Annotated in this window: 31 protein-coding genes and 3 pseudogenes; 19 read left to right on the forward strand and 15 right to left on the reverse strand. The window is 64.4% G+C overall.

Going from position 1 to position 42,904, the window contains the following annotated elements:
• Window positions 1-545: pseudogene (locus MLGJGCBP_RS23285) on the reverse strand (hypothetical protein); the annotation flags it as partial.
• Between the two features lie 1,447 nt (window positions 546-1,992).
• Between MLGJGCBP_RS23285 and MLGJGCBP_RS23290 the strand changes: the two are divergent.
• Together MLGJGCBP_RS23290 and MLGJGCBP_RS23295 are read left to right on the forward strand one after the other, a co-directional pair.
• Window positions 1,993-2,487 carry a helix-turn-helix domain-containing protein gene (locus MLGJGCBP_RS23290; protein ID WP_160098357.1) on the forward strand — a complete coding sequence of 165 codons (495 nt, stop codon included), beginning with the start codon at window positions 1,993-1,995 and terminating at the stop codon, window positions 2,485-2,487.
• A 2,539-nt stretch (window positions 2,488-5,026) separates the two neighbouring features.
• Window positions 5,027-5,581, forward strand: a complete 555-nt coding sequence (locus tag MLGJGCBP_RS23295) for a hypothetical protein (protein WP_160098359.1) — start codon at window positions 5,027-5,029, stop codon at window positions 5,579-5,581.
• Between the two features lie 296 nt (window positions 5,582-5,877).
• Here the strand turns inward: MLGJGCBP_RS23295 and MLGJGCBP_RS23300 are convergent, their stop codons facing one another.
• The 4 genes from MLGJGCBP_RS23300 to MLGJGCBP_RS23320 all read right to left on the reverse strand — a co-directional run bounded on the left by MLGJGCBP_RS23300 (window position 5,878) and on the right by MLGJGCBP_RS23320 (window position 10,928).
• Window positions 5,878-6,897, reverse strand: coding sequence for a GAF domain-containing protein (locus tag MLGJGCBP_RS23300; protein WP_160098361.1), 1,020 nt, complete (start codon window positions 6,895-6,897; stop codon window positions 5,878-5,880).
• Between the two features lie 76 nt (window positions 6,898-6,973).
• Window positions 6,974-7,792: an SDR family NAD(P)-dependent oxidoreductase gene (locus MLGJGCBP_RS23305; protein ID WP_160098363.1), complete on the reverse strand. Its 819-nt coding sequence runs from the start codon at window positions 7,790-7,792 to the stop codon at window positions 6,974-6,976.
• 420 nt (window positions 7,793-8,212) lie between these two features.
• Window positions 8,213-9,196, reverse strand: a complete 984-nt coding sequence (locus MLGJGCBP_RS51985) for a DUF3024 domain-containing protein (RefSeq protein ID WP_236581308.1) — start codon at window positions 9,194-9,196, stop codon at window positions 8,213-8,215.
• Window positions 9,197-9,713: 517 nt separating this feature from the next.
• Entirely contained in the window at window positions 9,714-10,928 is a 1,215-nt protein-coding gene (locus tag MLGJGCBP_RS23320) for an IS110 family transposase (RefSeq protein WP_160098365.1), read from the reverse strand.
• A gap of 611 nt (window positions 10,929-11,539) precedes the next feature.
• Between MLGJGCBP_RS23320 and MLGJGCBP_RS23325 the strand changes: the two are divergent.
• From MLGJGCBP_RS23325 to MLGJGCBP_RS23375, 11 genes and pseudogenes are all read left to right on the forward strand, one after another.
• Window positions 11,540-12,068, forward strand: a pseudogene (locus MLGJGCBP_RS23325) (pyridoxamine 5'-phosphate oxidase family protein).
• 241 nt (window positions 12,069-12,309) lie between these two features.
• On the forward strand, window positions 12,310-13,773 hold the full coding sequence (locus MLGJGCBP_RS23330; protein ID WP_160098367.1) for a site-specific integrase: 1,464 nt from the start codon (window positions 12,310-12,312) through the stop codon (window positions 13,771-13,773).
• Window positions 13,773-15,695, forward strand: coding sequence for a hypothetical protein (locus MLGJGCBP_RS23335; protein WP_160098369.1), 1,923 nt, complete (start codon window positions 13,773-13,775; stop codon window positions 15,693-15,695). The genes MLGJGCBP_RS23330 and MLGJGCBP_RS23335 overlap by 1 nt, the downstream gene beginning before the upstream one ends.
• Window positions 15,692-17,788, forward strand: a complete 2,097-nt coding sequence (locus tag MLGJGCBP_RS23340) for a hypothetical protein (RefSeq protein ID WP_201453173.1) — start codon at window positions 15,692-15,694, stop codon at window positions 17,786-17,788. Before MLGJGCBP_RS23335 ends, MLGJGCBP_RS23340 begins: the two co-directional genes overlap by 4 nt.
• A complete protein-coding gene (locus MLGJGCBP_RS23345; protein ID WP_201453174.1) occupies window positions 17,785-18,234 on the forward strand; it encodes a hypothetical protein in 450 nt (149 codons plus the stop codon). Before MLGJGCBP_RS23340 ends, MLGJGCBP_RS23345 begins: the two co-directional genes overlap by 4 nt.
• 476 nt (window positions 18,235-18,710) lie before the next feature.
• Window positions 18,711-19,895 carry an integrase gene (locus tag MLGJGCBP_RS23350; protein WP_160098371.1) on the forward strand — a complete coding sequence of 395 codons (1,185 nt, stop codon included), beginning with the start codon at window positions 18,711-18,713 and terminating at the stop codon, window positions 19,893-19,895.
• A gap of 130 nt (window positions 19,896-20,025) precedes the next feature.
• Entirely contained in the window at window positions 20,026-21,147 is a 1,122-nt protein-coding gene (locus MLGJGCBP_RS23355; RefSeq protein WP_236581309.1) for a hypothetical protein, read from the forward strand.
• A gap of 801 nt (window positions 21,148-21,948) precedes the next feature.
• Window positions 21,949-22,275 carry a hypothetical protein gene (locus MLGJGCBP_RS23360; protein ID WP_160098373.1) on the forward strand — a complete coding sequence of 109 codons (327 nt, stop codon included), beginning with the start codon at window positions 21,949-21,951 and terminating at the stop codon, window positions 22,273-22,275.
• A 21-nt stretch (window positions 22,276-22,296) separates the two neighbouring features.
• Window positions 22,297-22,452: a hypothetical protein gene (locus tag MLGJGCBP_RS23365; protein ID WP_160098375.1), complete on the forward strand. Its 156-nt coding sequence runs from the start codon at window positions 22,297-22,299 to the stop codon at window positions 22,450-22,452.
• Window positions 22,453-24,077: 1,625 nt separating this feature from the next.
• Entirely contained in the window at window positions 24,078-25,172 is a 1,095-nt protein-coding gene (locus MLGJGCBP_RS23370; RefSeq protein ID WP_160098377.1) for a ParA family protein, read from the forward strand.
• Window positions 25,172-25,636 carry a hypothetical protein gene (locus MLGJGCBP_RS23375; RefSeq protein WP_160098379.1) on the forward strand — a complete coding sequence of 155 codons (465 nt, stop codon included), beginning with the start codon at window positions 25,172-25,174 and terminating at the stop codon, window positions 25,634-25,636. Before MLGJGCBP_RS23370 ends, MLGJGCBP_RS23375 begins: the two co-directional genes overlap by 1 nt.
• 15 nt (window positions 25,637-25,651) lie before the next feature.
• Here MLGJGCBP_RS23375 and MLGJGCBP_RS23380 read toward each other — a convergent pair whose 3' ends face one another.
• The 5 genes and pseudogenes from MLGJGCBP_RS23380 to MLGJGCBP_RS23400 form a co-directional block, all read right to left on the reverse strand.
• Entirely contained in the window at window positions 25,652-26,734 is a 1,083-nt protein-coding gene (locus tag MLGJGCBP_RS23380; protein WP_160098381.1) for an IS630 family transposase, read from the reverse strand.
• 517 nt (window positions 26,735-27,251) lie between these two features.
• Window positions 27,252-27,862, reverse strand: a pseudogene (locus MLGJGCBP_RS54355) (ParB/RepB/Spo0J family partition protein); the annotation flags it as partial.
• 63 nt (window positions 27,863-27,925) lie between these two features.
• Window positions 27,926-28,072 carry a hypothetical protein gene (locus MLGJGCBP_RS23390; protein ID WP_160098383.1) on the reverse strand — a complete coding sequence of 49 codons (147 nt, stop codon included), beginning with the start codon at window positions 28,070-28,072 and terminating at the stop codon, window positions 27,926-27,928.
• A 160-nt stretch (window positions 28,073-28,232) separates the two neighbouring features.
• Window positions 28,233-31,931, reverse strand: a complete 3,699-nt coding sequence (locus MLGJGCBP_RS23395) for a HEAT repeat domain-containing protein (RefSeq protein WP_160098385.1) — start codon at window positions 31,929-31,931, stop codon at window positions 28,233-28,235.
• A gap of 407 nt (window positions 31,932-32,338) precedes the next feature.
• Window positions 32,339-32,704, reverse strand: a complete 366-nt coding sequence (locus MLGJGCBP_RS23400) for a hypothetical protein (RefSeq protein WP_160098387.1) — start codon at window positions 32,702-32,704, stop codon at window positions 32,339-32,341.
• Window positions 32,705-33,118: 414 nt separating this feature from the next.
• Here MLGJGCBP_RS23400 and MLGJGCBP_RS23405 point away from each other — a divergent pair, with 414 nt between their 5' ends.
• Complete coding sequence (locus tag MLGJGCBP_RS23405; RefSeq protein ID WP_201453179.1) at window positions 33,119-33,697, forward strand: helix-turn-helix domain-containing protein; 579 nt, start codon at window positions 33,119-33,121, stop codon at window positions 33,695-33,697.
• A gap of 154 nt (window positions 33,698-33,851) precedes the next feature.
• Here the strand turns inward: MLGJGCBP_RS23405 and MLGJGCBP_RS23410 are convergent, their stop codons facing one another.
• Entirely contained in the window at window positions 33,852-34,559 is a 708-nt protein-coding gene (locus tag MLGJGCBP_RS23410) for a competence protein CoiA family protein (RefSeq protein ID WP_160098389.1), read from the reverse strand.
• 156 nt (window positions 34,560-34,715) lie between these two features.
• Between MLGJGCBP_RS23410 and MLGJGCBP_RS23415 the strand changes: the two genes are divergently transcribed.
• The 3 genes from MLGJGCBP_RS23415 (at window position 34,716) to MLGJGCBP_RS23425 (ending at window position 36,504) form a co-directional block, all read left to right on the forward strand.
• On the forward strand, window positions 34,716-35,348 hold the full coding sequence (locus MLGJGCBP_RS23415; RefSeq protein WP_160098391.1) for a hypothetical protein: 633 nt from the start codon (window positions 34,716-34,718) through the stop codon (window positions 35,346-35,348).
• A gap of 6 nt (window positions 35,349-35,354) precedes the next feature.
• Window positions 35,355-35,825 (forward strand): hypothetical protein, encoded by a 471-nt coding sequence (locus tag MLGJGCBP_RS23420; RefSeq protein ID WP_160098393.1) that lies wholly within the window; start codon window positions 35,355-35,357, stop codon window positions 35,823-35,825.
• A gap of 103 nt (window positions 35,826-35,928) precedes the next feature.
• The gene (locus MLGJGCBP_RS23425) at window positions 35,929-36,504 is read left to right on the forward strand and encodes a hypothetical protein (RefSeq protein WP_160098395.1); all 576 of its coding nucleotides are present in this window, start codon (window positions 35,929-35,931) and stop codon (window positions 36,502-36,504) included.
• Here the strand turns inward: MLGJGCBP_RS23425 and MLGJGCBP_RS53785 are convergent.
• Complete coding sequence (locus MLGJGCBP_RS53785; protein WP_160098397.1) at window positions 36,477-36,797, reverse strand: GmrSD restriction endonuclease domain-containing protein; 321 nt, start codon at window positions 36,795-36,797, stop codon at window positions 36,477-36,479. The two genes, MLGJGCBP_RS23425 and MLGJGCBP_RS53785, sit on opposite strands and share 28 nt — an antisense overlap.
• A 275-nt stretch (window positions 36,798-37,072) precedes the next feature.
• Between MLGJGCBP_RS53785 and MLGJGCBP_RS23435 the strand changes: the two genes are divergently transcribed.
• Window positions 37,073-37,351, forward strand: coding sequence for a hypothetical protein (locus MLGJGCBP_RS23435; RefSeq protein ID WP_160098399.1), 279 nt, complete (start codon window positions 37,073-37,075; stop codon window positions 37,349-37,351).
• 72 nt (window positions 37,352-37,423) lie between these two features.
• On the opposite strand, the gene MLGJGCBP_RS23440 is transcribed toward MLGJGCBP_RS23435, so the two are convergent.
• Together MLGJGCBP_RS23440 and MLGJGCBP_RS23445 are read right to left on the reverse strand one after the other, a co-directional pair.
• Entirely contained in the window at window positions 37,424-37,741 is a 318-nt protein-coding gene (locus MLGJGCBP_RS23440) for a hypothetical protein (RefSeq protein ID WP_160098401.1), read from the reverse strand.
• Window positions 37,742-38,374: 633 nt separating this feature from the next.
• Window positions 38,375-39,439 (reverse strand): ATP-dependent DNA ligase, encoded by a 1,065-nt coding sequence (locus MLGJGCBP_RS23445; protein WP_160098403.1) that lies wholly within the window; start codon window positions 39,437-39,439, stop codon window positions 38,375-38,377.
• A gap of 209 nt (window positions 39,440-39,648) precedes the next feature.
• On the opposite strand from MLGJGCBP_RS23445, the gene MLGJGCBP_RS23450 reads away from it, so the two are divergent.
• Window positions 39,649-40,608, forward strand: a complete 960-nt coding sequence (locus tag MLGJGCBP_RS23450; protein ID WP_236581311.1) for a hypothetical protein — start codon at window positions 39,649-39,651, stop codon at window positions 40,606-40,608.
• A gap of 933 nt (window positions 40,609-41,541) precedes the next feature.
• Here MLGJGCBP_RS23450 and MLGJGCBP_RS23455 read toward each other — a convergent pair.
• Entirely contained in the window at window positions 41,542-42,162 is a 621-nt protein-coding gene (locus MLGJGCBP_RS23455) for an FHA domain-containing protein (RefSeq protein WP_160098405.1), read from the reverse strand.
• Between the last annotated feature and the right edge of the window lie 742 nt (window positions 42,163-42,904).

Genomic DNA, 42,904 nt, shown 5'->3' on the forward strand with positions numbered 1-42,904 from the left:
AGGCCGACACCCGGGATGAACACCGTCGCCAGCGTCGTGCCGACCCCGATACCGACGACGGTGCCGATGACTGCACCACCCGCCGCACCGAGGACGGCGGCCGGTGCGCCGACCGCCAGCGCGCCGGCTGCACCACCAACCACGACTCCGGTCACCGTGCCCGCCGCGAGCCGGTCGGCCTGCTTCGTCGGCACACCGAGAGAAGTGACGAGGTTTCCGCCATCGGCCTGCAACGCGGACAGTGTGTTGTTGACCTGCTGGGCTTCCCGCTCCGGAATGACATCAGGCCGGGGCAGGAGCGCAGAACCGAGCAGGAGTGTGTTCGGCGGGGCCTGGATCGGAGCGATACCCGGTCGCTGCACCATCGGCGGGCGAGGCGGCGCAGCCGGGGCAGGCGCGGGCACAGTTTGCTCCGGCTGCGCATAGGCCGGCCCGGTGTACTGCGGCTCCACATACACCGGCTGGGTGTACTGCGGCTCCACATACGTCGGCTGCGAGTACCCCTGCTCGAAGTCCTCGTACGAACGCCACTCCGCGTTCTGCACCTGAGGGGAAGGGATGTAACCAGGCAGGTATTCACGCTCAGGAGCAGGTGCGGACGTCCCCGACTGGCTCCCACCACCGGTACCCGGCTGAATCCCACCACCAGTACCCGGCTGCGACGGGGCTGCCTGCGCCACACCCGCACATGCCACGCACAGCGCCACAGGAACCGCGCACCACACCGCTGCCCGCTCCGCCCGCCGACGATGCCGGCCCCCACCTGATCTACTCATCACTACTCGCTTTCTCTCGAAGGAAACGCCGTTGCGGTGCACCTCTGTGCAACCGCAGGTGCCGAAGACGAATCGGAAATATCTGAATAACAACAACTTTGGAAGCTGGGCAGGAGGCTGACTGGCCCTCGACCGGCCGTGAGGCGAACGGTCAGGCTGGCCAGCCAGGGAAGGCCCCGCCGAGACCGAAGAGCAAGGTGATCAGAAGGACGAGTAACATCGCGAAATCCTTAATGGAGAATTGAATTGGGAATCTGTCAGCGAGTTAGACGACGGGCTGAACGCCGACCCAGGGTGACGAATACGGCACCAAGGAGTGGCCCGCGGGACAGGTCGAAAACCCAGGAAGACCGATGCTGTAGCACCTGTAACCAGGCGCCCGACCAGCGCAATGTGCGATGACGCCGAGCGGCCGCCCGCCCTCATTCCACGAGATCGGAACGTGAGGAGCGGACTCGGTGGAATCGGCCTGTAACGAAAACGGGGCAGCAGTACGATTAGTGGTCGGGTGGATGTGGGCACCCAAAGACATCGGAGCCTCCAACTGGGTACAGAAATGGCCCGCGGGGATCCGAGATCCTGCGGCGTGGACGTTTACGCGTTGAAACGCTGTTGGGAGTAGAACCCCAGGTGCGGGCGAGGACGCCAATCATCACCGCATCTGGGGTTTTCTGCGCAGCACTAGTTGGCCCGCGTGCGAGCCACGAGCTGCGAAGTGAGACCACTGAGCGGTGACTTGGGCAGAAGTTCAACCGCACAGTGGAAGTCTTGGGAATTCGGAATTCTGTCCGGAGCGAATAAGTCTGAGCCCGTTCGACTTCAGAAACTCGACGAGCCGAACCGCTGGTCGCGGTGGTGGTGACCTGGTGATTGTGGGCGTCAGAAGCACGCGAAGGTGCGACTCTGCACGAGCCACACCTTGTCTTAGTTGTTTCCGACACGATCGCCCCCGGGAGTCCAAAGGGCACACCAAATAGACGGTGTGCATCACCTTTTGCGCTACAAGCAGACCCGACGTGTACAAGGCCGCAGGACTCCCCGGTGGGGCGCGCGGAAGGATCATAAACCGCGGCAGCTTCTGCGCGCAACCTATTCACGCTTTTCATTCCCGCCCCTACCCCTGAGCTCGGCCGCTCGAAGCGGCGACGATCGTCGCAACAATAACACGCAACTATAGGGCTTGTCAGCGCGTTACTTCACTCCGGGAAGGGCAACAATGGTCGGATACAGAAGTGGCCGGACCCCGGGAGTTGATGAAGTGCCTCGCAGCGGAGTCAGAGGATTCCGGGGTGACAAGCTCCGCGAACAACGTGTGAAGGCACGACTCACACCGGACGATCTCGCGGCCCGAATCGGTACAACCCGTCAGGCCGTCTCGACCTGGGAAACTGGACGGTCAAGGCCGGCACCGGAAATGCTCGGTCTTCTTGCCGAAGCCCTAGACACGTCAATCTCTGTGCTCGTGCCGATTCCGGCTGGCAAACTCAGAATGAGCGACCTTCGAGTGCGGGCAGCGCTGAATCAACGAAACGCAGCCGCCCAGCTCGGAATCGGGGCCACTACGTTGGCCGAGATCGAGAACGGGGCAAAGCCGGTCCGCGATGACCTTGTGCCCAAGATCGCCGAGCTCTATGGGGTCGACAAGCGAATCGTTGCAGAAGCGTGGAAGCGCGGATGTGAACAGCGCGAGACACGCGCGAAGAACCTATAAGTAATCACGCAACTAAAGCACGGATTCGCGCATCTCTGAGATCGTTCGACGGCGTGTCTTCATCGTTATCTGCCCAACTTGTGACAGGTTTGGTGCGGATCCTGATTGGGGTCCGAAGTTGGACGGTCAGGGAAGGAGAAGGGAATGGGAAACCCATACAAGGGAGGCCGGACTCGCGTAACCAGCAGAGTCCCTGACGTGGTGTTCGAGGAGCTCGAACGTAGGCGGATGGCAGCGGGTGTGAATATGAGCCAGTACCTGGCAGATCTTCTCGCAGCCGCTACCGGCCATACCCAGCTCGTTCAGGAGACCAACCAGGAGGTGCTGAAACTTTCCGCGTAAACGCGATGGCGGCCTTAACGCCGCACAACCGAACACACACCACGTAGTGCATCACACCAACTAGCCAAAAAACCCCCGACCGGGCAGGGCCGAGGGCATTGGGTCTTTGAAGTTGGTCGAGAAACGAGTTTGCCGCTCGATTCTCTGTACTGCTTTTCCCCGGAGGGACTGTCTTGCTGGACAGAGCCCAGGGTAGCGCACACCCTGATGCAGGTCTAATAACTCATGCGCGTGTCACCCCGCTAAGTGGTGACACTGACAGCACACAACTGCTCTACGACACTTGCACCCGCATGTGGTCGCCGCGGCGGCGTGTCCGCGTCGACCCGAAACGAGAACATAGCTACGACACCACCATCTCCATTCCCCCGCAGCAGCTGGAATTTCCTTGGGCGATCTATCTCGCCGACTCGGGCCAGCGCTTTCGGCTTCTGGCGTTCGACTTCGATTCGTCCCGTTTTGGCGCCGATCAGGCTCGTAGCGATTCGGACCGCCTCGCCGGACACCTCGACGACCTGGGCGTCCACTACTTGCGTGCGCACTCCGGGCCCCGGGGGGGCCAACACATCTGGCTCCGACTTGGCGAGGACGGGGCTGACCTGGCCGCTGTCGGGAAACTCAACCACGTGCTCGGACGGCACTATGCCACCTTCGACACATCACCCCTGAGCAAACCTCATATGGGAGTTGTGCGGCCTCCAGGCGCACCACACCGCGACGGTGGACGGTCCGTGCCCCACCTGGCCGGTGCAGAGTTGCAGCAGACTCTCGATCGTGTCAGCCGCGGGACGACGCCGGAAGTCGTCAACTGGCTCCTCGCGCAGCATCCCCATGTCGCGCGCGCTACACCACCCGAGGAACAACGACGGCGGCCGCAGCGGATCATTGAGGATGCTGCGGGTCCGAGACTCGACCGACCCCGGCGGCCGCTACCCCACCGAACCGTGGCTTTGCTCGCGACGGTGCCGTCTAAAGGGGCGGACCGCAGTGCCCTCGCTCACACCATCCTTCTTTCTATGGCTCGCGCCGGACACACACTCGACGACGCCCGCGCCGCCGTTGCCACTGCTCCGGGTCTGATTCGGCTTCGTGAGGACGCTGCCCGCGGCCGCGACGACACCGAACGCCAATGGTCCCGCGCCCTTGCCCGGGCCGCTACCTTCACCGTTAGCTTCAGCCAGGCGCCACGGGAACCGATCGACGACGAACTCGACGACATCGAGTATGCCCTTGCATCGGCAACGGCGCACTGGGGGCGACGAGGAGGAGCAAGTGACGAACGGATCCTGCACGCACTGACCGCGCTAGCGCGCGCTGCCCGGACTCGGGTCCTCGACATCGACTGCCGCCGCCTGGGACAGACGTGCGCTCTCGATGCCTCCACGGTCTCGCGCAGGCTTCGTGTGCTGGCACGGGAAGGCTGGGTCACGCTAACCACTCCAAGCGCCGGGACGCGAGCTGCACGGTGGACCCTCAACCAGCCGCCTGATGTGGGCGTAGAGACTACTTCTCATGCAACACAAGGGGAACCCGCCCCCGCTCCTGGGCCCGGACTCACACTCCTCCCCCATCACACCCACGATCTATGGAGTCCGTCGAGGTGCGGTGGGCTCGGTGGGGCAACCGCACGTGTCCACTGGTACTACCGGTCCGGGGTCGAGAGCCTGGACGGATTGGCGGAGAAGACTGGCTACGGCACAGATTTCATCCAGCGGGCACTCACCCGCCTGCACTCGGCGGGGCTGCTCATTGAGAATGCCACCGGTGAGGAGTTGCTGCGGGTGTTCGAGATGGCCGCGCAGACCCTTGGGGTTGCGGGCTTCAACGCGCGACGTGCCTCCCGACATCTGGTAGACCGCGAGCTGTTTACCTGGTGGAACGAAGAGCAAGAGTGGAGAACCACGCGGGGTAAGAAGCGGGGGACGCGTCGGAATACTTCGACCGGAGCGCTTGCGCTCCCCATTTCGGCGCCGGCGAGGGTCCGCTACGGCAGGTTCCCCACCAGATCGAACGGAGGGGCGGACTACTCCAGGGCCCGGGCCATTGTGGCTCAGATCAATTCCACCGGTCGGTCCGCGGCATGACAGCACGATCGACGGCATCGACGAATGTCGCCGCGATAGCTCACATGTGCCGAACTCGTCGCCTCCCGCGCGGCACCCGCTCTCGCGCGGCGATCGCGGCTAGGTTGTCGAGCATGAGGCGCCCAACCACCTCGACACGTACACGCAAGCAACAGTGCCGCGCACCTCGGACTCCGTGCCGCACCGCCACGGACGTCGTCGCCCGATTTGCCCAGGGCGCGAAGACCGTCGTCATCGACGCCCCGCCCGAGCAGATCCTCGAACTCCACGACCTCGAGGGCACCGGCACCCTGCGGATCACCGGCAGTACACCGCACCACCAGACGAAGTCGCGGGCCATCGTCGTCACCGACGCGGCGCAGGTGCAGCTCAAGGGACACACCCGCTGCTTCGCGTACACCATCGCTATCATCGAAGCCTTCGACGACACCGAGGTCGAAGCCCGCAACAAATCCATCGTCTACGCCGTCGACCGAGCCAAAGTCCGCGCCACCGACGAATCCACTATCCACGCCTACGACCAGGTCACCGTCCACGCCGAGGGACACACCACCGTCCACGCCACCGACAACAGCCGAATACTTCTTCACGACAATGCCCACGCCATAGCGCAACGCGGTGTCACCATCCACGGCCCAGCGCGCACCAACACTCGTATCCGCCAATAGTGACTGATAAATCCTTTCCAGTTCCACGCGAACAATGAGACTCGATGGGCTCCGCAGCCGTGTTAGCCCCGCCCGGGCGAGCCGGAAATGACCGGCTCCATCCGAGAACTGATGCCCGTTGCGCCGATGATCGGTACGCATTCTTCTCATCGTGGCACCAGCCGTATGTGCCGCCGCCCCAAACGGGCGATGAAACCGTTGTCGGGCTAGCTAAGCTACCCGAGCGCAGCCTAGCCGCAGGTACGTCGAGAACTCGGCGCCGTGCCGGCAGGTGATCGAGAGCTAGCGAGGAAGAGTCACAGATGTCCCGGCGGCGGCGCCGCCGACACGGTGACGAGTCCACCAGTCGTGTGCTGGTCAAAGACCATCAACGAGACCTCAAGGTGCAATGGCTTCCACTCACCATCGAGCCCGCGAAAGCGAACAACACCAGAGGTGCTACCACGCGCAAGTTCTGCAGATAGACGCCGCGCAACCGCGACGTCATCCGGGTGCATCGCCGGCGTCGGCTCCCCTACCCCACCTTCCCAAGCAATCCCGGGCATCGGGTTGCCTCGCCATTTGATCAGGCTCAGCTTCTTGATATCCACGTAGGCCAGATACTCACCAGGCTTCAACTTGGCCTCCAAGACGCGATGTTCCAGAATGACCGGCGGCGGTGCAGTCGGCACATCGTCCGCCGGACCTATGTCATGTGTAACACCCCTCAGAATCACCACCTTCCGATCGCGGTTCGGATCGGGCCGTTCCTCAACAGCGCGGCACGAGAAATGCGCAGCACGGCGGTCGCCGTCGTCGCGTTTGACCGTCCACACCGCCTGGTGTTCCATCCCCGGGGTCGACTGAACGATCTTGGCTAGTGCTTGCCCCTCGTCGACGCCGGTATCCAACCGATCGAACGCCCCAGCCATTGCAGCCTCAGATCGACGATTCTCGGGTGCTACCCCATACAAGTCGAAAAGATCCTCGCTACCACTGACTTTGAGGTCGGTGAGATTGAAGTACCAGGCTCCAGCCGGATCGCGTTGTGCAACCTTCTCTTCAGCCAATCCGGCCCACAGATAGATGGCGTGAAGTCGGCCCTCGAATGTGCACAAGGGGTCCGCGATAACCCGGCGACGGCCGTCACTGGAAAGCCTGTCAACCTTTGTCGGGTTGGCCATGACCTCAGTGATCGCCGAAGTCGCATCTGCAAATGACCGCCTGCTCTTGATCACTTGCTCCAACGGCACGAAGGGCTTGGGTGTGCGGCCCTGTCCCACAATCGACGGCACCGCGCCCCCGAACGTACTTACCAGTAACCACTTTGTCGCCATCCAAAACCTCCCCGACCGAATGAACGAGGAGATCCTAGCCTGTCCGGATTGAACGCTGTTCAGGTCGAACGTCCAGCTACGCACCAAGCTTCTTCAGGGCGGGCAGGATGGACAGATAGCGCGATCCGAGTGTTCGCGTAACCATGTCGACCGCTCTGGCGTCTGCGCCGATCAAGACGCGCGCAGACCCGCGTTGAACGCCCCGGAGGATCGTCCGAGCGGCGGCACTCGGATCTGTTCTCGCTATACGCCGCTCGAATGAATCAGCGAGTTCGGTCCCGTCTACTCCTGCCGCGTGCCTAGCAGTGCGCGCGATGGTGGTCCGAATTCCACCCGGGTGAACGCATGTCACCTTTACGCGATGTCCCTCGAGGGCCATCTCCTGGCGGAGCGACTCAGTGAAACCCCGTACAGCAAACTTGGCCGCGTTATAGGCGGAATACGACGGAGCGGCCATCAACCCAAAGGCCGAGGAGATGTTGACGATGTGCCCTCGATCTGAACGCATCACGTGTGGAAGGAAGGCCTTCGTTCCGTTGACGACTCCCCAGAAGTCAACGTCGACCACTCGCTCGTAGTCCTCGAAGGTAGTGTCCAGGACGTCGCCGGCAAAAAGTACGCCAGCATTGTTGATCAGAGCGTCAACTCGGTCGAATCGAGAAGCGACATCTGCTGAATGGGCAAGTACCGCAGCTCGATCCGTCACATCGACAACCGACGTATAGATGTCTCCGGGACCGTCTGCGCACAGGTCAGCGGTAGCGAGCAGTAGAGACTCCGACGAGTCTGACAACGCCAGATGTGCGCCAGATTGAACCAGCTGTAGAGCTAGCTCGCGTCCAATTCCCGCCCCGGCTCCTGTTATTGCGACGACACGACCCTCGAAGTAGCCCATCTGTTCCCCTCGTTTCGGGCGGCATCCCTGCCCTTACCCTATCCAATGTCTATGGGTCCATAGTTCTATCGAAACCGTCGTCGCCGCACTGTGATGACTCTCATGCACTTTGGAATGCTTCACGTTGGGAGCCTCATAGCCCAACCAAATGGTCTGGTCGGTGCCTGAATTCGGCTCCGGCCGGGGTCCACCGGCCAAAGAGGCCCCGCCGACAGGACCGAACACAGCGGCAGCATTGGCGGTCGGTACGGTGGTGAACCGCGTCTGGTACCGGATGCCGTCGAACTCGGCATCGAACGCCGCCGCCCAGGCCTGCGGACGTCGTACGGCGTCATGGTGCACAACTCGCGGGTGACCCCGAAGTGTCGCCTCGTGCGGGATTCGATGTGGCACCCGCCCATCGGACGCACCTGGGGTTCGTCAGCCCCAGAACATGCAGGTCGGGTCCCGGTCGAGTTCGGTCAGCAGGGTCTCGAGGTGCGGCGACGGCGGGAGCCGGTCGTAGGTGTGGAAGCGGAGATTGCGGTCCCGCCAGTACAGACTCCAGGTCTTGGTGGCCTTGGTGTAGCGCAGCCGGGCGATCGGCATGCTGGTCCACTCCGTCCCGACGTCATCGCACCAGGGGGCGCGCCGCTCGACGATGGTCAGATGTCGCGCCGCGATCTCGCATTCGAGGCGGACCTCATGCCGGGCGTGCTCGGGAACGCGGGCACCGCACCACCGCTGCACCCGAGCAATATCCAGCTCCGGCAGACCGGGAACCGCCGGTCCCGGCCGCGGCGGCACAGCGCCGGTGCTGTCGCCGGCAGGTACCAGGGCCGACGGTGAGCTGTGCGGGTTCTCGGCGGCCTCACTGAGTACGGTGAACGCGGCGTCGAGGCGCTGTTGGCGGCGCCGGTTCGGTTCATGGTTGGCGTCGGCGGCCACGTACCCGATCAGTTCCTCGAGGCCGGTGTCGGGGACCGGCAGGATGGTGTCGTCGCCGTCGACATACGCGCGGAAGGCGACGCGTTCGCAGTCGGTGTCCAGCAGCATGATGCCGCGCAGGGTCGTAGCCACCTCGTCGGGGATGCGGAGGTGGTGCACCGGGCCGATCTCCGTCGGTTGAGCGCGTCGGAGATCGAACGGTGAGCCCTCCCAGTCGCTGATGCGTCCTGCGTCGCCGCAGGTGTTGCATTCCGAGGCGATGGGGCCCTCGGTAGCGGCGCGGAGAACGAGCATCCGGCCGGTGCAGCGGCGGTTGCCGGGACGTCGCCGGCACGGCAGCGCGCTCACCCAGGCGGTACCGGTGTCACCGGCGGTGGCGGCGCGAACCAGGTCGTACAGTTGCTCGGCGAGACGGCGGGCAGGCCCGGGGACCTCGTCCGGCAGATCGAGGAAATGACGCAGATCGGTGACGAGCACCCTGCAGAAGGTACTCGACTAGGTCTCGACCACCGCGGTCGACTCGTCGCCGTCGGCGATCACCGCCGGCCACCGTAATCGCGAGTCCTTCAGCTGGTAGGGACACCTCACGTGTCAGTCGGTGCAGCCATCCGTCCGTCCGGCACGATCTCCTCGCTGACCAGCCTCGACACCAGAGTTCCCTGTCTCATGAGGCATACCGATTCTGAGAACACCGCTCCGCGGAACCTGCGACTGTCGAGATGCAACGAAGATTGGCAGAACACGCCGCTGCACATTGACCCGGGCATGCCGTCTGCGCTCGTCGTGTAGGCGTGTCACCACCACAAGGGAATTAGCAGCAAATCTAACAAGAACCGAACCAGCATGTGGCCGCATTCAGGGCATCGATGCAGCTCAGACCCGATCAACGACCGATGTCGCCCTTGTTAAACAAGTGGGTCAGCTTGTTAATCTTCGCTGCATCTCGACACCTACAACACAACCCAACCTGTAGACATCCCAGGGCCGTAAGGCGTCAAGCAGCCCGGGTGGTGCGGCGGTGGTCCCAGGCAATGTGTTCGTCGTAGTGGGTGCGGTGGCGGAGGCAGCCGTGGAGGATGCCGACGAGGCGGTTGCCGAGGGCGCGGAGCGCTTGGTGGTGCAGGTCGCCGGCATCACGCCGCTGGTCGTAGAACTCCCGGGCGCCGGGGCTGGACGACAATGCGCAGAACGCCCATTGATCCACGGCATCGTAGAGGCGCCGGTTGCGGACGTGGCGGGCGAGCACCGCGCGTTTCTTGCCGGACGCGACCGTCAACGGGGAGGTCCCGGCGTAGTTTCTGCGAGACTTGGTGGTGGTGTAGCGATCGGGGTCATCCCCGAACTCACCGAGCACCCGGGCGCCGAGCACAACACCAAGTCCTGGCAGGGAGCGGTAGATGTCGGTGTCCGGGTGTGCCTCAAAATGTGTTGCCAGTTCGGCCTCGAGTTCGGTGATCTGCCGGTTCAACTCGACGATGAGACCGACCGCAGCGCGGGTGGTGGCGGCGAACGCGGCAGCGACCGGCGCCGGCGCGGTGAGGTGCTCGACCCGCAGACCGGCCTGGATTTCGCGGGCCCGACCGTCGAGATTGCGTTGCCGACCTGCCTTTTTGAGCGCGGATCGGATCGCCGGCAGGGTCAGGTGCGCGGCCTCGGCGGGAGTCGGGGCACGACCGAGGACGGCCAGGGTGTCGCGGTCGTGCAGGTCGTCGAACACCTCCAGCGCGGCCGGATAATACTCGCGCAGCGCCGAGCGCAGCATGTTGGTCTGCCGGGTGCGGGCCCAGATCAGATTCTGGTGTCCGCGGGCAAGGACCTTGATCGCCTCCACGTCCGGGCTGTCGCCCGCGATCGGGCGGTGGTTGTGTCGGTCCGTGCGCACCAGGTCCGCGAGCAGCTTGGCGTCACCGGGGTCGGACTTCGCGCCCGAGACGTGATGCCGGTCGCGGTAGCGCGCGACCGCGAGCGGGTTGATTGCGTACACCTGATAGCAGGCGGCGGTCAGCGCCTGCACCCACAGGCCGCGGTCGGTTTCGATGCCGACCACGACCTGACCTGGTTCTTCGGCGTGCTCGGTTACCATTTCGTGCAACTGCCGGATGCCGGTCAGTCCCTCGGGGAGCCGCCGAGATGCCAGCCGCCGCCCGGCCTCGTCCATCAGATACACATCGTGATGCTGTTCGGCCCAGTCGTCGCCGATGAAGATCATCGATCACCGCCCCTTCCTTCGGTTCTCGCTCAACCTATTTCGAGCCTAAGGACACCCGGCTTCGACCTAATGGACCAGTGCTCGAACTTGGCACGACATCCCATCAGCGCTACAGGCGACCTCACCAACCGGCCGGGGCACGCTCTACAGTCAGGAATCGACTCTCGCTTCAGGTTCCTGCGGTGCTCACCGACCGGTGGCTCGGTGATCAGCTTCCCCCTCCTGATCCATTACGTGTCGAAGGCTCGCTGATCGACTCCCATTAGGTTCCACGTCTCGGTGTCACTTCTCGGCGCCTCCGACCTGCGGGTTTTCAAGATCGTGTCAGTGCATGATTCTGACGAACTTGTCGGAATCCTCAGCCGGCCGCTATCCCTTAAGGCGATCGTCGATCGGTCAGTGATTGTGACTGGCGAGGGTCAGTGGATCGCACCTGAAGTATTCGAACCGCCGGCCAGCCGACCGCGCATGAGTTCTGGCGCCCCGCAAGACAGACGAAAATAGCTGACACAAGATGTCAGGGTCTTAGTGCAAGCATGGTTCCACCGTTCGGCGCCGATCGTGGACGTGGGCCGGACCTCGGATCGACGCAACCACAGACAAGGACCTCCATGCGCGAAACACCAGAAGAGCTCAAAGAACTGCAGGCCCTCCTCGACGACTCCCTGTCCCGCTCCACCACCCACCTGCGTTCGATCATCAACACCGAGCGCACACTGACCGCAGAGCAGCTCACCCAGGTCATCACCGGCATGTGCACCCTCGCCCTGTCCACCGTCACCGCCAAAGGTGAACCACGGATCAGCGGTGTGGACGGGCACTTCCTGCACGGAAAGTGGCACTTCGGCACGGCGCGCGGCGCGGCCAAGGCCCGCCACCTCGCCGCCCGGCCCGCCGTCAGCGCCGCGCACATGCGCGGGGAAGACCTCGGCGTGTTCACATACGGCACTGTGGAAATCTCAACCCCCACGACGCGGAGCCGGCCGCAGACTGGCCGGACCTACTCGCCTACTTCAAAGGCTTCTACGGTGATGACTCCTTCGACTGGGACAACGACGTGGTTTACTACCGGCTGCATCCGCACTGGCCACCGTCTACGCCAGCGACATCGCAAAGCTCGCTGCGGCGACCCGGTCCTGATCCAGCACCGACCGCATCGGAACCAGTCCGCATGTCCCCGGCCGTGGGGACGCATCCAGTGGTCCCGAGTGACACGAAACCTGGAAAGTGACACGCGAGTGACATGAAATTTGGAAAGTGACACCGCTTCTTTTCAGGGTTGAAATCTGTCTCATCGGCCTCCTGTCTGTGTTGTGCCGAGTGATCGCTGTGTCGTAGCGCTCGTGTATCTATGTCCTCCGTCGTCTCGGAGGAGGATCGGGTGTTCCTGTCGTTCGTGGATCCGTCGTTGCTTCGGACGCACCTGGACGGCCACGGTGTGGACTCGGCCGACGTGGTTCGGCTGCTCGAGTATCGAGCGATCCCGGCCGGGACACCGGTGTTCCTCGACGAGCTGACGATGCGGCCGGTCGAGCCTTTGTGCTCGTGGTTCCGACATCTGGTCTACGAGGAGAAGGACGCCAAGACGTTGCGCGAGTATGCCTACATCGTGCGGCGGTTCGTCCACTTCCTACGGTCCCGCGACCGGGGCCTGCTCGAAGCGACCGAATCCGACTTCAGGGCGTACCGCGTTCTGCGCACACAGGTGCAGGACAAGCCAGTCGGCGATGCGACGTGGGGGAAGGAGGCCCAGTTGCTCAACCAGCTCTACCGATGGCTGGTCGAGCATGGCCACCTGCGTCACCGACCGCTGCGGATATCCCACAGGGGACGCAATCCGCTGGCGCCCCGACTGCGGCGGGGCATGGACATTCGCCACATGACCTTGGCGCAATACCGTTACTTCCGCGACGTCGGCCTGGGCGGGCAGCTGCCGGATTCACAGGCCAGCACTGTGTTCCGTGGTCGAGCGCCGCTCCGTGGTCGGGCCGCCGCCGACTTGGCGTTGTGCACTGGGATGCGTCCGGCGGAGTGGTCGACGGTGTTGCTGCCCGAACTCGGTGTCGGTCGGCGTCGACCGGGCGAATCTGTGGAGTTCCCGGTGCAGGCCTGCGCGAAGTATGGCAAGTACCGCGAGATCTACGTGCCGACCGGAGCGTTGGACGCGGTGGACACCTTTCTGCTGGTGGAGCGTCCGGAACTGGTCGCCGCCTCGTCGAAATCCTTGGCGCGTCGACGCCGGGAGTTGTTCGTCGTCGACCACATCGATCACGAGGCCGGGACGCTGCGCGGTGTCCTGGACGGTCGGCGCCGGACGTTCGTGATGTCTGCGATGGGGCCGGACCTGCGGCGAATCAGCATGCGGGAGAATGAATATGGTGTCGAGCCGCTGGCGGTGTTCGTCGGCCACGGCGGTCAGATGCTCGGGCCTTCATCCTGGTATCGGATCCGCTGCGACGCGTGGGCGCGGATGCGCGTTCATGCCGATGCTCCCGGTGCACCGTTGCTGCCTCGGCGGCGGTGGAGATGGCACGACACCAGGCATACGTTTGCGTTGCAGCTGTTGTCCTATCTGGAACAGCAGATGGACGGCGACGAACCGGACGCGGTGGCGCGGCGTCGACGCCACATGTCTTACCTGGGCGGTCATATCAAGCACAACCCGTTGTTGATCGTCAGCCGGAGACTTGGACATTCGAGCCCCGCCACGACGTACGCCTATCTGGAATACAGCGACGATCCGATGAACGCGGTGGACGCCGCGTTCTCCGAGTGGACGGTGCAGGAAGGCGACACCTACGCCGATATCGCCCGTCACGTGCTGGTCGAGGGGGGTGAGCGCTGATGCCTCGCCGGGGCGACCACCAACACGACTTCGCTGCGGTCGCCGAGCCGGAGGCTCCGGTCGACCGGATCGGTATCCGTTTGGTGCGGGCACTGGACCGGACCGGCATACCGCGGGAGGTCACGTTCAGCCCCCACGAGTTTCGGTGCGCCGGGTTGGCCGGGGAGCTGGCCGACGAGTGGGTCGACTACGCCGAGATCAGCAGGATCTCGGGCGCGTCGGCCGCCGTCGGCCGGCAAGCGATACGCAATTTCTGCACGAAGGTCGACTTCCTGCTCGCCGAGGACGCGCACGAGGCCAGCTTGGCCAAACAGCACCCCGATATCGCGGCCGTGTTGGCCGAGTGGGAACGAACCCTTCCCACCGACTACCGGGCGGGCTCGACGACGCCGTCCACCCTGGCGGCGATGGTGCGGGCACTGATCGCCCGACGCGCACAACACGATCAGCGACCGGTGGCCCCGCATCTGCGTCGTCTGGTCGACGGCGAGGTCGGAGTGGCTGCGGGCAGCACGCAGGAAGTCGACGAGTTCTCCCGCAAGGACAAACGCGCCGTCGTTCGGGCGGCGTGGGCCTGGGCGAATCAACTGGACTCCCGCCTTTCCGACGGATGGGCGTCGGCCGCCCAGGGCCGCCACCCGGCCGAGCACGGCTGGACCGACGTCGCCAATCTGCTCTGGGGCCTGTCCCGTCAACAGGTCAGCCCACTCGACATCCGCGACAACCTTCCGGTGATCCATCGGTGGCCGCCCGAGTTGCGGGCCTGCATCGAACATCCCGACCAACCGGTCTACGCGGCGCGGGCGAAGGGGATGCTCGTGCGATGGCTGGTGCGCCAGCTCTATCCCGGTCACCTCGACCTGCACGCCTATCGGGTGCTGCTTATGGCGGCCACCGGGCACACATCCGAGGAGGTCACCGCGTTGACTGATGAGGATGTCGAGTTCCTGCCCTCGGGCGTTCGATTGACTCTGACCAAGCAGCGGGCTCAGAAGGTGCGGCACCGCACCTTCGGCACCGAGACTCTTCCGGAAACGACGGTTCGCGAGCCTGTCGACTTCACCGACCGGCCCCACCGAGAAGTCGGCGCGATCATCCGGCGTCTCATGCGCGTCACCGAGCAGCTCCGGCTACGAGCACCGGACGCCGGACGTCTGTTCCTGGCAGCCTCGGTCGCGGCCGACTACGAGCTGCGCATCGCGCGATGGGACTACAACCTTCCCCGGTCCCGGTTTGTGAACTGGCTGGCCGCCGCGGACGTGACGGTCGACGGGGCGCCCGACATTCGTCGACTGCGTAAATCCACGAAGGTGGAGAAGGCGATCGCCTTCGGTGGCCGCATCGCCGACACGGCCAACGATCACCACGAGGAGGTGTTCCGGGGCCACTACGCGCAGGGCACGACCCTGCGCGTGATGTCGGGCCAGGTGATCGCCACCGCCCAGGACCACTGGTTCACCAAGGCGTTGGAGGGACCGACCGTGCTGACCACCTCCACCGACGTGCTGGACGCCCCGGATCAGGCGCAGACCTTGGGCCTGAGCCCGCGGCAAGCCGAGGACATCCGACGGGGCGCACTGGACATGGGACTGACCCAGTGCGCGGACCCCCACAACTCGCCCTACGGCCGGTCGGGAGAGTTGTGCCCGGTGGCACCGCTGCGTTGTCTGGAATGCCGCAACGCCTGGGTGCTGCCCAGCGACCTGCCTCAGCTTCTGCTGTTCGCCGACCACCTCGACCGGCTCCGGATGCGACTGTCTCCGCAGCACTTCGGTGAATTGTGGGGACAGAGTCACACCAATCTCCTCGCCGTCCTGGCCGAGCGCACGGATGAGGAGAAAGCTTTGGCCCGTAAGCACATCGATGCCGGTGAGGCCGGTCTGCATCTGCCACTGGCCGCGAACGTGGAGTTCGACAGTTGAGCATCCAACGACCGAGCGCCCAGTCCAGCGCGGCCTTCGACGCCCACGAACCCGTCATTCAGTCCCACCCGCTGCTAGCCGACGCGCGGGTGCCGCAGTTCGGCGAGACCCGGGAATGGAACCTCAACGGCGTCATCAGCCGACCGGCCCGGCTCTATGCGGCCGCCTGGACGCTGGTGTTCTCCCAAGAATTAGCGGAGCCGCCGTGGAATCTGCTGGCGCGTGAACTGAGCATGGTCATGCTCAACCCGCGCCACCCGGCGGTCACCACGGCGGGGCTTTCCCTGAAACCCACACCGGCGAACCCGTCCACGGTGATCAGCGAGTTGAGCCACCTCCGGCGGCTGGCCAGATGGGCCGAGGCGAACGGGCTGCCGCCGGAACTGGCCTCCTGGCAAGACAACGACCTGCGGCGCCTTGTCAGCGACCTGCGCGAGCAGCTGTCCGGCAGCAGCGTCCGGCACTACATCGGCACATTGAAAATGCTGCACCAATACGGTCCCGCCCTCACCGGCGAAGGACTCCGAACGGACCCTTGGGCAGGCAAAAGTGCCCGTGATGCATCGCAAACTCCCGTGGCCGCGGTCGTGTCCACTCCCGCGATTCCGCCGGAGCAATGGTTTCCGTTGATCCGTGCCGCCTGGACCTACGTTCACACTTTCGCTCCCGACATCCTGCGAGCGCACCAGCGTTACCAGGAGCTCGTCGGCAACGCGACGAAGAAGATAACCGGCGATCAAGATGCGCGACTGACCACATGGCTGGCCGACCCCGCCAACCCGATCCCTGTTCATGCCGGACCCTACGACGCCGGCCAGGATCGCGGTGAGGTGAACTGGTCGTTGCTGACCTTGATGCTTGGCTGGGATCACTCTTGTGGCGCAACTATTTTCGGCCGAAACCGGACCACCGGCCGGCAGCGAATCGCCAGAGTCGAGGACGCTGTCTCAAGCGGCCACCGGACCACGACCGGCGTCATCGACGACCTCGCCCAGGTCCAGCGCGGCGACGGCACGAGCACCCCCTGGCATCGAGGGCTCGCCCCTCGCGCCATTGGACTGGAACGTCGCATGCTGCGTAACGCCTGCTACGTGCTGGTCGTGGGTTTGTCCATGATGCGTGACTCGGAGATCCACGAAATCGCTCCCGGCTCGATCGTCGAGTACTACGGAACACCGGCCATCAAGTCCACCAAGGGCAAACACGACCCCGATCTGCCGATCAAGCACTGGTGGATCACCGCACCGGTCGCCGAAGCCGTGGTTGTTGCCGAGCGGCTGTCCGAACGGCACGACCGGCTCTTCCCGCCCATGGTCCGCAAATCTGCCGATGTCTCTCGCAGCCACCAGATGCTGGAGGCATTCGCAGCCCACGTCAACACCACCCGCGCCGGGACCGGATTGCAGGAGATCCCGCCGGGCAAGACGCGACCGCACATGTTCAGGCGGACGATGGCGATGCTGACGGACCACTTCCCCGGCAGCGAGATCGCCCTGGGCATCCAGCTCAAACACATCGCGTCCAGGGCGCTGGCCAATCGCTCGACCCAGGGCTACGCCAACGCGGACAGCTCCTGGGCCGAGCATTTGGAGTCGGCTATCGAAGCGGCCAGGTTCCGACGAGTGGAGGACCTCTACCGAGCCCACAAGGCCGGGGAACCGATCGGCTACGGTCCCGGCGCCGAACGGATGACGCAAGCCTTCAGCGGCATTCAACAGACGGTGCAAGCTCGAGGTGGCGACGCGATCGTCGAACGAGCCATGTTGCGCAAAGCCCGGCTCTCCATCCGGTTCGGCGTTCTCAACCACTGCGTTATGGACGAGAACAACCCTGTCGGCGCGGCGTGTCTCGAAAACGCCGTCGTTCCCGAAGGCCACAAAGGCCCGCTACAAGACCGGTGCCGTCCGGATCGATGCGCCAACAGTGTCATCGGCCCCGAACACGCGCCGATCTGGGCCTCGGAGCGCCAAACCCTGCTCACCCTCATCGACACACCGGGGCTGTCGGCCTGCCGCAAAGCCGTGCTGCAGCGCGAGTTGGGCGATGTCGATGCTGTCATCCGCAAGACCCACACGGACAAGGAACAAGCGTGACCACCATCCCCGAGGCCGCAGAGGAGGCCAAGCCCGAGGAGGGAGTGTCGGCCGGCACCGCCAAACGCCTGCGCGAGGCCATGGATCGGCTGATGGCCGGGCGGCCGCAGCGCACCGACGGACGGTTGATCAAGGACAACCTCTGGAAAGAGGCCGACGTCAGCCGTGCCACCATGAACCGGGCCACCCAGATCATGTCCGAATGGGACGCCCGCGTCGCCGCCTGCGACGGATTCACGCCGGGCGAGGCCCGTAAGAACGACGAACTCGCCGCCTTGCGCGCCGCCCTCGCCGACAAGACACGCGAATGCACCCAACTGTCCCATCGACTGGACGCCGCAGCTAGCGCGATCGCCGCCCTGCATCACGACAACACACTGCTCCGTCAAGAACTCGACCACCGCGGTCACCTCGTCGCCCTCGACGCTCACCGCAGCGGCGCCTGACGCCGAGTCCTTCAGCAGGTAAGCGACGTCTCACGAGCCTGTCGGGGCAGCGATCCGACCGCCGGCACGAATCCCTCATTGACCAGTCTCGGCGCCGGAATCCGAATGTCTCATGAGACATACGGATTCTGGAGAACACCGCGTCGCGGAACCTACACAACCTGGGATTTGGGGATCCGGTTTGGTCGCCGCGCCGAGTCACTTCCCCCAAGTGTTGGGTGATAGCTGCTAAAAGATGTTAGCGCCGTTGTATGAGAGAAGGGCCAGGTCAGGGGATTTGATGCCACCAGCCACGTCGCACCGGGCCACCATCGGCCGTCACGTGACGCAACCGCCGCCGAACGAGTGGTCTCCCTGATCTCGGTCGAGGACCGTGCCGCACGGTCGTCCCGGCTGCCGACGCTGTCGCCGGCACCACGCCGGGCCTGCCCCACTCCCCGGACCCCGAAGACCGAGAAGACCTGGAGTCGCCCCTCATGACCGAGACCCCGCCCGTGACCGGCCCCTCCCCCGCCCGGTCGGCCGGTGCGCCCGCCCCGATGGTGGCGGTGCGCCCCGGCCCGCCGGTCCTGAGCGCCGACGCCGAACGGCGCATCCTGGCGGCACTGGAGCAGCGGCACGCGCCGAGCACCGTCCGCAACTATCGGCAGGACTGGGCCAAGTTCGCCGCCTGGTGCGCCCTCCGCGGGCACCGCGACCTGCCCGCGCACCCGCACGCCGTCGCGGACTACCTCACCGAACACGCCGACGCCCGCACCCAGACCGGTGACCGGGCCTACTCCACCGCCACCCTCACCCGATGGGTCGCCTCCATCAACTACTGGCACCGCGCCTGCGCCCAGCCCGCCCCCGGCGAGTCCCAAATCATCAAGGACACCCTCTCCGGCCTGCGCCGCAGCTACGCCCGCAGCGGCGACCGCCCCACCAAGCGCGCCGCACCACTCCTCGTCGCCGACCTCGAGCGGATCCTGTCCGCCAGCCGTGACGACGCCACCACCTGGGTCACCCGAGCCCGCGAGCGGCGCGACAGCGCACTCCTGCTCCTGGGCTTCGCCGGCGCGTGCCGGCGCTCCGAACTCTCCGCGCTGGTCATCGCCGACGTGACCGCGCACCGACACGACGGACTGCACCTGCGGATCCGTACGTCGAAGACCGACCAGACCGGCGACGGCCAGGTCAAAGGCGTGCCCTACACCGTTCGCCATCTGACCTGCCCACCCTGCGCCTACCGCCGGTGGCTCGACGTGATCGCCGCGTTCGACCGCACCGGTCGCCCCGGCGTGATCCGGCTCCTCCACGACCAGGACGAGTTCGACGACCACGCCTGCCGCACCGCGGCCCCGACCGCGCCCGACCCCGCCGCGGCGGTGTTCCGGGCGATCCGCGCCAACGGCAACATCAGCGACACTCCCCTATCCGGACCCGCCATCCACGCCGCGATCCGCCGCCGCGCCCAACTCGCCGGCTACCCCGACGACGTCGTCACCCAGATCGGCGGCCACTCCCTGCGCGCCGGGTTCGTCACCCAGGGCTTCCTCAACCGCGCCCACCCGCACGAGATCATGCGCCAGACCGGCCACGTCAACCCGGCCACCCTCGAGATCTACGCCCGCGAACACGCACCACTGCAGAACAACGCCGTCACCCGAATCGGCCTGTAAGACCCTGCGGTGACGACACTGCGAAGACACACGGAGAACCGACACCACGCGGGAAAACCGAGGAGCCGATCGCGCCGTGCCACCGAAGTGGCGGGATCGGGGGTCGGTGCGGCCCCTACGCTGAACAGCCGTGACAACCACCGGGACGAACAGGCACGGCACACCGGACATCTCCGCCCTGTTCGCGGCAGCGGGCCCCGGTTCCGCCTACCGATACGACTGGGCCCTCTTCGCGGACTGGTGCGAAGCCCTCGACACCGCACCCTTGCCGGCGGACCCGGTCGCGCTCGCCCGGTTCCTGGATGCTCATCCGGCCCGGCGAACCACCCAACGTCGCCGCATCGCCGCCATCAACTGGGTCCACACGGCAGGTGGGCATCATCCGCCCGGGTCGTCACGAGCCATCCGGGACATCCTCTCGACCCGAGCCCGCCGCCGCGGCCAGCGCTCCCAACTCGCCCGCGCCGTGGTGTCCGCCCTCCCCACCACCGGCTGGCCTGGCGGTCTCTTCGGACGCCGAGACGCACTCCTGCTGGTGCTGTCCTGCACCATCGACCTGACCCCCACCGCGGTGGGACGGCTGCAACGCAGCGACCTCACCTACGACGGGAACACCCTCCTGATCGGCGCCGGTCACGACCGGCAACTACACCCGACCCCCGAAGATCCGCGCGGCTGCCCCGTTGCGGTGTACCTGAGATGGGCGCGGCTGCAGGCGTTTTTCGACCGATACCCCTCGAACAGAGCCCTGGCCCGCAGCCTGATCGAGGCGCGACCCGTCACCGACGACAGCGTGGTGTCCTATCGGACACTGCCGGCGCTGAGAGAAGACCGGGACGGCCCGCTGCTCCCGAGCTTCGATCAGTGGGGCCACTTCGCCGCCCCACGTCGAGACAGCCGGGGCCTGTCCGGCAAGTCCGTCGCCGCGATCGTCACCGCGCACCTTGCCGGGATCGCAGCGTCCCGGCGCGCACGACCGGTGCTGCTCGACAACTGGGGCTCAGTTGTCGAGGAAGTCGATGCCGAACTGCACGCCGCGAAACCCGACCCTGTGGGCGACGACGACTACGTAGAGCTGACAGCGGAGGAACTCGCAGCCCGCTACGACGCCGGAATCGCCCACAAACACACCGACGCCCAGAACCTGCGGGACCTGACAGACACCTTCGACGACATCGACCGGAGAACCGACGAAATCCTCCGCCGAACCGAGGAGTTGCTTGCGCAGATGGGCGACCCCGCGACCGACTGATCGGCCGGGCCGCCGGTGAGGCGTTGCTTCGGCGCGAATGCTGCCGCGGGCGTGTCGGTGCGGGGGCCAGTGCGCGGCTGGCGGGGTGAACCGTACTGGCCGCGAACCAGTATTGGCGGACCACGAAGTTGCCCGCGAACGAGGTGGCGAAGTTCAGAACGTTGTGGCGCTGGAACGGCGGTTTCCTGGCTTGCGCAACGGGCTCGGCGGCGTTGGACGTTGTGGAGTTATGGTTCCGGCCGCTGTGGCGGCAGCCGAAGCAGTAACCACCCCAGGGCTCGGTGACACGCCGCAGGTGCCGCGGACGTGGTTCACCGGTGGTCAACCCACGTTCGACGTACGCTGAGATCGTTCACGTCGCCCTCCGTGGTGGTAGCGGGATCCGATCGAGGAATCCGACCCTGTCCGCGTAGTCGGATGGTGGTCGCGGGGCTGTCGTCCAGGTGCCTCTGGTGGTCGTCTGGGCGCGGCGTGACGACGGGGCCGGCACCTTTCGAGGTGTCGGCCCCATACGCGTTCTTGGCATGGGTGTTCCGCGGACTCGCGGCTCAGGGGCGCTGGGTGTATCGCCCAGGCAACTCCCCCAATCGTGAAGCTGTCCGTGGATTCCTTCCGCGGTGGCCGCGGTGACTCCCGAACCGCCGGCTGTCTCCCCGGGATACCGCTGTCCGATCGTCGCCGAGCTGGTCGCTGCTCTCAGCGTTCCGGCGTTGGTGCCGCACCTGTTGCTCGCCAGCGAAGGCGCCGGCGCCGGCGCCCTCGCGACTTTCAGCAACTCCGACGAGGTGCCCGCCCACACAGATGACTGCGGACATCGGAGCCGACGGAGGTGTCGGCCAGGGCGCCGATGAGCGATCGCCGCGAGCCGCCAACCGCGGCCGGTTCCAAGCCGTTCAGCAGGCCGCTGATCGTCGGGTGCGCGCGAACGCGTCGCCGGTACTCCGGACACCGATTTCACCGCGCGCCTCTGAGCGTCCCGAATGCCGTTTGGCGTCCAATCCCCTCACGGAAGCCGGTTTCGGCGCTCTGCGGGGCAACGGGGCGGCAAAAAGGGTGCTCCCGATCCGACTCCTCCCCACGTTTTTCACCGGCTGGGCCAAATCTGCCTTCTTCGACGCCGCCGCCTGAGCGCCGTTCTGCGATCGCCGAATGACTCGGCCCGGACCCGACATCGCCGGCGGCCGGTTGTGCGTCGCAGCGGCCCGCACAGCCGCCAATGCGCGCCGCTCGAATCCGGATGCCGGCGCGGCGCTCGGCACCCGAGCCCAGACGTCGCTGCCCACACAAATTGTGCAATACCCGTGAGATACACAGTCCCCGCAATACCCGTCTCTCGCGTGGAATCCGCTCCCCTGCTGGCGAATCTGGCGGGATATGCACCACTCCCCCAACGCCTGTTCAAATCGGGATTCCTGCAATGCCCGTGAAATACGGGTAACCCGTATATAACTGGGTCAACGTCAGATGTGGGACATACGCTCTACCTGTTGCTGCCGCGAAACCCTATGACTATGGGACTTACTCACCTTGCGTGATCCACTGGTGCAGTGCGGAAACCATGAGACACGGATATCCCGCGATACAAGCGTGCGGCGCGAACAGCGTGATATTCGGGTATCACCCATAACCCGCAGAAGGAACCAAGCACGGGACCTCTGGGTATCGCGCGATGCACGCGCTTGGCGTGAATCCCGGAGATCCTGTGTCATACCCATCTCGCAGAAGTGGCGCTGAACGCTGGAACTCAGGGTATTGCCCATCACCCGCGACACCTGAGAGGTCCGGGTGTCTCCCATCTTCTGCATACAGGGCGTCGCGCATGGACAACGCGGACGACGGGATACGCGGATGCCCCGCATGACCCTCCGGCCGCGCCGAACACGCGCCTTGTGCCACTCCCCCACTTCCCGTGGATCGCGCCATCGACGGGAAAACCGCATCACCCGGAAGACCCGCCTGGCCCATGAATGCCCCTGATTGCGTGACACCCCCATCCCGTGCCACTCCCCCATCCCCCGCGACACGCACATCTGCCCATCTCCCGGATGGCACACATCCCCTGGATTACCCGTGAGATACGTGAATCACGTGTCTCACGCATATTCGACCAAATGTGGACCTCCTGCATTCGACGCGACTCCCGCCCACACCATGAGTCGGGCTAGTCCTGCATAACGCCCGTTCAACGGATGGAACGCCAAACCCGCTTCATGGGCGATACCTGTGTAATCAGTTCACGGTGCATTTCATGTCACTGATTGGACATGTGCATAACCACCCCACGACGGGTCATCCGGGTACCACGCATCTGACGGAACACCCGGCGAAGACATGAAGCATAGGATCAACAGGTTCCGCGGTATCCACGCTTACGGTGGGCCAGACGCTTCATACGCGAATAGATGGAGAAGTGGGATTCCTGCTAGCCACCCGACAAACGCGAGATACAGGAGTCACGTTTGTGGGGGACAGATGGGATACGCGGGTATCACCGATATCACGGGCTTCATGTCAAAGACACCAAATGGGGGAGTCCTGTGGGTTTGGGGAGTTCAGCACTTGGCGTGATAAGCGGAATTCCCGCGCGACACGCGAAACGTGGGGAACAGGGGAGTTGCATGAATCGCAGCCAACCCGAGAGTCCTGTGACCAGCGCGAATTGACCGGAATGGGGGAGGAGTGGGTATCACGCTGCTCATACAGACTGCGTCAATCCCGGGAATTATTGAACCCACGCGTTACCCTTTGTGCGCACGTATCCCAGGAGTCACAGGTGTAACGCGCTACCACCAGCACCTGTGAACCCCGGATGTCGTGGAGAACCTGGGTTTTACGGTTCTCGCACCACAAAACAACCACCAGAACGGATCCGCGATGCAGCATTCACCGATGTCGCAGCCCGTCGGCCGCGCAAGTGGGGGAGGGGCACGATGACCACCCTCACCCGCGAGCAGGCCGACGCCGCGCTCGACAAGACCTGCTCGACGACCTCCCAGAAGGGAGGCGTCGCCAAGACGACCACCACAGCCCAGTACGCCATGTTCCTCGCGAACCTCGGATTCAAGGTCCTGGTCGCCGACGCCGACACCAGCCGCGGCATGACCACCCTCACCGGGACCGCGCCGACCGCAGAGCACCCGTACTCGGTTGCCGACCTCATCAAAGGTGACGTTGACCCGAGCCTGTGCGTGCACACCGCGGCGGATGCATGGCAGCCTGACACGACCCGATCCTGGAAGCTCGGCGGCGCACTCATCGCCGGCGGAAGGATCGACGTCATCCCGTCACCAGGTGGGACGCTCCAGGCGATCTCCGACGAAAAGCCGGCAGCCTCACACCTCCGGATGTGGAAGGGCCTGCACGAATCCGGTCTGTCCGACGACTACGACATTGTCCTGATCGACTGCCCGCCGTCCTCGGGCGCCACCACCGAGCTGTCGATCCTCTCGTCCGGGTGGGCGATCTTCCCGGCGCACCCCGAGATGCTCGGTACGGTCGGCTTCGCGGACGGTGTGAGGGCTGTCCGGCAGTTCGCGGAGGCGTGGCGGCACCCGCTGGCCTCGGCTGGCGTGGTGTTCACCAAGGTCAACCGCACCAGCGAACACAAGACAGGCATGCAGGAGACCGTCGACTGGGTCTCGACGATCTGGGCCGACTCCGGATTCCCGGAGGACGACCCCAGAGCGGAGTTCGCCTCCGGTGTGTGGACACCGGCGATCACCGAAGCTGCATTCGTGGCGGCAGCGAACTCCCGGGGAGAATCCGTCGCGAGTGTGCTGCCCGGCCTGTACACCGTGGTGGGGGAGCCGAAGGTCGGAACGGAGAACCAATTCCGCTTGATCTCCGCCTACATGCGGCACTCGCTGAACCTGATGGCGTTGCTGGTGCCGACGCGCTACGAGGACGTCATCGCGAAGCTGGAAGCTGAGCCGATGCCCCCGGTGATGCGGGAGGTCCTGTTCGAATCGCCCCTGAAGTTCAATCCCGAGGCCGCGATGGTCTCTACCCCTGAGGGAGTCCACTGATGGCTTTGCAGAGTGCCCGCCCGAGCCGTTTCGGTGACACAGCGCCACCGTCGCCCGCGACCGTCGCGGCCGCCACCCAGACCGCGCCCGCAGAGGAAACCACGGCCTCACCCCTGACATCAGTGCCCACTCCGGAGGCGACGCCCGAAGCGCCTGCCGCACCGGCGAAGAAGCCGGCCGCGAAGAAGGCACCTAAGCCCGCCGCGACGGAGTCGACCGACAAGCTGCGCAAGAGCGTCGAATGGTCCAGCGATGTCGAGGCTCTGTTCCAGGACGGTTGCGACGACTGGTACGGCGACCGGAACAAGAGGGAGCGTAAGCGCCGACTCGGTCGCCGCCCATCGGACAACGGAATGGTCATTGCCCTGGTCAAACTGGGCCTCGAGGCGATCGCCGACAACGAGAAGTACAACGATCGGCTCGAAGAGCTGCTGCCGTCGGACGGCCGCCGCCGCACCAGCTAGTGGTGTGTCTCTGATTTAGCTGATCTTTTCGAGTGCGACGCGGCCGCGGGCGACCTTGGCGAGGATGGATTCGGCGGTCGCGGTCCATTCGTAGGGTCGGAGGTTTTCGTTGTGGGCGTCGAGGTATTCCTCGATCGAGGCGATGAGGTGCGGTACGGAGTGAAAGACCCCGCGTCGCAGAGCTTTATCGGTCAGCTCTCGGAACCAACGTTCGACGAGGTTGAGCCATGAGGAGGAGGTGGGAGTGAAGTGCAGGTGGAACCGTGGATGCTTGTCGAGCCAGGCCCGGACCTTCTCGTGTTTGTGGGTGGCGTAGTTGTCCAGGATCAGGTGGATTTCCAAGTCCTTGGGCACCTCACGGTCGATGGTGCGCAGAAATCGCAGGAACTCCTGATGGCGGTGGCGCGGCAGGCACTGGCCGATCACCTTGCCGGTAAGGACGTCGAGCGCGGCGAACAAGGTGGTGGTGCCGTGACGCTTGTAGTCATGGGTCATCGTCTCGCCGCGGCCCTTGATCATCGGGAGCGAGGCCTGCGTCCGGTCGAGGGCCTGCACCGACGACTTCTCGTCCGCACACAACACGATCGCCCGCTCGGGCGGGTTCAGATACAGACCGACGACGTCGACGAGCTTGTCCTCGAATCGCGGATCATTCGACAGCTTGAACGTCTCGACCCGGTGCGGCTTGAGTCCACGAGCGGACCACACGCGCTGGACCGTGTCCTTCGAGACTCCGACATGCTCGGCCATCGTCCGGCAACTCCAATGAGTCTCGCCTTTCGGGCGGTAGTTCTGCGTCAGGTCCACGATCTCGTCGATCTTCTCCTGCGGGATCGAGGGCTTGCGACCTCGACCCTTGCGCACCTCGCCCAACCGCGCCATGCCATCCTCGGCAAACCGTGTCCGCCAGTTCGCCACCGATCCCGGCGATACCGACAACGCCTGCGCGATAGCCGTGTTGGCCACACCGTCGGATGCCATCAACAGCGCCTTGGCCCGCACCACCTCCCGGTGCGCACCCGTCTGGGACCGCGCCAACGACTCGAGCACAACACGCTGCCCATCGGAAATCTGCAAAGCGGGTACCGGATTCCTCATGCACGGATTCTATCGAATCAATCCATATTTATTTGCGAGACACACCACTAGCACCGGCGGCGCAACGATCACGTATCCCCGGGAAGACCCTGTGTCTCCCGGGGATACTGCTGTCCGGGGAAGTTTGCACGACGCCGCAAGATTGCCCAGACGACCTACATCGTTCGCTATCCGGCGCGCTATACCGGACTTTTCAACCGCACATCTAAAACGAACGGTTCTGGGCGAATGACCAGCCGTAGGTTCGTCGTGGAGCGCCGTTATCCGGTGTACCGGTATGTCCATGGCCAAAACGGACCCTGGTGACCGCAGAATGGCGCTCAGCCCGTTTTGCCTTGTCGGCCGGACTCGGTAACAGCCCATGATGCGAATGACCGCGACCGTCAACCACTGTTCACTCTCTTGAGTGGGTAGGACGTATGGCAGTCGACGAAAGGGTGCAGTCGTCGTTGGAAGCGTTAGGCCGCACGACCTAACGCTTCCAGCAGAGGATTTCGGCACCGGTAGGTCGCCCGAGTCAGTGTCGATTGGTGAGTGCCTGGATGAGTGTTCGCAGTCCGTCGGCGTCGAGGTAGTCGACCAGGGCGTCAGCGAGCGTAGTCGGGTCAGCCTCCAGGCGGCGGAAGGCACGCTTGACCTTCGCTGCGGTAACGGGAGGTCTTGCCGGCAATTGGTTTCGGATTCAGGTGCGGGATCGGGATCGGGCTTCGTGTGTTCCCGCTGTTGTTCGGCGACCCAGGCTTGGACATGGGCCTCGGGTGGTACCTGTGCGAGAGAGCGGGCGGTGCGGACGGCGAGTTCGCCGTTACGGAGGGCGGTTTGGAGTTCGGGGGTGAGTTGTAGCAGGGCCCGTCGCTGGGAGATCCAGCCCTTGGACTTCGCGAGTTTCATGGCGGCCTTCTCGACGGTTCCGCACTCGCCGATCAGGAGTTCGACGGCCTTGGCTTCTTCGATGACGTCGAAGTCGCGGCGGCCGACGTTCTCGATGACCGCCGCGGCGAGCAGGGTCTCCCGGTCCTTGGCGACTTCGTCTTTGACGATGATGTCGAGGTTGGGGCGGCCGAAGTTTTCGGCGGCGGCCAGGCGACGGCAGCCGTTGATCACCACCCATCGGGCGAGCCCGATCTTGGCAGGAGGATCGGTGACCACGGCGCTCTCCTGCGCGAGGGGTGCACTGTCCATCCGGTGTGTTCAGATGCCCTCGACGCTGAGGCAATATGACGCGTCCTCTTCCATTGCCGCTTCGTCGATCACGACACCGTCATCGCCGCGCACTTTCCACAGGAATGGGGAGAAGATCGACGTGTAGTCCTCGGGCACCGTCTCGCCGGTGCGCACCTGTCTGTCGTACCCGGTGCATTTCTATGTCGGCAGCTACCAATCGCTCGACGCCGAAGGGACCACCCGCATTTGAAGCATCCGGTCGGCTGACCCCGGCTCGGTGCCGCGGACCTGACCCGCGCCGCATTGTAATGCAATGTCGCGCCCCACGAAGACCTCACATGCCGTGGTGGCGCGTCCGCCGAGTTTGAACTGGATCGTCGTCAGCGACCTGCGTAAGTAAGATTAGGGCCTGGATCAGCGGCGACCTCAGGTCCCTGTGGACCGGCTCGGAGCGAAAGTAGACGAAGACAGGGCCAATCACAATCGGATCGATGTCACCGCCTTGAACATATTCGACCAGCCATTCGGCGAATTCGTAGCCACCGATATGCGCGAGCGCCTCTATTGCCGACTTGCGGAGGTTCGAGTCGGTGTTGGGGTCGGTGAGAATGCGACGCAGGGTTGTGATCGCCTCTGGTCCGCCGATTTTGCCGAGCGCCTCTGCTGCCGACTTGCGGAGGTTCGAGTCGGTGTTGGGGTCGGTGAGAATGCGACGCAGGGTTGTGATCGCCTCTGGTCCGCCGATTTTGCCGAGCGCCTCAGCTGCCGACTTGCGGAGGTTCGAGTCGGTGTTGGGGTCGGTGAGAATGCGACGCAGGGGTGTGATCGCCTCTGGTCCGCCGATTTTGCCGAGCGCCTCTGCTGCCGACCGGCGGACAATCGGGTGGGTGTTGGGGTCGGTGAGAATGCGACGCAGGGTTGTGATCGCCTCTGGTCCGCCGATTTTGCCGAGCAGATAGGCTGCCCGCCAGCGGAGGTCCGAGTCGGTGTCGGTGAGTGTCTGACGTAGAACGTCGATCGCCTCCGGATCGCCGATTTCGCCGAGCTCCGATGCAGCTACCCGGCGGATAATCAGGTCGGTGTTGGGGTCGGTGAGCGTCTGGCGTAGAACGTCGATCGCCTCTGGTCCGCCGATTGTGCCGAGCGCCAATGCGGCCGTACCGCGGAGGTCCAGATGGGTGTTGCGGTCGGTGAGTGTCTGGCGTAGAACGTCGATCGCCTCTGGTCCGCCGATTCCGCCGAGTGACGCTGTAGCCACCCTGCGGACGCTCAGGTCGGTGTCACGGTCGGTGAGTGTCTGGCGTAGAACGTCGATCGTGTCCGGTCCGCCGATTCTGCCGAGAGCCCCCGCGGCCGTCTCACGGAGGTCCGCGCTGGCTTTGGGGTCGGTGAGTGTCTGGCGTAGAACGTCGATCGTGTCCGGTCCGTCGTCAATTAGGCAGAGCAGGTCTGCGGCCCGCCAGTGGACCTGCGGGCTGGCTTTGGGGTCGGTGAGTGTCTGGCGTAGAACGTCGATAATGTCCGGTCCGCCGATTCTGGCGTGAGCCCCCGCGGCCGTCTCACGGAGGCTAAGGTCGGTGTCGGGGTGGATGAGCGTCTGGCGCAGAATGTCGATCCCATCTGGTCTGAAACGGTGGAGCGCGTCCGCAGCCCGCCAGTAGTCGTCCAGATCTGTGTCCTGGTTGAGTGTCTGGGACAGGACGTCGATCACGGCCCGAGTGCCCACATACCTGAGCGCCCCTACGGTGGACATCTGAAGACGTGGATCGGGGTGGATGAGCATCCGGCATAGGACTTCGATCGCGTCCGATCCTCCGATGCGGCCGAGCGCGTCCGCTGCCCACCAACGGACATCCAGATCGGCGTCCTGGTTGAGTGTTTGGGACAGAACTTCAATCGCGGCCCGACCTCCCACATATCCGAGCGCCAGTGCGGCAGTCTTGCGTACCTCTCGGTGTGCGGTGGGATGCCGAAGGAGGGTCGACGATTCTGCGAGTAGTGAGCCAATACTGCGAGAGACCTTCCCCCGCAAGTCATCGTCGAACTCGGCGACCGCAGCTGCCGCAGTCGACAAGGCGATGTGAAGTGGATCCGGTCTTCGATCGACGAGTTTGGACATGACCCCTGCGGGTGCAAGGCAGGCGACGAGAATCCATACCTCGCGCCAGGAGGGTTCGAGGTAAAGACGAGCGTCGAGGCAATCATCGATGAGGTTTTGATGGATAGCAAGGTGTTCGGCGACGAGGTATTCGGCGAAGGTGCGGTGCACGAACAAGAAGGGCGGGTTTCGGCCCTCCCGGGTGTCTCCGTCGGGTACAAGCACTCCGGCGTCATTCGAGAGGATCGTGATTGCGGCGGCAGTTGAGATGTTTGCCGGCAGCTGGATCGACGCGAGGTGCGCCTGCAGGGTTGTGTCTGGAATGCGGTCGAGCCACCCGTCCGGACTGTCGGCAATCTTGAATGCCAGCGGCCGAAGGATGTCCAGGAGTAGCCGCTCACGCTCGTGGGGATCACTAGGAAGCGATGCAGTTACGGCGCCCGTGAACGCCCGGTGCTCCCGGCGAAGGAATCGGCGCAGAATTCGACTGTAGATTTCTGCGCGTGTCCGCGGGAGCCGCTCTTCCGGATCGGACGCGAGATGACATAGAAGCGCGAGCAGAAGGGGAATCTGTGCCATCGTGGCTAGTGCCGCGGTTTGGAGTCGCTGTTTCAGTTCATGTTCTCGGTCGACGTGGAGGTGCCAGGACGCGATATACGCTTGCGGGTCGGTGAAGGGGAGCAGTTCGACCTCAGTCCACGTCTGTGGGTCGAGCAGTCCGCTGCTGTAACCCGCGATTCGGGAAGTGACGATGGTGCGCGCGACGGAATTCGTCTGATCGTCGATCATCCTGATGACCGCGTCCCGGGCGTCAGCGGGGGTTTCGTCGAGGGCGTCCAGCAAGTACGTTGTCGGTCCGCTGCGGCAGTGTTCTTGGAGCCAGCGCCGCAAACCGGCGGTCATGGCGGTGTCAAGCTGGGCGAGCACCGCGGTGGCGGCCTCCGGGAGATCGCCACCGACGGCGGCGGCGATGGCGTCACATCGGACGGAGAGTGGTATATCGATTCCGTCAGGATCAACCTGGGGATCGGCGAGCTTGAGCGCCGCGGCGTCGGCTAGGCGTATTGCGTGCATCTGCGTGACCCAGGACTTGCCCGCACCGGGATCACCGAGAACTACAACTTGATTACTGTTGTCGGTGACGTTCGCGTATGTCGCGGTGTGGGCGTCTGAGGTTGTAAAACGTCCTGCCGCTGGCGCATAGACATCATCGGTCTCAAGAGTTCTCCTCCGGAGTCCGACGCGTGTCGTTGCCTCTACATCGAGGCGAGTGGGGTCGGGGTGGTTCCTGAGGTAAGGCAGTCTGGAGAGGTTCTTGCGATGTCTGGCGGCTTCACGAGTACACCACTGTGTGAGCTGGCCCCGCACGTCGCGTGAACTGAGCGGGGGAATGTTGGATTCAGACAGCTGGGCGGCATGTCTCGCGAGTACCGCGAGCTGCGCTTGGCCAGTGAGCCTGCTCGATGGACCGGAACCGGTGTAAATAATAGCGTCGATGATGCAGGTGGGCAGGATGTCAGCGAAGTGATCGAGGTCGATTTGGTGGTCGGCTTCGAACTTCGGGGGATCGTTTCCGGACAGCGTGAGAGCGTCGTGGAGCAACCCCTTGATCTCTGCGGAGTCCGCGTGAGCCATCGCGCATCGCGACACGACTGCGATGATGTTCTTGTTCGATTCGAAGGGCTCGAAGAAGGTGCGGCCGTGTTCTGACCACCACATCAGCTGTTCGTCGGGGTCGGTCATTCGGGCTCGTTCGGCGGCCACGGCGAGCCCACTGACGAACGCACCCTCAAGTTCTTTCTGTGCTGCCCTGGCGAAAATCGCCTCATTGACAAGTTTGGTGGCGGCGGTGGTGGCCGCTTTGACTGTGGCTTTCTGGGCGAGCTTCTCGACATCAACTGACCTGATGATTTCACTAAGGTAGTCGAGTGACATCAGGCCCCCTGTGCCAGAGACGCTGTCGGATGAGCTGAAGATTACTCGGACCTCCAAAAAGAATCTCTGGTTCTGGGTGTCGTGGCGTACTGACGGACGAGGGCCTGGCGGATCGGTGATCCTGTCACACCAACTCGGCAACACAGCTGTGATGATCGGTCATCTAATGCAATACCGGCGTTCTACTGGTAACCCTGCCGATCCAGAACCCCGGCGATCGTAAACCCGCAGCCTTCTGGTCCGACCTTCGCTAGGGCTTCGACCGGGCGGAACGTCGGCGAGGGCGAGCACATCACGGTCTCGGTGACCAGCACAGTGCGAGTCGGCCGCTGTCATGCTCTGAAGTTTCGCGAACCCCGGATTGTGTCGGACAGCATTCATCCTCAACGGGGCGGGCGCCGGGTGACTCATCCTGTGTGATGAAACTGGCTGGTGACCTGCGCGGCTTCTTCCGCGGTCGGGGCGGCGGGGGCGCAGCTGCGCAGTTGCAATTGGGTGTTGGCGGTGCCTGGCCCGCACAGCTGGCCGGTGGCCAGCGCTCGCTCGATGCGGCACCGGACGGCGCATTCGTGGGCCGGGTCGACGGCGAACACGACCCGGATCTGGACCTCCATGCCGTCACGGTTCGCGTGGGTGTGGTGGGGGGCCAGCGAGCAGGGCCGCTGACGACCCCAGTGCGTGCATAACGCGGACGTGACCGCGGCGCCGGGGGCGTCGATATCGGCCTCGGGTGTCATGACGAGAATGGCTTGGTGCGCGAACACGCTCCGCATGTTCCGTAGTGTCCTCCCGGAAAGCTGTCCGGGACAGTGGGGACGGGGAAGTTCGGTCAGAAAATAGGACCGTGCCAGGCGATTGCGTGTTCCTCAACCCGCCTGGTGCTGACCGCCCTGTTGTTGAGCGTCGCTTCGAATGACGACCACTGGGCCCGTGATCGTCACTCCCTATGCGGATGAGTGGCCGGGTCGAGGGCCGTTCGTCTGCATCACCAACGTGCCGACGATGGCGGTGCCCGAGATGACGTCGATGACGCGGGATCGTTGGTCGGCAGAGTGACGGTGCGGTCGTTCATTGGCATCGATGGGTGACGGCGGCGGTGAAAGCCCCTCCGTTCAACACCAGGTGGCCCCTGGCGCGGCGGGCGTGTGCTAGTCAAGACTGAACAGCTATGAGTGGAGCCGCCGCCTGTGATCGTGATCCTGTCCGCCGAGGGCGCCGCCGAGCACCTGGCCTCGGGTGCGATGGCGTGCCCGGCATGCGGCGGCGGACTGCGCAAATGGGGATTCGGCCGTACCCGTACGGTGCGCGGGCTCGGCGCCGACAGGGTGACCGTGCGACCCGCCCGTGTTCGTTGCGCCGGCTGCAGCAAGACTCAGGTGCTGTTGCCGACCGCCCTGCAGGTGCGCCGTGCCGACACCACCGAAGTGATCGGAACGGCATTGGTGCACAAGGCCAATGGGCTCGGGTACCGGCGCATCGCGGAACGTCTGGACCGGCCTGTATCGACAGTGCGCCGGTGGTTGCGTCGAGTCCCGCCCGAGCACCTGCACTGGATGTACACCCAAGGCTGTGAGCGCCTCGCCACGTACGCGGCCGACGCGTTCAGTCGCATCCGCAACACCCGCAATCCGCTGCATCACACACTGACAATGCTGGCCGCCGCGGCGTTCCACGCCCGTGAACGGTTCGGGTTCGAGGACCCGCCATGGACTCTGATGGGGATGTACACCCGTGGACGTCTCCTCGCACCACCCCGCGGCGGCTGAAAACCGGTTCCGCGGGGTATCCGCATGCCCGCATCCAGCCGTCAATATGCAGACCGCGCCTTCAACGTGACGACGACGCCGTCACCATGCCGACGAAAACCTCGAAAACAGTCCGAAGCCGTCTGCATTTACAGCGACGCGATCATCTGCATCTTCAGTGACGGGCAACATTCGGTACGGCAGGGAGTGGCACGGGGTTCAACGCAGCCGGCGGTGCCGAGCGTGCGGATCCGACGACGATGACACGGTCGCCCCAGTAGACGGGCGTCGACCAGTCGTAGCGGCGGAAGGTGCCGCCGCGGTAGGGAACGAACAGGACGCCGTGCGGTGCGATCCCCGCGAGTTGCCTCCGCCATCGTTCCAAGGGGGTCCCGGTTACCCAGCGGCTGATCGTTCGCAGCTTGCTGCGTTGCCGTGACGGTGTCACCGTCATGGCGCTGCGTCCGGAACCCGGCCACAGTGAGACAGCCGGCACTCTGCGAGGGCGAGATCCTGGGCGGTGAAGTTCGACTCCGTCGAATGCGAGAAGTGACGGCATGGACCGCCTGCTTTCGTTCGAGAACAGCGGATCGAGTTCGATGAACAGAGTCCACTGCCCACCGTCGGGATCGAGATGCAGGTAGAGAGGCACACCGCCGTCGGCTAACGGATCTCCGGGATAGCCGTAGTTGCTAGATCCCGGATGGTATTCCTCGCAGAGAGAAGTGCCTTCGCCCGGGTTGTGCGCAAAGTGGGCGATCTTCTCCATGCCACTCCGCAGGTGCACCTGCCCGCAACAACACGGGCACAGGTATCCGGGACGTCGTGCCGCATCGACTGCGGCGATGAGGCCCTCATGGGTCAGGTCGATTGCATAACGCACTTCGGTAGATGCGCCTTTCTCGGACAGTCCCGCATACCTTTGCGAATAGTATTGTCCGGCCGCAACGCCGAAGGACGTGTGGTGGTTCGCATTCCCTCTCAGGCCTGCGGCGATGCAGTCAGTAACCCTGTCGCACCACGGGACGATGATCTGTTCATGACCCCTGAAAGCCAGGACGTGGCCATGGTCCTGAAACTCGTGGACGAGGCGGGACTCGAACCGAACGAGGACGAACGCAAGTGGGACCACATGGGTGCGCTCATCACCGACGCCGCCCTTCAGCCGCGTACTCGCTACACGACCACCGTCCGGCCCCGTGCCCGCAGGGTCTACGACGAGTGGCCTGATGCGAGAACAACCGCGGGTTTTCGGGCACGCCTGGACTCAGAGGATCTGCCGACGTACCTCAGATGGCGAAGCAGCTCGCCGAAGATCACGAAGATCTACGACCTGGTCTCCGTGATGGAAGACCTCGGCATCGACACCGTCGACGAGCTCTCCGCCCGCTTCCGCGAGCCCGTCCAGGAGCAGGAGACCCGGAGAGCGCTGCGATGCGTCAAACACGTCGGACCGAAGACACTGGACTACATCGCGATCCTGACCGGATCAAACAAACACATAGCAGTAGATCAACACATCGCCGCCTTCGTGCGCGGCGCCGGCTCACGGGTCAAGTCATACGACCAGGTTGCAGCGGTCGTGCGCGCGGCCGCGGCCGAGCTGAGCTGCAGCCCCGGCGCACTCGATGCCGCGATCTGGAACTACATGAGCGCACAGTCAGGCAGGTGAGCGAGCGTGCTGACCGATCCGGATACATCGCTGCCCGAGCTCAGAGTTGATCAACGTCTGTTCATTTGCTCCGGGACCTCATGGTGGGAGGCGCTCGAGGACATCAGGACTCCACGCGAGCAACAAGTTTTCCAAGGCTGGGATGTCGACCGCCACTACAGAAAAGGCGATTGGATCCTGACCTACCTCAGTACCCGGCCCCGGGTGTTTCTGTGTTGGGAGCAGGCGACCCAAGACGCCACCCCCACGGGCAAAATCTGGGTCGACCACGACACGTCCGTACTCTTCTCCAACCTGATCGTCGTCGACCACATCGAGACGCGAACGGGGCTCACGATCTCATCGAAGCGCTGGTTCGAAGGTACTGAGGCTCAAACTATCCGACACGAATTGACGAAGGAACTGGGGTATCCCAGGAGTTGGCATGGCCTCGACGACATCGCAGGAACCGGCGACGGCTCCGTACTAAACTACTGACCGGGTCTCGGGTCTGTCATTCGTTCGATATACATGTGTCGGTTGCGTTTTCGGAAGACGCACATATCGACAGGTCAGTTGACGAAGTCGGAGTGGATCTGCAATGGAGTACGCACCGATTGTCACATATAGTCCTGGAATGCGAAGGAGCTACCGCTTTGCCGTCGTGTTGATGAGCGCTGTAACCCTCGGGGCCTGCGGTTCGTCCGGTGATGAGTCCGAACTTGTCCAGGGCACCGAGGTGGTGCCTTTGACGGACAGCGCAGCCCCTGTCCCGGAGGAGTCCCGAATTCTCAAGCCGGGCGACAGCACCGGTATCAGCCTCGGCAGCACACGGGGAACAATCACTCTTCAATCAGTGGAAACCGGCCTGAGATGCGGAGCCGACGGAACCCATTATCAAGCGTTGGAGTTCACCGTCGATCTCGATCCAGGCACCAGTTACATGACAGCAGGGTCGCTGGAACTGACCGAAATCCTCCCGGATGGAACACAGGCGACTTCGGCCTCGAACGTGGCAACCTATGACTGTCTGGCTGAGAACCAGCCCCAACTTGAGTCCATCCGCCACGGGTCAACGCAACGGGGATGGATTGTTGCAAAAACCCAACAGCCGCAGGGATCTTTCTACTTCCACACCGATTCGCAGAACTATATGGACACCATCATCGAATTCTGACCTAGCGGGGAGTCGCGGGCGTGACGGAATGCCGTCGAGCTCGTTGCCGGGGTCCAGCACCCTAGCACTGGAGGTTCCGAGCGAACTCGTCTCACCTCTACGAGGTCTCTGAGGGCCGAGAAGAGCAAGGTGAGCGTAGATAGGCGCTGCTGACCATCGATCACGTCAAAAGATGCGTCGTCCTGCTCGACAAGGACAGGCGAGCCGAGGAAGTACGGCTCACTATCACCGCGATCGAGTGTCTCCTTCCCGAGACGGCCGATGGTATTCGGGAATCTTGAACTCGAAGTCACTTGAGAAAATGATCCTCAGCGGGTGCTTCTGCGCCGTCAGTTTCTGCATCAGTCGTCTCCCTCCTCGTCATCAAGTCGTCCATTGTTCGCGGTATACGCCCGCCGACCGGCGGGACTGTGCACGGGACGATCGAGAGCAGTGGAAGTCGAATGCGCCATGCGCAACGCAGGCTTCTGGACCCTGTTCCGGGCGTGTCAACGTGGCGGTAACCAGTGGCTACGACGTCCGTCATGCTTATGCTCCGGATCTGCAGCCGAGTGGAAGGTGAGGACGAATGGCTGAGAGGAAGAGCACGGAGAAGCCTGAGCTCCCCGCGGTGGCCGTGGCCGCCCGGGTCCAGGTACGCCGGCGGACGAAACCGGCGGTGACCGGTGAAGTCGTCGCGGACTACGCCGAACTGACCGATACGGACGAACGCGGGCACGACTGGGCGCCAGTACACCGGTGGGCTGTCGCCCTCGACGATGGCCGCCTGGTCTTCGCCGATACCGCTGACCTCACCGTCGATCCCGGCACACGGAAATCCGGGCCGGGGGCAAGCCCAAATGGCTGAGGGCCAGCCGAGGGCGGTGTCTTTCGGTGTCGATGTTGAGCTGGAACGCGTTCTCTGGTTGCGTTGGTCAGGTCATTTCACAGTCACGCTCCCGCTGAAGAAGAACGGTGCCTGGTTACCGAAGCAGAAGACGGTCACGTTCGACGCTTTCGTGAAGCCGCTCAGCTTGCCTACACCTGCGGCGAAGGCGCCCGTCTTGAAATTGAACCCCGAGTCGAATCCGAAGCAGGTCCAGCTTTCCCCGGCCGGCACGGTGACAGTGACTTCACCTGAACCGGTTGCTCCGACGCTCAGTGCCGGCACCGCAGTTGCGGTACCCGTCCCGAGCGCGATCGCGGGAGCAATGACGGCCGACGCGATGGCCGTGCGCACTGCGATCTTCCTCTTCATCGTGCTCACCTCATCCTTGAGAGTCCCGACTCCTGTAGCGAACGGGAGGGTGGTGAACAGGCGGTCGCCGTCACGAACCCGTTCGGCTCATTCACGAGATCACCGATCCCGCTTACCTACGTATCGCACGGAGGAGCGCCTTACGTTTCATAAATGCTGGAATTGAACTCGATCTCCATTTGAACGAAAGTCCATTTCATTTCAATTGGACGACTGATCAAAAGAAGAAAATGTGTATCTGATCAGAAGAAGTGAATTCCGGCGTGATTGAGGGTAGGGAGAGGGCTTTATTCGGCAGGGAAGATAGCTTCGACTGCTTCCTTTTCGGTGTCGTCGCGCGACGGGCGACATCAGTGACTCCGCGGCACGTAGCCAGTCGTTGCCGAGCGGACGGGAGGGGGTGGCACCCTCGGGTCTTCCTGTTTCCGGGGCCACCCGCGGAACCCGGGTGAGGGTCGGTCACCGGGGGCTCGCGGATGACGAGCGGCTCTCGGGTCGGGAGGGGGAGCCGGCGCGAGAGTCTGCACTGTGTGCGAGGCCGTCGACCCCGCGCGCAGTGTTCCTGAGGGATACCCGCGAGAAATCGCTTCACTCCTAGGCTCCGCTGGTGTCGGCGGTACCTGCTGGTAAGGCTCACCAGCTGCGGGATCGTGTCGCGGTGTGCCCGGGTGTGCAGGTTATCAGCGCCGATTCGCGGCGGTCCTTGCGTGGAGGCGCGGGAGGCTGGCCGGGGCGCATCGTCGCTGCCGGTGCTGGTCTGCACCCCAGCCGTCCTGCGGGGTGCGACAGCGCGGTCCAGTGATCGGGTTGGAACGTGTGCGATCCGGGCAAGCGTCGCGTGGGGCACCGAGCAGGTTGTCGCCTGCCCCCGGACGCGGTGACCGCAGCGGGACAGCTCGAGGACGGACATGGGAGGTAGGGATGGGTAGACCACTGAACGGCCGCGGCGCCAATGATGATCCGCGGGGCGTGGAGCCCGAGGCCGCTCAGGCCGCTACTGACGTGCCCGACCTGCTTGAGCCGTCCGTCGGCGGTGGAGGCGCCGAGAACCAGTGCGGCCACCGACCGGCTGCTGCCGACGAACCCGATCGCGAGCACGGTTCCCCTTGTCCGGATCGCGGTCTTGATCCACGATCGATTCCGTTGTCCCGGAAGGTAAAGCGAGTTCGAGCGCTTTGCGACGATTCCCTCCATCTGGGCCGAGCGGGCCGCGTTCAGCATGACGCGACCCGTCTGGGATTCCCAGTGCGGGGGCACGGTGATCGGTAGGCCGCCGATCTTCCCGATGATCGATCCCAGTTCGGCCAGCTCCGCCCGCCGGTCCAGGTAAGGCGCTCGCAGAAGTTCTACGCCGTTTCGGACCAGTGCGTCAAAAGGTAGGTACGTCACAGGGATCCGCCGTTGCAGCGGTTTCGTCGCATGGGCCACGCAGAGTCTGCGCTGCAAGAGTCCCGAAGGCCGGCCGCGGTCCATGGCCACGATCCCCCCGTCGAGGACGATGCGCCCGCCGGCGCCGAAGGTCGTCGACAGGGCCTCGGCGACCTCCGGGTAGGAGGCGGTCACGATGTTGAGATTGCGGGTCCACAGCTCCGGCTCGCGGCCGCCGCCGCCGGAGGCCAGCAACTGGCACCCGTCGTACGTCATTTCGAAGCTCCACGGACGGTCATCGTCCGGGGGCGTGCCGGCCGTCGCGAGCATCGGCGCGATCAGCCTGTGATTGTGCCCTGACCTGCGCCATCGTCCTGAGAGGTGGCGTCGAGGTGGGTGGAGCAGATGGGGAACCGACACGGGACCATTCACGGTCTCAGTGCGCCCCTTAAGTATCTTTCGTACGCTTAGGTAACGAAAGAGACGTAACTGAACTAAACTAAAGACACGAAAGCGACTAAACCCGTAGAATCGGTACGGTGACGACCAACGACATCGAAGCCCGGGGCGACCGCCGGGGGATGTGCGAGTTCCCCGGTGGGTGCAGCCGACCCAAGCTTGACGATCCGAAGACGGGACGGCCGTCGAAGTACTGCGGACAGGCCGATCCCGGTGGCCCGGTGCACAACAAGGGCAACGCGTGGAAGGAGCGCCGACGCCTCGCGACCGTCGGTACGGGGCAGGCCGGGCCACCGGGGGCCGCAGGAGATGAGGGTGGGGTGACGGCACCGGTGTCGATGGCACGGGCCACCCTCGGTGTGCAGCTCGAGGGGCTGCCCCACCGTCTCGCGGAGCTCCGCGGTTTCCTCGCGACCATGACCGAGACGATCGCCTCGGTGACCGATGTCGAGGCGGCCGCCGCCGAGGTCGATCAGGCCCACGCCGAGGCGCTCGCGAAAGTATCCGAAGCGGAACGGTTGCGGGGCGAGGAGGAACGGCGCCGCCGTGACGCCGAGGCCCGGGCGCGGGAACATCAGCAGGCGCGGGAGGAGGCCGACGCGGCCGCGGAGGACGCGTACGCGGAACTGGCGCGGACCCAGACCAAGGCCGCTGCCGCCGTGGAGAACGCGGCGAACCGTGAACGTGAGGCACGTGCGGAACTCGAGCGCATCCAGGCCGACGCCGACGAGAGGATCGCTTCCGCCGAGGCCCAGGCTCAGCTCGCCCAGACCCGCGCCGAGACGCAGACCGCTGCAGCGCAAGCCGCCGTGCAGGAAAGCCGCGAGGACGTGGACCGTCTTCGCGGGGAACTCGCCGACCTGCGCACCGAGTCCCGCGCGGACCGCGATCAGGTGCGCGCCGATCACGCCGCACAACTGGCCGAGGTCCGGCAATCGGCCGCCGACCGTGTCGACGCGCTGACCACCGCCCTGCGCGCCGCCGAGCAGACGATCGAGGAACTACGGCGGCAACCAGGTGGCCGTGGCGCCGGCACCTGAACCAACGCCGCACCGCTGCACAGTCAGCGGGGGATACGACGACGCCCCGGAAAAGAGTCGGGAAAACCCGTCGCTGACCTCGGGCATTCCTGGCACGAAACTTGAGTATTGGCTCCGGCAATCCGGGCTGCCCGTCAGAAGGATCATCCGGGGTGATGCGTGTCCACCCTGGTGAGGATGGTTTCGCCGGGTATCAGGGATGAGAATTGTGTACACAGAGCGGGAGATACCCCGCAAATAGTTATCACAACAAGTCCACCACAGCGCTCGGCACTCAGGCCGGTACATGAACTAGTAAGTGACACAATGAATAACAGATTTTTGCGCGCGGCGTCCGTTGCATCGACCGCGATCGTGCCCCTGATTGCCTTCGGGTCCGGCATCGCGTCAGCCACTCCACCGGCAGCCATCAGCAGCGGCGTAACGGTCGCATACGTCTCTGATGTAGCTCAGCCCGAACCCATCCCTGGAGCAACAGGTCAGCGGTGCTCAGGAAATCGGGTCGGAGTCGACGTGAACACCGGCGAGGACATCGTCTGCGTCTACTCCCGCGACTACTACCCGGACGGAGAGTGGGTCATCGCCGACATCGTCGGTGTCCACAACATTGGCGAACCATGCGACCCCTCGACCGACAGGGCCTCACAAACGCCGGAAGGCATTCCGATCTTGTGTGTACAGGGCCAGGGGTGGACGCCTGGGCCATAGGCCGAGCAGGTGCAGTCGGTTCTCGTTGATCAGCACCTCCAGCGAGAACCCCGAATCCCCACCTCGGAGAGCGTACCCAGTTATAGCGCCTGTTTTCGGCGCGTACTACCGCAACCTCAGCATTTAGTGGTGCTGCGGCGCGGCTCCCGGTGCACCGATTGGTGACGGCCCCGGACGGAGCGGGGAGAGCCGGAGAGCCGGAAGGTCGAGGGATTTTTCTCGGATTCACAGATCGCTGGTGGTGATGATGCCACTGTGTCGGGCGCGGGCGACGAGTTGCATGCGCTTCTGGTTGTTCGGCAGATCCTCGAGACCGAACTTCGAGAAGAGAACGCGGAGATGGCATTTGATCGTGTCGACCGTCAAGAAGAGGTGGTCGGCGATCTCCTGGTTCGAGGCGGGATGGGCATAGGCTGCGTCGTTCTTGTAGGGCCGGCACAGCTCCACCAGGACCGCGAATTGCGCCGGGGTCAGAGCGGCGCGGGTGGGCAGGGCGTCGGCGGTGCCGGTCATCTCCCCGCTGGCCGCAATGAAGGTGCGGAAGGTCAGTGACGAGGATCCGATTCGGATGACGTCACCGGCGTGGAGTCGTCGGCGCCCACTGAGGCGGTCGCCGTTGACGAAGGTGCCGTTGCGGGAAAGTCCGTCGTCGGTCACCGTCCAGTAGGATCCGATCCATTCGATGGTGGCGTGCAGCCGCGACACGTTCGGATCCGAGGGCAACGCGATATCGGCCTTCTCCGAGCGGCCCACGGTGATCCGTGGTGCGTCCACGGACAGCACGAATTCGCGGGTGCCGTATCCGCCATCGAGATAGCAGAGAGTCGGTTCGCTCAGTGCGTTCATAGCCGTCCTCCCCGCAATTTCGGGCACACGACTTTCGGTCGGAGGCTTCGCCCTGTTGCCAGTCTAATTCCGCAGGTCGGCGCGGCACCATGGTCGGCGGTGCGGTTCCCACCCGAACCGGCGTGCCGATTTCCGACGAGGGGTGATAAGGGTCCACCCGGCGGGTGATGATTCGTCCGCGGCCAGCGCATCACACTGAAGGTCGACCACTTCGACCCGAGAAGATGCCATGCCGCGAACCCGTCACCACACCCGCCACGTCCGCCAGGAACTCGGTGCGCGTCGGGTATTGCCCCAGCGCGCAGCACCGGCGCAGACTGAAAGTACCGAACGCGCACCCGAGGGGGTGGGGCAGATGCCCCGACCTACCCGCTGGCGGCGGGCGGTCATGGTGATGTCCACCCTTGTGGTCGTGTGCGCTCTCGGGTTTTTCGGGTTTCTCTCGGGGCCCCCGCTTGCGGTCGCGGTGCCACACTCGGTGGCCGCCGATGTTGTGCGGCAACAACCCGTCGCGCCGTGGCCGACGATGCCCCAGCTTCCTGTCCCAGGGTTGGGGGAGAGTCTCGACCCGGCACCGTACCCTGCTGCCGACCATCAACAGCCGATCTGTGTCCCCGGAGGGGTGAGCTGTTCCGATCCGGGGATTCTGGAGGTACCGCCTGCGCCTGAGGGGTGCCCTCCGATCTGCGACGACCCGATTCTGGAGGTACCGCCTGCGCCTGAGGGGTGCCCTCCGATCTGC

Origin of the sequence: Rhodococcus sp. T7, from assembly GCF_009872365.1 — a bacterium.
GTDB lineage: Bacteria > Actinomycetota > Actinomycetes > Mycobacteriales > Mycobacteriaceae > Rhodococcus_F.

Bases quoted from the DNA above. Each gene is read 5' to 3' on its own strand.
- MLGJGCBP_RS23400 (WP_160098387.1), bottom strand. From the start codon at position 32,704: ATGCGGAGCGTGTTCGCGCACCAAGCCATTCTCGTCATGACACCCGAG.
- MLGJGCBP_RS23380 (WP_160098381.1), bottom strand. From the start codon at position 26,734: ATGAGGAATCCGGTACCCGCTTTGCAGATTTCCGATGGGCAGCGTGTT.
- MLGJGCBP_RS23305 (WP_160098363.1), bottom strand. From the start codon at position 7,792: ATGGGCTACTTCGAGGGTCGTGTCGTCGCAATAACAGGAGCCGGGGCG.
- MLGJGCBP_RS23415 (WP_160098391.1), top strand. From the start codon at position 34,716: ATGACCCCTGAAAGCCAGGACGTGGCCATGGTCCTGAAACTCGTGGAC.
- MLGJGCBP_RS23375 (WP_160098379.1), top strand. From the start codon at position 25,172: ATGGCTTTGCAGAGTGCCCGCCCGAGCCGTTTCGGTGACACAGCGCCA.
- MLGJGCBP_RS23370 (WP_160098377.1), top strand. From the start codon at position 24,078: ATGACCACCCTCACCCGCGAGCAGGCCGACGCCGCGCTCGACAAGACC.
- MLGJGCBP_RS23350 (WP_160098371.1), top strand. From the start codon at position 18,711: ATGACCGAGACCCCGCCCGTGACCGGCCCCTCCCCCGCCCGGTCGGCC.
- MLGJGCBP_RS23365 (WP_160098375.1), top strand. From the start codon at position 22,297: ATGACTCGGCCCGGACCCGACATCGCCGGCGGCCGGTTGTGCGTCGCA.
- MLGJGCBP_RS23300 (WP_160098361.1), bottom strand. From the start codon at position 6,897: ATGGCGACAAAGTGGTTACTGGTAAGTACGTTCGGGGGCGCGGTGCCG.
- MLGJGCBP_RS23335 (WP_160098369.1), top strand. From the start codon at position 13,773: ATGCCTCGCCGGGGCGACCACCAACACGACTTCGCTGCGGTCGCCGAG.
- MLGJGCBP_RS23395 (WP_160098385.1), bottom strand. From the start codon at position 31,931: ATGTCACTCGACTACCTTAGTGAAATCATCAGGTCAGTTGATGTCGAG.
- MLGJGCBP_RS23440 (WP_160098401.1), bottom strand. From the start codon at position 37,741: ATGAAGAGGAAGATCGCAGTGCGCACGGCCATCGCGTCGGCCGTCATT.
- MLGJGCBP_RS23435 (WP_160098399.1), top strand. From the start codon at position 37,073: ATGGCTGAGAGGAAGAGCACGGAGAAGCCTGAGCTCCCCGCGGTGGCC.
- MLGJGCBP_RS23320 (WP_160098365.1), bottom strand. From the start codon at position 10,928: ATGATCTTCATCGGCGACGACTGGGCCGAACAGCATCACGATGTGTAT.
- MLGJGCBP_RS23290 (WP_160098357.1), top strand. From the start codon at position 1,993: ATGGTCGGATACAGAAGTGGCCGGACCCCGGGAGTTGATGAAGTGCCT.
- MLGJGCBP_RS23455 (WP_160098405.1), bottom strand. From the start codon at position 42,162: ATGAACGCACTGAGCGAACCGACTCTCTGCTATCTCGATGGCGGATAC.
- MLGJGCBP_RS23445 (WP_160098403.1), bottom strand. From the start codon at position 39,439: ATGCTCGCGACGGCCGGCACGCCCCCGGACGATGACCGTCCGTGGAGC.
- MLGJGCBP_RS23295 (WP_160098359.1), top strand. From the start codon at position 5,027: ATGAGGCGCCCAACCACCTCGACACGTACACGCAAGCAACAGTGCCGC.
- MLGJGCBP_RS23425 (WP_160098395.1), top strand. From the start codon at position 35,929: ATGGAGTACGCACCGATTGTCACATATAGTCCTGGAATGCGAAGGAGC.
- MLGJGCBP_RS23360 (WP_160098373.1), top strand. From the start codon at position 21,949: ATGACTGCGGACATCGGAGCCGACGGAGGTGTCGGCCAGGGCGCCGAT.